Origin of the sequence: Klebsiella sp. PCX, assembly GCF_021869705.1 — a bacterium.
In the GTDB taxonomy this organism is placed as follows: domain Bacteria; phylum Pseudomonadota; class Gammaproteobacteria; order Enterobacterales; family Enterobacteriaceae; genus Klebsiella; species Klebsiella quasipneumoniae.
In genome coordinates this window covers 5129960-5176451 of record NZ_CP091527.1, presented here as the reverse complement: position 1 = coordinate 5176451, position 46492 = coordinate 5129960, and the positions used below count along the sequence as shown (strand labels likewise).

General features: G+C 55.9%; 44 protein-coding genes and 1 other annotated feature (1 of these 45 only partly in view). Of the genes, 32 read left to right on the top strand and 12 right to left on the bottom strand.

What is annotated here, in order from left to right; translation table 11 throughout:
* Nucleotide 1: 1 nt before the first annotated feature.
* From mnmG to GQR96_RS24680, 20 genes are all read left to right on the top strand, one after another.
* A complete protein-coding gene (gene mnmG, locus GQR96_RS24775) occupies nt 2–1891 on the top strand; it encodes a tRNA uridine-5-carboxymethylaminomethyl(34) synthesis enzyme MnmG (protein WP_004202313.1) in 1890 nt (629 codons plus the stop codon).
* A gap of 115 nt (nt 1892–2006) precedes the next feature.
* Nucleotides 2007–2630 carry a 16S rRNA (guanine(527)-N(7))-methyltransferase RsmG gene (gene rsmG, locus GQR96_RS24770; protein ID WP_065904176.1) on the top strand — a complete coding sequence of 208 codons (624 nt, stop codon included), beginning with the start codon at nt 2007–2009 and terminating at the stop codon, nt 2628–2630.
* 616 nt (nt 2631–3246) lie between these two features.
* Nucleotides 3247–3627, top strand: a complete 381-nt coding sequence (gene atpI, locus GQR96_RS24765) for a F0F1 ATP synthase subunit I (protein ID WP_004202310.1) — start codon at nt 3247–3249, stop codon at nt 3625–3627.
* An 8-nt stretch (nt 3628–3635) separates the two neighbouring features.
* Nucleotides 3636–4451, top strand: a complete 816-nt coding sequence (gene atpB, locus GQR96_RS24760) for a F0F1 ATP synthase subunit A (protein WP_004202309.1) — start codon at nt 3636–3638, stop codon at nt 4449–4451.
* Between the two features lie 48 nt (nt 4452–4499).
* Nucleotides 4500–4739, top strand: a complete 240-nt coding sequence (atpE, locus tag GQR96_RS24755) for a F0F1 ATP synthase subunit C (protein ID WP_000429386.1) — start codon at nt 4500–4502, stop codon at nt 4737–4739.
* Between the two features lie 50 nt (nt 4740–4789).
* Complete coding sequence (atpF, locus tag GQR96_RS24750; RefSeq protein ID WP_004107293.1) at nt 4790–5260, top strand: F0F1 ATP synthase subunit B; 471 nt, start codon at nt 4790–4792, stop codon at nt 5258–5260.
* 14 nt (nt 5261–5274) lie between these two features.
* On the top strand, nt 5275–5808 hold the full coding sequence (gene atpH, locus GQR96_RS24745) for a F0F1 ATP synthase subunit delta (RefSeq protein ID WP_004202307.1): 534 nt from the start codon (nt 5275–5277) through the stop codon (nt 5806–5808).
* Between the two features lie 12 nt (nt 5809–5820).
* Nucleotides 5821–7362 (top strand): F0F1 ATP synthase subunit alpha, encoded by a 1542-nt coding sequence (gene atpA, locus GQR96_RS24740; RefSeq protein WP_004144995.1) that lies wholly within the window; start codon nt 5821–5823, stop codon nt 7360–7362.
* Between the two features lie 50 nt (nt 7363–7412).
* Entirely contained in the window at nt 7413–8276 is an 864-nt protein-coding gene (gene atpG, locus GQR96_RS24735) for a F0F1 ATP synthase subunit gamma (protein WP_004144996.1), read from the top strand.
* Nucleotides 8277–8302: 26 nt separating this feature from the next.
* On the top strand, nt 8303–9685 hold the full coding sequence (atpD, locus tag GQR96_RS24730) for a F0F1 ATP synthase subunit beta (protein ID WP_004144997.1): 1383 nt from the start codon (nt 8303–8305) through the stop codon (nt 9683–9685).
* 20 nt (nt 9686–9705) lie between these two features.
* A complete protein-coding gene (locus GQR96_RS24725; protein WP_001251971.1) occupies nt 9706–10125 on the top strand; it encodes a F0F1 ATP synthase subunit epsilon in 420 nt (139 codons plus the stop codon).
* 694 nt (nt 10126–10819) lie between these two features.
* Nucleotides 10820–12190 carry a bifunctional UDP-N-acetylglucosamine diphosphorylase/glucosamine-1-phosphate N-acetyltransferase GlmU gene (gene glmU, locus GQR96_RS24720; protein ID WP_065878508.1) on the top strand — a complete coding sequence of 457 codons (1371 nt, stop codon included), beginning with the start codon at nt 10820–10822 and terminating at the stop codon, nt 12188–12190.
* A gap of 186 nt (nt 12191–12376) precedes the next feature.
* Nucleotides 12377–14206 carry a glutamine--fructose-6-phosphate transaminase (isomerizing) gene (glmS, locus tag GQR96_RS24715; RefSeq protein WP_032456774.1) on the top strand — a complete coding sequence of 610 codons (1830 nt, stop codon included), beginning with the start codon at nt 12377–12379 and terminating at the stop codon, nt 14204–14206.
* Between the two features lie 339 nt (nt 14207–14545).
* Complete coding sequence (gene pstS / locus GQR96_RS24710) at nt 14546–15586, top strand: phosphate ABC transporter substrate-binding protein PstS (protein ID WP_004150308.1); 1041 nt, start codon at nt 14546–14548, stop codon at nt 15584–15586.
* Between the two features lie 128 nt (nt 15587–15714).
* Nucleotides 15715–16674 (top strand): phosphate ABC transporter permease PstC, encoded by a 960-nt coding sequence (gene pstC / locus GQR96_RS24705; RefSeq protein WP_004202302.1) that lies wholly within the window; start codon nt 15715–15717, stop codon nt 16672–16674.
* Nucleotides 16674–17564 carry a phosphate ABC transporter permease PstA gene (gene pstA, locus GQR96_RS24700; protein WP_004202301.1) on the top strand — a complete coding sequence of 297 codons (891 nt, stop codon included), beginning with the start codon at nt 16674–16676 and terminating at the stop codon, nt 17562–17564. Before pstC ends, pstA begins: the two co-directional genes overlap by 1 nt.
* A gap of 47 nt (nt 17565–17611) precedes the next feature.
* Complete coding sequence (gene pstB / locus GQR96_RS24695; RefSeq protein WP_004145006.1) at nt 17612–18385, top strand: phosphate ABC transporter ATP-binding protein PstB; 774 nt, start codon at nt 17612–17614, stop codon at nt 18383–18385.
* Nucleotides 18386–18435: 50 nt separating this feature from the next.
* On the top strand, nt 18436–19161 hold the full coding sequence (gene phoU / locus GQR96_RS24690) for a phosphate signaling complex protein PhoU (RefSeq protein ID WP_004107251.1): 726 nt from the start codon (nt 18436–18438) through the stop codon (nt 19159–19161).
* A 473-nt stretch (nt 19162–19634) separates the two neighbouring features.
* The gene (locus GQR96_RS24685; protein ID WP_065878506.1) at nt 19635–21266 is read left to right on the top strand and encodes a carbohydrate porin; all 1632 of its coding nucleotides are present in this window, start codon (nt 19635–19637) and stop codon (nt 21264–21266) included.
* A 38-nt stretch (nt 21267–21304) separates the two neighbouring features.
* On the top strand, nt 21305–22471 hold the full coding sequence (locus GQR96_RS24680; protein WP_065878504.1) for an alpha/beta hydrolase-fold protein: 1167 nt from the start codon (nt 21305–21307) through the stop codon (nt 22469–22471).
* 174 nt (nt 22472–22645) lie between these two features.
* On the opposite strand, the gene yieH is transcribed toward GQR96_RS24680, so the two are convergent.
* The gene (gene yieH / locus GQR96_RS24675) at nt 22646–23311 is read right to left on the bottom strand and encodes a 6-phosphogluconate phosphatase (RefSeq protein ID WP_004202295.1); all 666 of its coding nucleotides are present in this window, start codon (nt 23309–23311) and stop codon (nt 22646–22648) included.
* Between the two features lie 169 nt (nt 23312–23480).
* Here yieH and GQR96_RS24670 point away from each other — a divergent pair, with 169 nt between their 5' ends.
* Complete coding sequence (locus GQR96_RS24670) at nt 23481–24818, top strand: NCS2 family permease (protein WP_004202294.1); 1338 nt, start codon at nt 23481–23483, stop codon at nt 24816–24818.
* 45 nt (nt 24819–24863) lie between these two features.
* Here GQR96_RS24670 and GQR96_RS24665 read toward each other — a convergent pair whose 3' ends face one another.
* From GQR96_RS24665 to rpmH, 10 genes are all read right to left on the bottom strand, one after another.
* Complete coding sequence (locus GQR96_RS24665; RefSeq protein ID WP_004202293.1) at nt 24864–25430, bottom strand: NADPH-dependent FMN reductase; 567 nt, start codon at nt 25428–25430, stop codon at nt 24864–24866.
* Nucleotides 25431–25466: 36 nt separating this feature from the next.
* A complete protein-coding gene (locus GQR96_RS24660; RefSeq protein WP_072140520.1) occupies nt 25467–26042 on the bottom strand; it encodes a 4'-phosphopantetheinyl transferase family protein in 576 nt (191 codons plus the stop codon).
* A 310-nt stretch (nt 26043–26352) separates the two neighbouring features.
* Entirely contained in the window at nt 26353–27312 is a 960-nt protein-coding gene (gene yidZ / locus GQR96_RS24655; RefSeq protein WP_004202291.1) for an HTH-type transcriptional regulator YidZ, read from the bottom strand.
* Entirely contained in the window at nt 27281–28465 is a 1185-nt protein-coding gene (locus tag GQR96_RS24650) for an MFS transporter (protein ID WP_032456771.1), read from the bottom strand. Before GQR96_RS24650 ends, yidZ begins: the two co-directional genes overlap by 32 nt.
* 99 nt (nt 28466–28564) lie before the next feature.
* Nucleotides 28565–28984 carry a GNAT family N-acetyltransferase gene (locus GQR96_RS24645; protein ID WP_004202289.1) on the bottom strand — a complete coding sequence of 140 codons (420 nt, stop codon included), beginning with the start codon at nt 28982–28984 and terminating at the stop codon, nt 28565–28567.
* A gap of 118 nt (nt 28985–29102) precedes the next feature.
* A complete protein-coding gene (gene mnmE, locus GQR96_RS24640) occupies nt 29103–30467 on the bottom strand; it encodes a tRNA uridine-5-carboxymethylaminomethyl(34) synthesis GTPase MnmE (protein ID WP_004202288.1) in 1365 nt (454 codons plus the stop codon).
* A gap of 122 nt (nt 30468–30589) precedes the next feature.
* The gene (gene yidC, locus GQR96_RS24635; RefSeq protein WP_017899657.1) at nt 30590–32236 is read right to left on the bottom strand and encodes a membrane protein insertase YidC; all 1647 of its coding nucleotides are present in this window, start codon (nt 32234–32236) and stop codon (nt 30590–30592) included.
* A 2-nt stretch (nt 32237–32238) separates the two neighbouring features.
* Nucleotides 32239–32496, bottom strand: a complete 258-nt coding sequence (gene yidD / locus GQR96_RS24630; protein WP_004151536.1) for a membrane protein insertion efficiency factor YidD — start codon at nt 32494–32496, stop codon at nt 32239–32241.
* A complete protein-coding gene (rnpA, locus tag GQR96_RS24625; protein WP_004151535.1) occupies nt 32460–32819 on the bottom strand; it encodes a ribonuclease P protein component in 360 nt (119 codons plus the stop codon). The genes yidD and rnpA overlap by 37 nt, the downstream gene beginning before the upstream one ends.
* 15 nt (nt 32820–32834) lie before the next feature.
* Complete coding sequence (gene rpmH, locus GQR96_RS24620; RefSeq protein WP_000831330.1) at nt 32835–32975, bottom strand: 50S ribosomal protein L34; 141 nt, start codon at nt 32973–32975, stop codon at nt 32835–32837.
* A 621-nt stretch (nt 32976–33596) separates the two neighbouring features.
* Here rpmH and dnaA point away from each other — a divergent pair.
* From dnaA to GQR96_RS24580, 8 genes are all read left to right on the top strand, one after another.
* Nucleotides 33597–35000, top strand: coding sequence for a chromosomal replication initiator protein DnaA (gene dnaA, locus GQR96_RS24615; RefSeq protein WP_004202285.1), 1404 nt, complete (start codon nt 33597–33599; stop codon nt 34998–35000).
* Between the two features lie 4 nt (nt 35001–35004).
* A complete protein-coding gene (gene dnaN / locus GQR96_RS24610) occupies nt 35005–36105 on the top strand; it encodes a DNA polymerase III subunit beta (protein WP_004145090.1) in 1101 nt (366 codons plus the stop codon).
* 148 nt (nt 36106–36253) lie between these two features.
* A complete protein-coding gene (gene recF / locus GQR96_RS24605) occupies nt 36254–37327 on the top strand; it encodes a DNA replication/repair protein RecF (RefSeq protein ID WP_004202283.1) in 1074 nt (357 codons plus the stop codon).
* A gap of 28 nt (nt 37328–37355) precedes the next feature.
* Nucleotides 37356–39770: a DNA topoisomerase (ATP-hydrolyzing) subunit B gene (gene gyrB / locus GQR96_RS24600; RefSeq protein WP_004202281.1), complete on the top strand. Its 2415-nt coding sequence runs from the start codon at nt 37356–37358 to the stop codon at nt 39768–39770.
* A 198-nt stretch (nt 39771–39968) separates the two neighbouring features.
* The gene (yidA, locus tag GQR96_RS24595; protein WP_004202280.1) at nt 39969–40781 is read left to right on the top strand and encodes a sugar-phosphatase; all 813 of its coding nucleotides are present in this window, start codon (nt 39969–39971) and stop codon (nt 40779–40781) included.
* Between the two features lie 150 nt (nt 40782–40931).
* Nucleotides 40932–42014 carry a porin family protein gene (locus GQR96_RS24590; protein ID WP_074384305.1) on the top strand — a complete coding sequence of 361 codons (1083 nt, stop codon included), beginning with the start codon at nt 40932–40934 and terminating at the stop codon, nt 42012–42014.
* Nucleotides 42015–42034: 20 nt separating this feature from the next.
* Nucleotides 42035–43150: a BamA/TamA family outer membrane protein gene (locus GQR96_RS24585; RefSeq protein ID WP_164877811.1), complete on the top strand. Its 1116-nt coding sequence runs from the start codon at nt 42035–42037 to the stop codon at nt 43148–43150.
* 77 nt (nt 43151–43227) lie between these two features.
* Entirely contained in the window at nt 43228–44454 is a 1227-nt protein-coding gene (locus tag GQR96_RS24580; RefSeq protein ID WP_049092140.1) for a DUF3748 domain-containing protein, read from the top strand.
* Nucleotide 44455: 1 nt separating this feature from the next.
* On the opposite strand, the gene GQR96_RS24575 is transcribed toward GQR96_RS24580, so the two are convergent.
* Nucleotides 44456–44788, bottom strand: coding sequence for a YceK/YidQ family lipoprotein (locus GQR96_RS24575; RefSeq protein ID WP_004202272.1), 333 nt, complete (start codon nt 44786–44788; stop codon nt 44456–44458).
* Nucleotides 44789–45032: 244 nt separating this feature from the next.
* Nucleotides 45033–45108: a sequence feature (ROSE (Repression Of Heat Shock gene Expression) occurs in the 5'-region of heat shock genes and acts as an RNA thermometer to modulate expression.), on the top strand.
* Between GQR96_RS24575 and ibpA the strand changes: the two genes are divergently transcribed.
* From ibpA to GQR96_RS24560, 3 genes are all read left to right on the top strand, one after another.
* Nucleotides 45102–45515, top strand: a complete 414-nt coding sequence (ibpA, locus tag GQR96_RS24570) for a small heat shock chaperone IbpA (protein ID WP_004151523.1) — start codon at nt 45102–45104, stop codon at nt 45513–45515. Its footprint overlaps the feature before it by 7 nt.
* Before the next feature lie 116 nt (nt 45516–45631).
* Nucleotides 45632–46060 (top strand): small heat shock chaperone IbpB, encoded by a 429-nt coding sequence (gene ibpB, locus GQR96_RS24565; protein ID WP_004145074.1) that lies wholly within the window; start codon nt 45632–45634, stop codon nt 46058–46060.
* Between the two features lie 145 nt (nt 46061–46205).
* On the top strand, nt 46206–46492 hold the 5' portion of the coding sequence (locus GQR96_RS24560; protein ID WP_004202271.1) for a putative transporter. It continues 1375 nt past the right edge of the window; only the first 287 of its 1662 coding nucleotides appear in the window; the start codon lies at nt 46206–46208; its stop codon lies off the right edge, out of view.

Genomic DNA, 46492 nt, shown 5'->3' with positions numbered 1-46492 from the left:
CATGTTTTATCAGGATCCTTTTGACGTCATTATCATTGGCGGGGGTCACGCAGGCACTGAGGCCGCAATGGCCGCAGCGCGTATGGGTCAACAGACCCTGCTTTTGACACACAATATCGACACGCTGGGGCAGATGAGCTGCAACCCGGCGATTGGCGGCATTGGGAAAGGACACCTGGTAAAAGAAGTGGACGCGCTCGGCGGTCTGATGGCCAAAGCGATCGATCAGGCAGGCATTCAGTTTAGGATACTAAACGCCAGCAAAGGCCCCGCGGTGCGCGCCACTCGCGCCCAGGCTGACCGCGTGCTGTACCGTCAGGCGGTACGCACTGCGCTGGAGAACCAGCCGAACCTGATGATCTTCCAGCAGGCAGTGGAAGATCTGATTGTCGAAAACGATCGTGTCGTAGGTGCGGTCACCCAGATGGGCCTCAAATTCCGAGCCAAAGCGGTGGTACTGACCGTCGGGACCTTCCTTGACGGCAAAATCCATATTGGTCTGGATAACTACAGCGGCGGACGCGCCGGCGATCCGCCGTCGATCCCGCTGTCTCGTCGCCTGCGTGAACTGCCGCTGCGCGTCAGCCGGCTGAAAACCGGAACCCCGCCGCGCATTGACGCGCGCACCATCGATTTCAGCGTGCTGGCGCAACAGCATGGCGATAACCCAATGCCGGTCTTCTCGTTTATGGGATCTGCCGATCAGCATCCGCGCCAGGTGCCGTGCTATATCACCCACACTAACGAGAAAACCCATGACGTGATCCGCAATAACCTCGATCGCAGCCCCATGTACGCCGGGGTGATCGAAGGGATCGGTCCACGCTACTGCCCGTCGATCGAAGACAAAGTCATGCGCTTTGCCGATCGTAACCAACATCAGATCTTCCTCGAACCGGAAGGCCTGACCTCAAACGAAATTTATCCGAACGGCATCTCCACCAGCCTGCCGTTCGATGTGCAAATGCAAATCGTCCGCTCAATGCAGGGGATGGAGAATGCGCGGATCGTCCGTCCTGGCTACGCTATTGAGTACGATTTCTTCGACCCGCGCGATCTGAAGCCGACGCTCGAGAGCAAATTCATTCAGGGTCTGTTCTTCGCCGGTCAGATCAACGGCACCACCGGTTATGAAGAAGCTGCGGCTCAGGGTCTGCTGGCCGGTCTTAACGCTGCTCGTTTCTCGGCGGAAAAAGAGGGCTGGGCACCGCGTCGCGATCAGGCCTACCTCGGCGTGCTGGTGGATGACCTGTGTACTCTGGGTACCAAAGAACCGTACCGCATGTTTACCTCTCGTGCAGAATATCGTCTGATGCTGCGCGAAGACAACGCCGACCTGCGTCTGACTGAGCAGGGGCGTGAGCTGGGTCTGGTGGATGATGAACGCTGGGCGCGTTACAACGAGAAGCTGGAAAGCATTGAGCGTGAACGCCAGCGCCTGAAATCGACCTGGGTGAACCCTCAGGCTGAGAGCGCTAACGAAGTGAACGCTCACCTGACCGCGCCGCTGTCGCGCGAAGCCAGCGGTGAAGATCTGCTGCGTCGTCCGGAAATGACCTACGAGCAGCTGGTTCAGCTCTCGCCGTTCGCGCCGGGGCTGGAAGATCGGCAGGCGGCTGAGCAGGTTGAGATCCAGGTGAAGTATGAAGGCTATATCGCGCGCCAGCAGGATGAGATCGAGAAACAGCAGCGCAACGAGAATACCTTGTTACCGGCGACACTCGACTACCGTCAGGTCACCGGACTGTCTAATGAAGTGATCGCTAAACTAAACGACCATAAACCGTCGTCGATAGGGCAGGCGTCACGTATTTCCGGGATCACCCCGGCGGCGATCTCTATTTTGCTGGTTTGGTTGAAAAAGCAGGGGATGCTGCGTCGCAGCGCCTGATAGCGGCAGCCTGCCGCGCTGATTTCCCAGTTGCATAATCAGCGTTCGCCTTTATCATTCCTGGCCCGGTAAGCGTTAGCGCCTCCGGGCTCATTATTTTTTGAAGGTACTTACCGTGCTCAACAAACTTTCTCGTCTGCTGGATGAAGCGGGTATTTTGCTCACCGATCACCAGAAAAATCTGCTGGTGGCTTACGTCGGGCTGCTCGATAAGTGGAACAAAGCCTATAACCTGACCTCCGTTCGCGATCCAAATGAGATGCTGGTGCGTCATATCCTGGACAGCATCGTCGTCGCGCCTTATCTGCAGGGCTCGCGCTTTATCGATGTCGGTACGGGACCGGGGCTGCCTGGGATCCCGTTGGCTATCGTGCGCCCGGAGTCGCATTTCACCCTGCTGGACAGCCTTGGCAAACGCGTGCGCTTCCTGCGTCAGGTGCAGCATGAGCTGAAGCTGGATAACGTTACCCCGGTGCAGAGCCGCGTGGAAGCTTTCCCGGCTGAGCCGCCGTTTGATGGCGTGATAAGCCGCGCCTTCGCATCGCTTAATGATATGGTGAGCTGGTGCCATCATTTGCCGGCCGCGAACGGTCACTTCTATGCGCTCAAAGGGTTAGCGCAAAAAGACGAAATGGAAAACCTGCCGGAAGGGTATGCCATAGCCGAGGTCATTGAGCTACATGTTCCTCAGCTGGAAGGGGAGCGGCACCTGGTGGTGATTACGCCAAAATCGAGTTAATTTTTATCAAAAAATGTGGAAAAAATGTGGCCCGTGAATGTTACAAAAATAAAGGACACCTCCCGTTCTTATCGGGCTGCATTTAACCATGTTTTTACTATGGTTTTTCTTGCGGTTAACTTAGCGTAACTGATTCACTGACAAAATAGTCAACTTTGAAAATATCAGGGTGCTAAAAATCGACAACGATAAACAGCATAGCGATGTTAAATTTTTATTATAAATGTCAATAAAAGGTTTTTATTGTATGTGGGGTTGTTTTAGATAATGTCCTCACTTTTTATCTTGAATATCAAAAGCATGAAAAATAGTGTTTTATGTCCTTGATTCATTAAAGGGCGCTTGAAATGTTTATTATGTGATCTAATGCACGCTTTAATTGCCGTGTTTCCACGTTATTTGCAGTTTTGTATGACCGCTCACAGAACGCTGAAATGCGCGGAAAGTTGTCCGTTGGAAAATAATTAAACATTTATTCACTATTTTGCTACTTATTGTTTGAAATCACGGGGCGTCACCGTATAATTTGTCCGCTTTTTGATGCTTGACTCTTCGTCTTAAAGGACGTTTTATACGACACGCGACATACCTCAAAGGGAGCAGGAGTAAAAACGTGATGTCAGTGTCGCTCTTGAGTCGAAACGTTGCTCGCAAGCTTCTGTTTATTCAGTTACTGGCAGTAATGGCAAGTGGACTGCTGTTCAGCCTCAAAGACCCCTTCTGGGGCATTTCCGCGGTATGCGGCGGTTTGGCAGTGGTTTTGCCAAATCTGATGTTTATGATTTTTGCCTGGCGTCATCAGGCGCATACACCAGCAAAAGGCCGTGTGGCCTGGACCTTCGCCTTCGGTGAAGCCTTCAAGGTGTTGCTGACCTTCGCCCTCCTGGCGGTGGCGCTGGCCGTTTTAAAAGTGGTATTTTTGCCACTGATCGTGACGTGGGTTTTGGTGCTGGTGGTACAAGTTCTGGCGCCAGCTGTAATCAACAACAAAGGGTAAAAGGCATCATGGCTTCAGAAAATATGACGCCGCAGGAATACATAGGTCACCATCTGAACAACCTTCAGATTGACCTGCGTACTTTCTCGCTGGTGGATCCGCACAACCCCCCGGCCACCTTCTGGACGCTCAACATTGACTCCATGTTCTTCTCGGTGGTTCTCGGTCTGCTGTTCCTGGCCATGTTCCGTAGCGTTGCTAAGAAAGCGACCAGCGGCGTACCAGGGAAATTCCAGACCTTCATCGAAATGATCATCGGCTTCGTCCATGGTAGCGTCAAAGACATGTACCATGGCAAGAGCAAGGTTATCGCGCCGCTGGCGCTGACCGTGTTCGTCTGGGTCTTCCTGATGAACCTGATGGACCTGCTGCCAATCGACCTGCTTCCTTATATCGGCGAACACATTTTCGGCCTGCCTGCACTGCGCGTGGTTCCGTCTGCTGACGTGAACATCACCCTGTCGATGGCGCTTGGCGTGTTCATCCTGATTCTTTTCTACAGCATCAAAATGAAAGGCGTGGGTGGGTTCGTTAAAGAACTGACCATGCAGCCGTTCAATCACTGGGCGTTCATTCCTGTCAACTTAATCCTTGAAGGGGTAAGCCTGCTGTCCAAACCGGTCTCTCTCGGTCTGCGACTGTTCGGCAACATGTATGCCGGTGAGCTGATTTTCATTCTGATTGCTGGTCTGTTGCCGTGGTGGTCACAGTGGGTTCTGAATGTGCCTTGGGCCATTTTCCACATCCTGATTATTACGCTGCAAGCCTTCATCTTCATGGTTCTGACGATTGTCTATCTGTCGATGGCGTCTGAAGAGCATTGATTTTTACCAACACTACTACGTTTTAACTGAAACAAACTGGAGACTGTCATGGAAAACCTGAATATGGATCTGCTGTACATGGCTGCCGCTGTGATGATGGGTCTGGCGGCAATCGGTGCTGCGATCGGTATCGGCATCCTCGGAGGTAAATTCCTGGAAGGCGCAGCGCGTCAGCCGGATCTGATCCCTCTGCTGCGTACTCAGTTCTTTATCGTTATGGGTCTGGTGGATGCTATCCCGATGATCGCTGTAGGTCTGGGTCTGTACGTGATGTTCGCCGTCGCGTAGTAAGTTGTTAGAAACCTAAGCCACAGAGTTAATTAAAGAGGTATTGTGCTGTGAACATGAACGCAACAATCCTCGGCCAGGCCATCGCGTTTGTTATCTTCGTATGGTTCTGCATGAAGTACGTATGGCCGCCTTTAATGGCTGCCATCGAAAAACGCCAGAAAGAGATTTCTGACGGTTTAGCTTCTGCAGAACGCGCTAAGAAAGATTTGGACCTTGCACAGGCCAACGCGACCGACCAGCTGAAAAAAGCGAAAGCGGAAGCCCAGGTAATCATTGAGCAGGCGAACAAGCGCCGCTCTCAGATTCTGGACGAAGCTAAAGCTGAAGCAGAACAGGAACGCACCAAAATCGTTGCACAAGCGCAGGCTGAAATTGATGCTGAGCGTAAACGTGCACGCGAGGAGCTGCGTAAGCAGGTCGCTATCCTGGCTGTTGCTGGCGCCGAGAAGATCATCGAACGTTCCGTGGATGAAGCTGCTAACAGCGACATCGTGGATAAACTTGTCGCTGAACTGTAAGGAGGGAGGGGCTGATGTCTGAATTTGTAACGGTAGCTCGCCCCTACGCCAAAGCAGCTTTTGACTTTGCCGTCGAACACAACAGTGTTGAACGCTGGCAGGATATGCTGGCGTTTGCCGCCGAAGTGACCAAAAACGATCAAATGGCAGAGCTTCTCTCCGGTGCTTTGGCGCCGGAAACGCTCTCAGAAGCGTTTATCGCTATCTGCGGCGAGCAACTTGACGAAAACGGCCAGAACCTGATTAAGGTGATGGCGGAAAATAATCGTCTGAAGGTGCTCCCGGACGTTCTTGAGCAATTCATTCACCTGCGCGCGGCCAGTGAGGCCATCGCAGAGGTAGAAGTCATATCTGCCAACCAACTGAGTGATGAACAGCTTGCCAGGATCGTCAGCGCGATGGAAAAACGTCTGTCACGCAAAGTTAAGCTGAATTGCAAAATCGATAAGTCTGTTATGGCAGGTATTATCATCCGTGCGGGTGATATGGTCATTGATGGCAGCGTACGCGGCCGTCTTGATCGCCTTGCAGACGTCTTGCAGTCTTAAGGGGACTGGAGCATGCAACTGAATTCCACCGAAATCAGCGAACTGATCAAGCAGCGCATTGCTCAGTTCAATGTTGTGAGCGAAGCTCATAACGAAGGTACTATTGTTTCTGTAAGTGACGGTGTTATCCGCATCCACGGCCTTGCCGAATGTATGCAGGGTGAGATGATCTCCCTGCCGGGTAACCGTTACGCTATCGCACTGAACCTGGAGCGCGACTCCGTCGGTGCGGTGGTGATGGGTCCGTACGCTGACCTCGCCGAAGGCATGAAGGTGAAATGTACTGGCCGTATCCTGGAAGTTCCGGTTGGTCGTGGCCTGCTGGGCCGCGTGGTTAACACCCTGGGCGCGCCAATTGATGGTAAAGGTCCGCTGGAAAACGACGGTTTCTCCGCCGTTGAAGCGATCGCGCCGGGCGTAATCGAACGTCAGTCCGTCGATCAGCCGGTACAGACCGGTTATAAATCCGTTGACGCCATGATCCCAATCGGTCGTGGTCAGCGTGAACTGATCATCGGCGACCGTCAGACCGGTAAAACTGCGCTGGCTATCGATGCCATCATCAACCAGCGTGATTCCGGCATCAAGTGCGTCTATGTTGCTATCGGCCAGAAAGCGTCCACCATCTCTAACGTGGTGCGTAAACTGGAAGAGCACGGCGCGCTGGCTAACACCATCGTGGTGGTAGCGACTGCATCCGAATCTGCTGCACTGCAATACCTGGCGCCATACGCCGGTTGCGCAATGGGCGAATACTTCCGCGACCGCGGTGAAGATGCGCTGATCGTTTACGATGACCTGTCTAAACAGGCTGTTGCTTATCGTCAGATCTCCCTGCTGCTCCGTCGTCCGCCAGGACGTGAAGCGTTCCCGGGCGACGTATTCTACCTCCACTCTCGTCTGCTGGAGCGTGCTGCGCGTGTTAACGCCGAATACGTTGAAGCCTTCACCAAAGGTGAAGTGAAAGGGAAAACCGGTTCTCTGACCGCGCTGCCGATTATCGAAACCCAGGCGGGTGACGTTTCCGCGTTCGTTCCGACCAACGTAATCTCCATTACCGATGGTCAGATCTTCCTGGAAACCAACCTGTTCAACGCCGGTATTCGTCCTGCGGTTAACCCGGGTATCTCGGTATCCCGTGTGGGTGGTGCAGCGCAGACCAAGATCATGAAGAAACTGTCCGGTGGTATCCGTACCGCGCTGGCGCAGTATCGTGAACTGGCGGCGTTCTCCCAGTTTGCATCCGACCTTGACGATGCAACCCGCAAACAGCTGGACCACGGTCAGAAAGTGACCGAACTGCTGAAACAGAAACAGTATGCGCCGATGTCCGTCGCGCAGCAGTCTCTGGTTCTGTTCGCAGCAGAACGTGGTTATCTGGCTGATGTAGAACTGGCGAAAATCGGTAGCTTCGAAGCCGCACTGCTGGCTTACGTCGACCGTGATCACGCTCCGCTGATGCAAGAGATTAACCAGTCCGGTGGCTATAACGACGAAATCGAAGGCAAGCTGAAAGGCATCCTCGATTCCTTCAAAGCAACCCAGTCCTGGTAACGTCTGGCGGTCTGTCTTAGGGCAGGCCGCAAGGCATTGAGGAGAAGCTCATGGCCGGCGCAAAAGAGATACGTAGTAAGATCGCAAGCGTCCAGAACACGCAAAAGATCACTAAAGCGATGGAGATGGTCGCCGCTTCCAAAATGCGTAAATCGCAGGAGCGCATGGCGGCCAGCCGTCCTTACGCAGATACTATGCGCAAAGTGATTGGTCACCTTGCGAACGGTAATCTGGAATATAAGCACCCTTACCTGGAAGAACGCGACGTTAAGCGCGTGGGCTACCTGGTGGTGTCGACCGACCGTGGTTTGTGCGGCGGCTTGAACATTAACCTGTTCAAGAAACTGCTGGCGGAAATGAAAGCATGGTCCGATAAAGGCGTTCAGTGCGACCTCGCAATGATCGGCTCTAAGGGCGTCTCTTTCTTTAACTCCGTTGGCGGCAACGTTGTTGCACAGGTGACCGGTATGGGGGATAACCCATCCCTGTCCGAACTGATCGGCCCGGTAAAAGTGATGTTGCAGGCCTATGATGAAGGCCGTCTGGACAAGCTGTACGTTGTCAGCAACAAATTTATTAACACCATGTCTCAGGTTCCGACGATCACTCAGCTGCTGCCGTTACCGGCATCAGAAGACGCTGATCTGAAACGTAAATCCTGGGATTACCTGTATGAGCCCGATCCGAAAGCGCTGCTGGATACCCTCCTGCGCCGCTACGTCGAATCTCAGGTTTATCAGGGCGTGGTTGAAAACCTGGCCAGCGAGCAGGCCGCCCGTATGGTGGCGATGAAAGCCGCGACCGATAATGGCGGCAGCCTGATTAAAGAGCTGCAGTTGGTATACAACAAAGCTCGTCAGGCCAGCATTACTCAGGAACTCACCGAGATCGTCTCGGGGGCCGCCGCGGTTTAACCAGGTTATTTCGTAGAGGATTTAAGATGGCTACTGGAAAGATTGTCCAGGTAATCGGCGCCGTGGTCGACGTCGAGTTCCCTCAGGATGCCGTACCACGCGTGTACGAAGCCCTTGAGGTACAGAATGGTAATGAAGTTCTGGTGCTGGAAGTTCAGCAGCAGCTGGGCGGCGGTATCGTGCGTACCATCGCCATGGGTTCTTCCGATGGTCTGCGCCGCGGTCTGGATGTAAAAGACCTCGAGCACCCGATCGAAGTCCCGGTTGGTAAAGCTACGCTGGGTCGTATCATGAACGTACTGGGTCAACCGGTCGACATGAAAGGCGACATCGGCGAAGAAGAGCGTTGGGCTATCCACCGCGCAGCACCGTCCTATGAAGAGCTGTCCAGCTCTCAGGAACTGCTGGAAACCGGCATCAAAGTTATCGACCTGATGTGTCCGTTCGCGAAGGGCGGTAAAGTCGGTCTGTTCGGTGGTGCGGGTGTCGGTAAAACCGTAAACATGATGGAGCTGATCCGTAACATCGCGATCGAGCACTCCGGTTACTCCGTGTTTGCGGGCGTAGGTGAGCGTACTCGTGAGGGTAACGACTTCTACCACGAAATGACCGATTCCAACGTTATCGATAAAGTATCCCTGGTGTACGGCCAGATGAACGAGCCGCCGGGAAACCGTCTGCGCGTTGCGCTGACCGGCCTGACCATGGCTGAGAAATTCCGTGACGAAGGTCGTGACGTACTGCTGTTCGTCGATAACATCTATCGTTACACCCTGGCCGGTACGGAAGTATCCGCACTGCTGGGTCGTATGCCTTCAGCGGTAGGTTATCAGCCGACCCTGGCGGAAGAGATGGGCGTTCTGCAGGAACGTATCACCTCCACCAAAACCGGTTCTATCACCTCCGTACAGGCGGTATACGTACCGGCGGATGACTTAACTGACCCATCCCCAGCCACTACCTTTGCTCACTTAGATGCAACCGTAGTACTGAGCCGTCAGATCGCTTCCCTGGGTATCTACCCGGCTGTTGACCCGCTGGACTCCACCAGCCGTCAGCTGGATCCGCTGGTTGTTGGTCAGGAACACTACGACACCGCGCGTGGCGTGCAGTCCATCCTGCAGCGTTATCAGGAACTGAAAGACATCATCGCCATCCTCGGTATGGACGAACTGTCTGAAGAAGACAAACTGGTGGTAGCTCGCGCACGTAAGATCCAGCGCTTCCTGTCCCAGCCGTTCTTCGTGGCTGAAGTCTTTACCGGTTCTCCGGGCAAATACGTGGCGCTGAAAGACACCATCCGTGGCTTTAAAGGCATCATGGAAGGCGAATACGATCACCTGCCAGAGCAGGCGTTCTACATGGTCGGTTCCATCGACGAAGCCGTGGAAAAAGCCAAAAAACTTTAACGCCTTAATCGGAGGGTGATATGGCAATGACTTACCACCTGGACGTCGTCAGCGCAGAGCAACAAATGTTCTCTGGTCTGGTCGAAAAAATCCAGGTAACGGGTAGCGAAGGTGAACTGGGTATTTACCCGGGACACGCACCGCTGCTCACCGCCATTAAGCCTGGTATGATTCGCATCGTTAAACAGCACGGTCATGAAGAGTTTATCTATCTGTCCGGCGGCATTCTTGAAGTGCAGCCTGGCAGCGTGACCGTCCTGGCGGATACCGCAATTCGTGGTCAGGACCTCGACGAAGCGCGAGCGCTGGAAGCGAAACGCAAAGCGGAAGAGCACATTAAGAGCTCTCACGGCGATGTGGATTACGCTCAGGCGTCTGCGGAACTGGCCAAAGCGATCGCTAAACTGCGCGTTATCGAGTTGACCAAAAAAGCGATGTAACACCGGCTTGAACGTAAAAAGCCAGTCTGGTTTCCAGGCTGGCTTTTTTTATGCCCAGCTGCTGACGAGCGGATGAAGTGAAAACAGAATTCACCCTTAATTGTTATTGATTAGTTAAATGATGAAGCGTAGACTCTATTTTATGTGATGCATATCACATAAAATAGCGTTATCAAACTGCACCTGCGTCAGGAAATCATCATGAAACTGTTCCATAAAATCATCGCTAAATTTAGCGTCCTGAGCTTCTAAGCTCCGCGCTATCCCCCCGCTGACACGACGTATCGCCCATGAAAACGACAACACTGGCGATGTGAAACCGGGCAAAGAAGGTCACCTGACGGTGGCCTTTCGTTTTTTATCGCTACATCAATCACTTTGCCGCCCTCCCCCGCCAGCGACTGGCGACGATTATCCTGGTTCTTCCCGCTGTGGGTACTGAAAATCGCTTTCCGCAGCGGCTTTATTCAGGTGGCGAAAAAACAGCAAAAGCAGTGAGATAGTCAATGATTATCCTCCCTGCCCTCCTTTTTCAGCGTTAAACTGATTTGCAGTGGTTAAAAATAGCGTCATAAAATGGTGTATAGCAGTGAGCCTGGACGTTTTCTCCACGTCTCGTTTTATGATGAAAAATATGTAGAAATTTCAACGTGAAAGGCTTTTACTTTTCGTTCTAACTACCGTCAGGATGAGTATGTCAAATAGTGCGATGAGCGTGGTTATCCTTGCCGCAGGCAAAGGGACCCGCATGTATTCCGATCTTCCTAAGGTGCTGCATACCCTGGCCGGGAAGCCAATGGTGCAGCATGTCATTGATGCCGCTAACGATTTAGGCGCATGTGTGGTACACCTGGTGTATGGCCACGGTGGCGATCTGCTGCGTCAGACGCTGCATGAAGACAACCTGAACTGGGTGCTGCAGGCCGAGCAGCTTGGAACCGGGCACGCCATGCAGCAGGCGGCGCCGTTCTTCAATGATGATGAAGACATCCTGATGCTCTACGGCGATGTGCCGCTGATCTCCGTCGAGACGCTACAGCGCCTGCGCGCCGCGAAGCCGCAGGGCGGGATTGGTCTGCTGACCGTGAAGCTGGATGATCCAACCGGCTACGGCCGCATTACCCGTGAAAATGGCCAGGTGACGGGCATCGTTGAGCACAAAGATGCCAGCGAGGCGCAGCGCCAGATTCAGGAAATTAACACTGGGATCCTGATCGCCGGCGGAGCGGACCTCAAGCGCTGGCTGGCGAATCTCACCAATAACAACGCCCAGGGCGAATACTACATCACCGATATCATCGCCATGGCGCATCAGGAAGGTCGCGAGATCGTTGCCGTGCATCCCCAGCGCCTGAGCGAAGTCGAAGGCGTCAACAACCGCTTGCAGCTTGCGCGCCTGGAGCGCGTCTACCAGGCTGAGCAAGCGGAAAAGCTGCTGCTGGCGGGAGTGATGCTGCGCGATCCGGCGCGTTTCGATCTGCGCGGTACGCTGCAGCACGGGCGCGATGTAGAGATCGATACTAACGTTATTCTGGAAGGCAACGTGGTGTTGGGCGATCGTGTGAAAATCGGCGCCGGCTGCGTGATCAAAAACAGCACCATCGGCGATGATTGCGAAATCAGCCCCTACAGCGTGGTGGAAGATGCCCAGCTGCAGGCGGCCTGCACCATCGGCCCATTTGCCCGTCTGCGCCCGGGCGCCGAACTGCTGGAAGGCGCCCACGTTGGCAACTTCGTGGAAATGAAAAAAGCGCGTCTCGGCAAAGGCTCCAAGGCGGGTCATCTGACCTATCTGGGCGATGCGGAGATCGGTGATAACGTCAATATCGGCGCGGGCACCATCACCTGCAACTATGATGGCGCGAATAAACATAAAACGATTATTGGCGACGATGTCTTTGTCGGCTCGGACACCCAGCTGGTGGCCCCGGTTACGGTAGGCAACGGCGTCACTATCGCCGCCGGCACCACCGTCACACGCAATATCGCCGATAACGAACTGGTGTTGAGCCGCGTGCCGCAGGTCCATAAGCAGGGCTGGCAGCGTCCGGTGAAGAAAAAATGAACAGAATTGTCGCCGGGGGTGTACAACGCCCGGCGAACCAGGATGAGAGGGTCAACATAGATCCCCGTCCGCAGGCAGTACCATAACAATAACCCCACTCTCTACAAGGCTCGGGGCGCCCGGAAAACGGGCAAATACAGGTCAGCGACAACGCATGGCATATCGCCATTATCAGGAAATTTAACTATGTGTGGAATTGTTGGCGCAGTCGCGCAGCGTGATATTGCTGAAATCCTTCTCGAAGGTTTACGTCGTCTGGAATACCGTGGCTATGACTCTGCCGGTCTGGCGGTAGTCGACAGCGAAGGTCATATGACCCGCGTGCGTCGCCTGGGTAAGGTACAGATGCTGGCTCAGGCGGTCGAAGAGCAACCGTTACACGGTGGTACCGGGATCGCCCATACTCGCTGGGCGACGCACGGCGAACCGTCTGAGAGCAATGCGCATCCGCATGTTTCTGAACACATTGTGGTGGTCCATAACGGGATCATCGAAAACCACGAGCCGCTGCGCGCATTGCTGCAGTCTCGCGGCTATGTCTTCGTCACTGAGACCGATACCGAAGTTATCGCCCATCTGGTGCACTGGGAGCTGGAACAAGGTGGAACCTTGCGTGAAGCCGTGCTGCGCGCCATCCCGCAGCTGCGCGGCGCTTACGGCACCGTGATCATGGATACCCGCGACCCGGGTACCCTGCTGGCGGCCCGCTCCGGTAGCCCGCTGGTTATCGGTCTGGGCATGGGGGAAAACTTTATCGCCTCCGACCAGCTGGCGCTGCTGCCGGTTACCCGCCGCTTCATCTTCCTTGAAGAAGGCGACATTGCGGAAGTGACTCGTCGCTCGGTAGTGATTTTCGATAAATCCGCTGCGCAAGTGAAGCGCCAGGAGATCGAATCCAATCTGCAATATGATGCCGGCGATAAAGGTATCTATCGCCACTATATGCAGAAAGAGATTTTCGAACAGCCGAATGCGATTAAGAACACCCTGACCGGGCGAATCAGCCACGGCGAAGTCGATCTCAGCGAGCTGGGACCGAACGCCAATGAAATGCTGGCTCAGGTTGAACATATTCAGATTGTTGCCTGCGGGACCTCCTATAACTCCGGGATGGTTTCCCGCTACTGGTTCGAGGCGTTAGCCGGCGTGCCGTGCGATGTGGAAATCGCCTCCGAATTCCGCTATCGGAAGTCTGCGGTGCGTCGTAACAGCCTGATGATCACCCTTTCCCAGTCTGGTGAAACCGCCGATACCCTGGCGGCGCTGCGTTTGTCGAAAGAGCTGGGCTATCTCGGCTCGCTGGCCATCTGCAACGTGCCGGGCTCGTCGCTGGTGCGTGAATCCGATCTGGCGCTGATGACCAAAGCCGGAACGGAAATTGGTGTGGCCTCGACCAAGGCCTTTACCACTCAGCTGACGGTGCTGCTGATGCTGGTGGCGAAACTGGCGCGATTGAAAGGCCAGGATGCGTCCATTGAGCATGATATCGTCCACGGCCTGCAGGCGCTGCCGAACCGTATTGAGCAGATGCTCTCCCAGGACAAGCGTATTGAGCAGCTGGCAGAGCGTTTCTCTGATAAGCATCATGCGCTGTTCCTTGGCCGTGGCGATCAGTACCCGATCGCTATGGAAGGGGCGCTGAAGCTGAAAGAGATCTCCTATATTCACGCGGAAGCCTACGCGGCAGGCGAGCTTAAGCACGGCCCGCTGGCGCTGATTGATGCGGAAATGCCGGTGATCGTAGTGGCGCCGAACAATGAGCTGCTGGAAAAACTGAAATCCAACATCGAAGAGGTTCGCGCCCGCGGCGGTGAGCTGTACGTTTTCGCCGACGGTGACGCCGGCTTCAACGGCAGCGACAACATGCACATCATTGAGATGCCGCATGTCGAAGAGAGCATCGCGCCTATCTTCTACACCGTACCGCTGCAGCTGCTGGCTTATCACGTTGCGCTGATCAAAGGCACTGACGTTGATCAGCCGCGTAACCTGGCGAAATCGGTCACGGTTGAGTAACGTATTATCTCTTTTGCAAAGGGCTGCCGGCGGCGGCCCTTTTTTATTTTTACCTGCTGTTTTTCGCCGATCTTGTGCGCAATATCTGGGGAGGCGATAGATGACAAACGATCGTTTTGCTCTGCGATTTCGCTGTCATAAAAAGAAAATTATTCTGTCATTGTGTGGTCATGCTAGTAGATAACCATTTGAGTTATAAGCGTATTATTTGACGTGAAATCCCCCCTCCCGGCGTGTCATAAAACTGTCATAATTCGTACATTTTACTGTCACCTCTTTGACCTATTTTGCTCACCATAGCCTCGAAACAATGATTTACGAATCCCAGCAGGAGACATTATGAACGTTATGCGTACCACCGTCGCAACAGTTGTCGCCGCGACCTTATCGATGAGCGCTTTCTCTGCTTTCGCAGCAGCAAGCCTGACTGGCGCAGGTGCAACTTTTCCTGCGCCGGTGTATGCCAAATGGGCTGACACCTATCAGAAAGAAACTGGCAATAAAGTGAACTACCAGGGTATTGGTTCCTCTGGTGGCGTTAAACAGATTATTGCCAACACCGTGGATTTCGGTGCTTCTGATGCTCCGCTGGCTGATGACAAACTGACCCAGGAAGGCCTGTTCCAGTTCCCGACCGTGATTGGCGGCGTGGTGCTGGCGGTTAACCTGCCTGGCGTGAAATCCGGCGAGCTGGTGCTGGATGGCAAAACCCTCGGCGATATCTACCTGGGTAAAATTAAAAAATGGGATGACGAAGCGATCGCTAAGCTCAACCCGGGTCTGAAGCTGCCGTCGCAGAATATCGCCGTGGTTCGCCGCGCCGATGGTTCCGGTACCTCCTTCGTCTTCACCAGCTACCTGTCCAAAGTGAATGAAGAGTGGAAATCGAAAATCGGCGCAGGCTCTACCGTTAACTGGCCAACCGGTCTGGGCGGTAAAGGCAACGACGGTATCGCCGCTTTTGTTCAGCGTCTGCCGGGCTCGATTGGTTACGTCGAATACGCTTACGCCAAGCAAAACAACCTGGCGTACACCAAACTGGTCTCTGCCGACGGCAAGCCGGTTAGCCCGACTGAAGACAACTTCGCTAACGCCGCAAAAGGCGTTGACTGGAGCAAGTCTTTCGCTCAGGACCTGACTAACCAGAAAGGTGAAAACGCATGGCCGATCACCTCAACCACCTTCATCCTGGTGCATAAGGCGACGAACAAGCCTGAGCAGACCGCAGAAGTGCTGAAGTTCTTTGACTGGGCGTATAAAAACGGCGGGAAAGAAGCCAATGCGCTGGATTACGCGACGCTGCCGGAAAGCGTGGTAGAGCAGGTTCGTGCGGCATGGAAAACCAACGTCAAAGACAGCAGCGGTAAAGCGCTGTACTAACAGTAGATTTTTGACGAAGATGGCGGGGGCGTTCAGGCGCTGCCCGCCCTACGGTTCAGACTGTAGGCCCGGGAGCCAACGCCACCGGGCATTTATTCGAACAAGTTTTAATACGTAAAGAGTAATCTATGGCTGCAACCAAGCCTGCATTTACCCCTCCGGGGAAAAAGGGTGACATAATTTTCAGTGCGCTGGTAAAACTGGCTGCGCTGATTGTGCTATTGATGCTGGGCGGCATCATCGTTTCCCTGATCATCTCTTCCTGGCCGAGCATTCAAAAGTTTGGCTTTGCCTTTTTGTGGACCAAAGAGTGGGATGCGCCCAACGAAATCTTCGGCGCGCTGGTGCCGATCTACGGAACTCTGGTGACCTCCTTTATCGCGCTGCTGATCGCCGTCCCGGTGAGCTTCGGCATCGCGCTGTTTCTGACTGAACTGTCCCCCGCCTGGCTCAAGCGCCCATTGGGCATTGCGATTGAGCTGCTGGCGGCAATCCCGAGTATCGTGTACGGCATGTGGGGCTTGTTTATTTTCGCCCCGCTGTTTGCGACTTACTTTCAGGAGCCGGTGGGGAACGTCCTGTCGACCATCCCGTTCGTCGGCGCGCTGTTTGCCGGTCCGGCGTTTGGGATTGGCATTCTCGCCGCTGGCGTCATTCTGGCCATCATGATCATCCCTTATATCGCCGCGGTCATGCGCGATGTTTTCGAACAGACGCCGGTGATGATGAAAGAGTCGGCCTATGGCATCGGCTGCACCACCTGGGAAGTGATCTGGCGCATCGTTTTACCGTTCACCAAAAACGGGGTGATCGGCGGCGTGATGCTCGGTCTGGGCCGTGCGCTGGGTGAAACCATGGCGGTCACCTTTATCATCGGCAACACCTACCAGCTCGACAGCATATCGCTGTATATGCCGGGGAACAGCATTACCTCCGCGCTGGCCAACGAATTCGCCGAAGCGGAAACCGGCCTGCACGTGGCGGCGCTAATGGAGCTGGGCCTGATCCTGTTCGTTATCACCTTTATCGTTCTGGCGGCGTCGAAGTTTATGATTATGCGCCTCGCGAAGAATGAGGGGGCACGCTAATGGCGACCATTGAAATGCAAAGCACCGCCGAGCTGGCGGAGTCCCGCCGCAAGATGCAGGCCAAACGCCGCATGAAGAACCGTATCGCTCTGGCGCTGTCGATGGCCACCATGGCGTTTGGTTTGTTCTGGCTTATCTGGATCCTGATGGCGACGATAACCCGCGGCTTCGACGGCATGAGTCTGGCGCTGTTTACCGAAATGACGCCGCCGCCGAATACCGCGGGCGGTGGTCTGGCCAATGCCCTCGCCGGCAGCGGCCTGCTGATCCTGTGGGCAACCGTCTTTGGTACGCCGCTGGGTATCCTCGCCGGAATTTATTTGGCGGAGTATGGCCGCAAGTCGGTGCTGGCTGAAATTATCCGCTTTATCAACGATATTCTGCTTTCCGCGCCGTCTATCGTGGTCGGCCTGTTCGTCTACACCATCGTGGTGGCGCAGATGCAGCATTTCTCCGGCTGGGCGGGCGTTATCGCCCTGGCGCTGCTGCAGGTGCCTATCGTTATTCGTACCACCGAAAACATGCTGAAACTGGTGCCGGATAGCCTGCGTGAAGCGGCCTATGCGCTGGGGACGCCGAAGTGGAAGATGATCTCGGCGATCACCCTGAAAGCCTCCGTCTCAGGGATTATGACCGGGATCCTGCTGGCTATCGCCCGTATCGCTGGGGAAACGGCGCCCTTGCTGTTCACCGCGTTGTCTAACCAGTTCTGGAGCACCGACATGATGCAGCCGATTGCCAACCTGCCGGTGACCATTTTCAAATTTGCCATGAGTCCGTTTGCGGAGTGGCAGCAACTGGCATGGGCCGGGGTATTGATTATCACCCTGTGCGTCTTGCTGCTGAACATCCTGGCGCGCGTTATCTTCGCCAAGAAGAAACACGGTTAATTTTTTGCGGCGCAGCCACGGCTGCGCTGAATGAGGAAGAGATTGAGATGAGTATGGTGAATACAGCTCCGGGTAAGATTTCAGTTCGTAACCTGAACTTCTACTACGGCAAATTCCATGCCCTGAAGAACATCAACCTGGATATCACCAAAAACCAGGTAACGGCGTTTATCGGTCCGTCAGGCTGTGGTAAATCCACCCTGCTGCGCACGTTCAACAAAATGTTTGAACTGTATCCAGAGCAGCGTGCGGAAGGTGAGATCCTACTGGATGGCGACAATATTCTGACTAACACCCAGGATATCGCCCTGCTGCGCGCTAAGGTTGGCATGGTGTTCCAGAAGCCAACGCCGTTCCCGATGTCCATTTACGACAACATCGCTTTCGGGGTGCGCCTGTTTGAAAAACTGTCCCGTGCCGATATGGACGAGCGCGTGCAGTGGGCGCTGACCAAAGCCGCATTATGGAACGAAACCAAAGATAAACTGCACCAGAGCGGGTATTCTCTCTCCGGTGGTCAGCAGCAGCGTCTGTGTATTGCCCGCGGTATCGCGATCCGCCCGGAAGTGCTGCTGCTTGATGAGCCGTGCTCCGCGCTGGACCCGATCTCCACCGGGCGTATCGAAGAACTGATCACCGAGCTGAAACAGGACTACACCGTCGTTATCGTGACTCACAACATGCAGCAGGCTGCGCGTTGCTCCGACCATACGGCATTTATGTATCTTGGCGAGCTGATTGAGTTCAGCAATACGGATGATCTGTTCACCAAGCCCGCGAAGAAACAAACTGAAGATTATATTACTGGCCGCTACGGTTGATTTGCCCTTGTGCTTTCAGGCTCTCACCAGTTGGGCAATCAGGAGACACCATGGACAACCTAAATCTTAACAAACATATTTCCGGCCAGTTCAACGCTGAACTGGAGTATATCCGCACCCAGGTGATGACCATGGGGGGGCTGGTGGAGCAACAGCTTTCTGATGCGATCACCGCAATGCATAACCAGGACAGCGAACTGGCGAAACGCGTGATTGACGGCGACAAACAGGTCAACATGATGGAAGTGGCGATCGATGAAGCCTGCGTGCGCATCATCGCCAAGCGCCAGCCGACCGCCAGCGACCTGCGCCTGGTGATGGCGATCATCAAGACTATCGCTGAGCTGGAACGCATTGGCGATGTGGCGGATAAAATCTGCCGTACCGCGCTGGAGAAGTTTTCCCAGCAGCATCAGCCGCTGCTGGTGAGCCTTGAATCGCTGGGCCGCCATACGGTGCAGATGCTGCATGACGTGCTGGATGCCTTCGCGCGTATGGATCTCGACGAGGCGGTACGTATCTATCGCGAAGACAAGAAAGTCGACCAGGAATATGAAGGCATCGTACGTCAGCTGATGACCTACATGATGGAAGACTCGCGCACTATCCCCAGCGTCCTGACGGCGCTGTTCTGCGCGCGCTCCATCGAGCGTATCGGCGACCGCTGCCAGAATATCTGCGAATATATTTTCTACTTCGTCAAAGGCCAGGATTTCCGTCATGTGGGCGGCGATGAACTGGATAAATTGCTCGCTGGTAAAGATCCGAAAGAGTAATAATCATTTTGTCTAATTCTGATGAATGGATTTATCAGAATTAGATATGATTCCTCCACCGGCAGCGATATTGCTGAGATTATCGTCACAATTAACAGGCTGCCCGTTTGAGTTCTTCATTTTATCGCGTAATAATCAGCATCCACTGACTGAGCGCGCAAGCTCAGAATGTTTTAAACGGATTGTTACTGCGACAGCAGGCAAAACCTGATATTGCCCCCACGGCGGCGATATCAGGTTTTTTTATGCGTGCGAAGAATGACTTAATAAGGGTTGCTACCGCGATGCGCGGGCAAAACCTGAAGAGGATTATCTGTTAAGGCAGATCGTCTTCTTCGGTTTTTTTTGCTTTTTTCCAGGCGCAAAAATAACAGTCCCCGCGCCCTTAAGCGGTATGGATAAAGCTATTTGAACCCGCGCGATGCTTGTCGCTGTCGTTTTTATTAATGCCAATACTTATATAAGGGAATATTATGATGAGAAAAACCAGGATCGCTTCGGCGATAGCCTTGCTGGCGCCGCTTTGTTATTCAACCTCCCTGATCGCGAGCCAGCTGACGGTAGAGCAACGGCTTGAGTTGCTGGAAAAAGCGCTCAGCGATACGCAAAAAGAGCTCAAAAAATATCAAGACCAGGAGAGAAAAAGAGACCAGATTTGGGCCTCATGGTCTCCGCCTGCAGAGAGCCAGAAGCGCAACGTCGCGGCGGCAGCCGGACCGAAAGCAGCGGTGAAACCGGATGCGGTACTGGTCAAAAATCAACAATCTGCTACAGACAGTGCACCAGCCTACAGCGCGATGACGCTGAAAGATTTTAGCAGGTTCGTCAAAGATGAAATTGGCTTTAGCTATAACGGCTACTTCCGCTCGGGCTGGGGAACCGCCTCGCATGGCTCGCCAAAATCGTGGGCCATCGGCTCGCTTGGCCGTCTGGGCAATGAATATTCCGGCTGGTTCGATCTGCAGCTGAAGCAGCGGGTGTTTCAGGAAGGCGATAAACGCGTCGACGCCATCGTGATGCTCGACGGGAACGTTGGCCAGCAGTATTCCACTGGCTGGTTTGGCGACAATGCCGGCGGCGAAAACTACATCCAATTCTCGGATATGTACGTTAACACCAAAGGATTCCTGCCGTTTGCCCCGGAGGCCGATTTCTGGGTCGGCAAACACGGTGCGCCAAAAATCGAGATCCAGATGCTGGACTGGAAAACGCAGAGAACCGATGCGGCGGCTGGCGTGGGGCTGGAAAACTGGCAGGTTGGCGTCGGGAAATTCGATATCGCGCTGGTGCGGGAAGATGTTGATGACTACGATCGTTCCTTGAGCAATAAGCAGCAAATAAACACCAATACCCTTGATATCCGTTACAAAGAGATCCCGCTGTGGGATAAAGCCAGCCTGATGGTCAGCGGACGCTATGTCGCTGCCAACCAAAGTTCTTCTGAGAAATATAAAGAGGGCAATGAAGGCTATTATCCATGGAAAGATACCTGGATGGCCGGCACCTCGTTAACGCAAAAATTTGCTAACGGCGGCTTTAACGAATTCTCTTTCTTACTGGCGAATAACTCCATTGCCAGCAGCTTCTCGCGCTATGCCGGATCCAGCCCCTATACAACCTTTAACGGCCGCTATTATGGCGACCATACCAATGGCACCGCCGTGCGCTTAACCTCGCAAGGGGAAACCTATTTACGTGATGACATTATTATGGCGAATGCCATCGTTTACTCTTTTGGTAACGACGTTTACAGCTACGAGACCGGGGCTCACTCCGATTTTGAATCCATCCGTACGGTCCTGCGACCGGCTTATATCTGGAATAAATATAACCAGACCGGCGTCGAACTGGGGTACTTCAAGCAGCAAAACAAAGATGTTACCGGCAAAAAATATAACGAGTCCGGCTATAAGACCACGCTGTTCCATACCTTCAAAGTTAATACCAGTATGCTGACCTCGCGCCCGGAAATTCGCTTCTATGCCACCTATATTAAAGCGAAGGATATCGACCTGGATAAGGCCGCGAATAACACCACCAGCATTTTTGAAGACGGTAAAAACGATCAGTTTGCCGTAGGGGCGCAGGCGGAAATCTGGTGGTGAGACGATAACAGAACGGACACAACATAAGAGGAATAACGATGAAACGACATGCAATTTATTTCGCCCTGGCGCTGGCGGGCGCGGCGTTCACCATTCAGGCGGCACCGTTGCCCGCGGTGCCGGACCCCTCCCTGCCGGTGAGCCACTTTATCACTCAGGTTAACGCGGATAAAAGTATCACTTACCGCCTGTTTGCCCCTGATGCCCGGCGGGTTTCGGTAGTCACCGGCGCCACGCCGGACACCTTTGTCTCGCACGACATGACCAAGGCAGCGGACGGAGTCTGGACATGGAAAAGCGAGCCGATGAAGCCCAATCTCTATGAATACTATTTCGATGTGGATGGCTTCCGCTCGGTAGATACCGGCAGCCGCTATCAGAAGCCGCAGCGCCAGGTGAACACCAGTTTGATTCTGGTGCCGGGCAGTATTCTTGACGATCGGGCGGTCGCGCACGGCGATCTGCGCACCCTTACCTATCACTCAAAGGCACTGAACGCTGAACGTCGTCTCTATGTCTGGACGCCGCCGGGTTATAGCGGAACCGGCGATCCGCTGCCGGTGCTCTATTTCTATCATGGCTTTGGCGACAGCGGCCTGTCGGCCATCGATCAGGGGCGGATCCCGCAAATCATGGATAACCTGCTGGCGGAGGGCAAGATCAAGCCAATGCTGGTGGTGGTCCCGGATACCGAAACCGATATCCCGGAAGCCATCGCGGAAAACTTCCCGCCGCAGGAGCGACGCAAAACCTTCTATCCGCTGAATGCGCAGGCGGCTGATAACGAGCTGATGAACGATATCATTCCGCTGATTGATGCGCGTTTTAATGTGCGTAAAGACGCGGATGGCCGGGCGCTCGCCGGGCTGTCGCAGGGCGGCTATCAGGCGCTGGTCTCCGGAATGAATCATCTGGAGAGCTTTGGCTGGCTCGCCACGTTTAGCGGCGTCACAACCACCACGGTGCCGAATGCTGGTGTGGAAGCACAGCTGAAACATCCTGAAGCCATCAATAAACAGCTGCGTAACTTTACCGTGGTCGTTGGGGAAAAAGATTCCGTGACCGGCAAAGACATCGCGGGTCTGAAAAGCGAGCTGGAAAAACAGAAGATCAACTTTGACTATCACGCCTATCCCGGCCTGAACCATGAAATGGACGTCTGGCGCCCTGCCTACGCGGAGTTTGTGCAAAAACTGTTTAAATAGCCGGAGGGGGCGTTTAGCCCCCGTTTTCCGCGAGTGAAGAAAGACAAGATGAAAGTGCTTGTGTCCGAAGATAATGAGTTAAGCCGGTCGCCAGCCATCCTGTTCTGGGCGAGATCACAGCGCTACCGGGCTACCCTTGCTGCCAACCGTCGCCCGGCCGGGCGACGCCGGGGGCTAGCGAGTGATATCCCAACCGCGCGCTTTCCACAATGCCGGCAGCGCAGCCAGATCGGTAAAGGTTGTCACTTTGGGATGATCGATTGGCGGGTTGTGCGGATCGGCGCAGAAGTAGAACACCTCCATGCCGGCGGCTATTCCCGATTGTGCACCTGCACTGGAATCATCAACCAGAATGCAGTTCTCAACGTTAACGTTCATCGCCTTTGCGGCATGGAACATCAGCGCCGGATCGGGTTTCCAGCGCTGAATATCGTAGCCGCTGTACAACCGGTCAGCGAAATGGTGCAGCAGGCCGGTGCGGCCGAGAGAGTGTTGCATCTTACTGACCGGGCCATTGGAGACCACGCACATCGGGACGCTTACCGCATCCAGCAGCGCCTGGGCTCCAGCAATCACCTCCAGTTCGCTATCGAACAGGCGGGCGACTTCCGCACGGTAAATCGGCTCCAGGGTGGCCTTTTGCAGGTTAACGCCATGCTCGGCGTTGATGGTGTCGATTATTTCGTACAGCTTTACGCCTTTGAAGCGCTTAAAAATCTCTGCCAGCTCCAGCGTAATGCCAAATTCCTGGAACATGTGCACGTAGGCGCGGGAGCAAATTACCTCGCTGTCGACCAGCGTGCCGTCACAGTCAAAAAATACTGCTTCTGGTTGAGTCATAGCCATTCCATATTAACAAGTTTAACGTTTTCGTCATGTCCAATGCCGCGACGCAATCGTTGCCGTATAAGCAAAATAAATGAAAAAAATTACCATACAACCGCGCCTGGCGCTGTAATTTGGTATAGGATAGCGTCGAATTTTCCCTCCTTACGTTCGGAAACCGATAATGAGTCAACAACAAACCAGCCAGTCTTCTGGCCAGGGTCTGCTGGAGCGCGTATTTAAACTGCGCGAGCACGGCACCACGGTGCGCACGGAAGCCATCGCCGGTTTCACCACGTTCCTGACGATGGTGTATATCGTTTTTGTTAACCCACAAATTCTTGGCGTAGCGGGCATGGATACCAGCGCCGTGTTTGTGACCACCTGTCTGATTGCCGCTTTCGGCAGTATCATGATGGGGCTGTTCGCGAACCTGCCGGTTGCTCTGGCGCCGGCGATGGGCCTGAACGCCTTTTTCGCCTTTGTGGTGGTGCAGGCGATGGGCCTGCCATGGCAGGTCGGCATGGGCGCGATTTTCTGGGGCGCCGTCGGCCTGCTGCTGCTGACGATCTTCCGCGTACGCTACTGGATGATCGCCAATATTCCGCTGAGCCTGCGCGTGGGCATCACCAGCGGGATCGGCCTGTTTATCGGTATGATGGGCCTGAAGAACGCCGGGGTTATCGTCGCTAACCCGGAAACGCTGGTCAGCATTGGTCATCTGACTTCCCACAGCGTGCTGCTGGGCGTGCTGGGCTTCTTTATCATCGCGATTCTGGCGTCGCGCAACATTCATGCCGCGGTACTGGTCTCTATCGTGGTGACCACCCTGCTGGGCTGGATGCTGGGGGATGTGCACTACACCGGTATCGTCTCAGCGCCGCCGAGCGTGACTTCGGTGATCGGTCATGTCGATCTGGCGGGCTCCCTGAATCTGGGCCTGGCCGGGGTAATCTTCTCCTTTATGCTGGTCAACCTGTTTGACTCCTCCGGGACGCTGATCGGCGTGACGGATAAAGCGGGTCTGGCGGACGCCAACGGTAAATTCCCGCGCATGAAGCAGGCGCTGTTTGTCGATAGCGTCTCGTCGGTGGCAGGTTCCTTCATCGGCACCTCATCGGTAACAGCGTATATCGAATCCTCCTCCGGCGTTTCCGTAGGCGGGCGCACCGGCCTGACCGCCGTTGTCGTCGGTATCCTGTTCCTGCTGGTTATCTTCCTCTCTCCGCTGGCGGGGATGGTTCCGGCCTATGCGGCCGCCGGCGCGCTGATTTACGTCGGCGTGCTGATGACCTCCAGCCTGGCGCGCGTGAAGTGGGATGACCTGACGGAAGCGGTACCGGCGTTTATCACCGCGGTGATGATGCCGTTTAGCTTCTCGATCACTGAAGGTATCGCCCTGGGCTTTATCTCCTACTGCGTGATGAAGATCGGCACCGGCCGTCTGCGCGACCTCAGCCCTTGCGTAATTATCGTCTCGCTGCTGTTCGTGCTGAAGATTGTCTTTATTGATGCACATTAATCCGCACGCATGATGAAAAAGCCCGGCATCGCTGCCGGGCTTTTTTTATGCTTTTACCCGCTTAATATAATCGCCAAAGGCGGTCAGCTGGCCGCGCAGATGGTCGAGGGTGCTCTGATCGACCACTTCACCTGACTGCGGATCCACTTTGTTCTGGATCACGCCGCCCATAAATTCCGGTTTATTCATTACCATCGCATCGAGGAACACCAGAATCTGCCGCAGATGATACTGGCAGCGCGCGCCGCCGATGGCGCCCATTGAGCTGGTTTGAATCAGCACCGGCTTGCCGGACAGCGGCTGCTCTGGCAGGCGTGAAAGCCAGTCGATGGCGTTTTTCAGGCCGCCAGGCACGGAATAGTTATACTCGGGGGTGACGATCACCACGCCATCCGCCTCGCGGATCTGTTGCGCAATCTCCTGCACGCGCTGCGGGAATCCCTCTTCTTCCTGAATATCAGCATCGTACAGCGGAATATCGCCGATAGACGGCAGCGCGGAGATGTCCATGCCCGCCGGCGCGATGCCGGGCAGGGTACGCGCGACCATTCCATTAAACGACCCTTTACGCAGGCTGCCGAGTAACGTAACCACTTTCAAGGTATCTGACATGATTGCTCCTTTGGATCATGATGCCGGCAAGACCGGTCAATTGAGGGATAAGGTTTTTTCCGTGGGTAGGCTGGTAAAGCGCATCAGGCGGGCTGACGGCTCGCGCGCGCGCCGCTGAGCGTCCGCCAGGCTGTGCCAGTCGCCTCCCTTTGCGTCATACTCCCAGACCTTCAGCGGGCCGATATTCGGGGTAGCGGCAATCGACCACACCAGCAGCGATTCGGCGTCACAGACGGCTTCGATCGGCAGGCTGCCGGCGGTACGCAGGCGGCCGGAGCCAGGCAGCAGCTGCAGCTGCGTTGATGTTTCACCGGTCAGCTTCAGCACGCTGCGCCGCAGCGCCACCAGTTGGCTGCGCGCTTCGTCCGGGTCATGCTGAATGTTAACCCACAGATTCTCATTGTTACTGAAATTTTGCCGGTCGGCGTCGTGGCTGCGGACAGTGCGCTGCAGCTCCATATCGAGGCCACAATCCCCTTCGGTGGTCAGCGCTACGCCAACGATATTGCCAGTATAAGAGATAGAGAAGCGGGGAAGGTGACGATCGCTAAAAACCGGTCGGCCATTGGCTTCGTTAACGATTTCAGGCAGCTCGCCGATGCCGTAAAGCATAAACAGCAGTTCGGCGAGCAGCGACCGCGAAGCGCGAAAGCGGGCTTGCCGGTATTCAGGGAGCCGACGTGCGGATTGATGACAGGCCGCTGACAAACGTGTCGATAGCGGCTCCCCGGTACTGAGTATCCCTCGTGCAAAATGCGTTGCCATACGTCGCTCCGTGAGTAATGGTCTGAATGAAAACTGCGGGCGCTATTATCGCCTGGTATTAACAGGTTTTAATGCCGAAATCCCCCCTTGAAAAGGGAATTTGTTTGGATTTTACAAATTATTGCGCAAATAAGGTGCTACGGACACGAAACAAAGCTTACAGCGTACCGGAATAGAGCGCTTTCAACGTATCTCTAAGCCAGACAAGCTTCGGGTTGTAGCTGTTGCGTTTATGCCATAGCAAGGTGAAGGGGACGCGAAGCTTTTCAAGATGCTGCGGCTCCAGCGGCAGCGGCCGGGAGACCAGCGGTAGCTGATGCTGCTGATTATAGTGCTGGCAGTAGCGTGGCGCGGTGGCCAGCATGGTGTGCTGCGGTTGAGCCGCCATAAAGAGGGATTGCTCAAACCCCGGCACGGTCAGCGCCACATTACGCTTATGCCCCAGCTCCTGCAGCACGTCGTCCAGCGCCCAGGTATCGCGTTGTTCCCAGCAGATGGTGATATGCGGATAGCGTAAGAATGCCGCCAGATCCCACTCCTCCCTGAGCGCCGGATGATCGGCGCGCAGCCAGACCTGCGGCAGGTCGGTGAACAGCACATCAAAATCGATATACCACGGCAGCAGGCTCAGCAGCTCCCGCGACTGCGGATGGCTTTCGCGTCCGCAGAAGCCGATATCCACCTCGCCGCGGATGATGGCGTCCAGGGAGTCGTAGTCCCAGTTGCGCAAACGAATCAATGCCTGCGGGTAGCGCTGATAGATGCGCTGGGAGAGGGTGTTAAACAGGATCATCAGCAATGGCGTTTCCGCCGCCAGCTCGAACTTGAGGCCGCTCGGCATGGTGTGGTGCGGTTTATCGAGGATCTGGTTGCCCATCTGCATCCAGTCCGCCAGATCCTGCTCCATGCTGCTGACCAGCGGTGTAGGCGCCAGGCCCAGCGGCGTTTTGACAAACAGCGGATCGTCAAACCAGGCGCGCAGCTTGGCCAGCGACTTGCTCACCGCCGAGGGCGAAACGTTCATCCGCTTCGCCGTACGGGTGACGCTGAGCTCCTGGGTCAGGAGCTGCAGGCAGAGCAGTAAATTAAGATCGAGACTCGAAAGCGGCTTCTTCATTGTGTTGCGCAACCCGCGGCGGGGTGGCGACCAGTAGCAGAACAAGACTCACTATGCTACAGGCAATGAGTATCCCGATCAGCATATTCATTGCGCTGAGTCCGATGATGGCGGCGAGCCAAATCCACAGCGACGAACCGCACACCTGCGCGATGCCGAGGACCGAGCTGGCGACACCGGCGCGCAGCGTGAATGGCCCCAGGGCCTGGCTCATTGCGACGCCGAAGCCGACGGAGAAGCCGGCGCAAATCATGCCCAGCCCGACCAGGGTGACGACCTGCTGGGTGGCGAGGCTCAGCGCCACGCCTGCCGCCAGGAACAGCAGCTGCGAGGTTATCATCAGGGTGCGTGGTTTAAACAGCGACAGGGCGAACGGCGTCGAGAAGGAGACCGCCATGCTGACCATCGCCATCAGCGCCATCGTCATGGAATAGGTGCCGCGATCGAACCCCATCTCCTCCATCATCAGTACCGGCGAGACGTTCACGTAGGTGAGGATCGCCGTCACGCTGAGGGTGGTGATGAGAATGCGGCTGAGGAAAAAGCGGTTCAACAGCGATTCGCCCGCGCCATGCTGCGGCATAGCCGTCTGCGCAGGCGCCGTCGGACGCGTCTCGCGCAGGATAAATACCGCCAGCAAACCCACTGTTACCCCCATGCCGATCATGGTGTAGAACAGACTCTGCCACGGGTATTTCAGCATGATCAGGTGGCCGAGCACCGGCGCCAGCACGGGGATGATGCAGGTAATGCCGTTGAGCAACGACAGCACTTTGGCCCGTCGACGGTCGTTCAGCGTATCGCGCAGAATAGCGAAAGCCACCACGTAGCAGCAGCCGGCGCCGATCCCCTGGATAAAGCGTCCGGTAAGGAAGTGGCTGCTGGTGTGCGCCTGCGCGCAGAGCAGGGAGGCGATAACAAAGATCGCCGCCCCCACCATGGCGACAGGCTTACGCCCCGAGCGGTCGGCGATACGGCCAGCAAACAGCATCGCGGAGGCCATTCCGGCCAGATAGACCGAGAAGGCGATATGTAATTGCGCCTCGCTGGCTCCCAGATCCTGAGCAATACGCGGCAGGCCGACGAGATACATATCGATGCCGGAGGGATAGAGCAGAACCAGGGCAAAGCTGCAGAGAAGAAAGCGTGTCATGAGATCCTCGCGATGTGAATGGCGTTCAGCATAGTGAGGAACGTCCCGCAAGACGAGTTGCCATTTGGACAACGCTATTTTCCTGGCAGGAAACGCGAACTAGCGGCCCCGGCATCGCCACACGCGGGCCATCCCTTCGCTTTCCGGCCGAACGCTTTCGAAGCCAAACTTCGCGTACAGCTCCGGAACATCCGCCACCAGCGTAACGTAGGCGCCGTCAAAGGCGTTAGCGTCCAGCCAGGCAACCAGCTTCTCCATCACCAGCCGCCCAAGGCCCTTTCCCTGGTGAGCCGGATCGACGGCGACGTCGACAATGTCGAAATTAATTGCGCCGTCGCCGACGATGCGCCCCATGGCGATAGGCGTCTCCTGCCAGAGGATATGTACGCCATAACAGCTGCGCGGCAGCCCGGCTCTGGCGCCTTCCAGGGGGCGCGGCGACATACCCGCTACCTCTCGCAGGTGGCAAAACGCTTCGGCGGAGGGCACCTTCTCGATCACGGTATATTCAACGGTCATGCTTTAGTCTCGTGGTTAAGGGGAGATAAAAGTAGAGAACGTTGCGCCGCAAAGGGCAAGAAAAAACCCGCATTAACGCGGCGTTAATGCGGGTGAGTGAACATTTACGGACTAAACGTTATTTGCCGATACAGAAGCTGGAGAAGATGCGGCCCAGCAGGTCATCGGAGGTGAACTCCCCGGTGATCTCGCTCAGCGCCTGCTGCGCGAGACGCAGCTCTTCCGCCAGCAGCTCGCCGGCCCAGGCGCCCAGCAGCTGGGCTTTGCCCTGCTGCAGATGGTCCGCCGCCTCTTCCAGCGCCTGCAGATGGCGACGGCGGGCGAGGAAGCCGCCTTCCATATTGGTATCGAAGCCCATGCTCTGCTTGAGGTGGTTACGCAGCACCTCGACGCCTTCGCCAGTGCGTGCCGACAGGCGGATCAGTGAGTGGCCATTTACTTCGCTGATACCCAGCGCTTCGCCGGTGACATCGGCTTTATTACGCACCACGGTAATCGGCAGTTTAGCGGGCAGGCGCTCGATAAAATCTGGCCAGATCTCCGCCGGATCAACGGCGCTGGTGGTGGTGCCATCGACCATAAACAGCACCCGATCGGCCTGGGCAATCTCCTGCCAGGCGCGCTCGATGCCGATACGTTCCACTTCGTCATTGGCGTCGCGCAGGCCTGCGGTATCAATGATATGCAGCGGCATGCCGTCGATATGGATATGCTCGCGCAGCACGTCGCGGGTGGTGCCGGCGATGTCGGTGACGATCGCTGCTTCGCGGCCCGCCAGGGCGTTTAGCAGGCTCGATTTACCGGCATTTGGCCGCCCGGCGATCACCACCTTCATCCCTTCGCGCAGCAGACTGCCCTGACGGGCTTCGGCGCGGACGGCGTCGAGGTCGGCCATCACCTCGTTCAGCTGGGCTTCAATTTTGCCGTCGGAGAGGAAATCAATTTCTTCATCCGGAAAATCAATCGCCGCTTCCACATAGATGCGCAGGTGAGTGAGCGCTTCCACAAGGTGGTTAACCCGCGCGGAGAAGGCCCCCTGCAGTGAGTTCAGCGCCGAGCGCGCCGCCTGTTCTGAGCTGGCGTCGATAAGGTCGGCGATGGCCTCTGCCTGCGCCAGGTCGAGCTTGTCGTTAAGGAACGCGCGCTCAGAGAATTCGCCGGGCCTGGCGATGCGCAGGCCCGGCAGGGTCAGAATACGTTTAAGCAGCAGGTCGAGAATGACCGGGCCGCCGTGGCCCTGCAGCTCAAGCACATCTTCCCCGGTAAAGGAGTTCGGCCCGGGGAACCACAGCGCAATCCCCTGATCCAGCGGCGTACCGTCAACGTCGTTGAACGGCAGGTAGTCGGCATAGCGCGGTTTCGGCAGCTTGCCGAGTACCGCCTGCGCGACGTCGCGCGCTTTGAGGCCGGAGATGCGCAGGATGCCCACACCCCCGCGTCCCGGTGGGGTTGCCTGGGCGACGATAGTGTCGTTATGGCTCATGGTGACTCTCTATGTAGATGTAAAAAAGGCGGTCCATTGACCGCCTTCTCTGGCATTAACGTTACCGTAACTACTCTAAGTTATTCAAGTCGCAGATGCGTTGCCTTGAAGAATGAAGAGTATCAGGATTTCTTCTTCTCGCGGCTATGCAGGCCACGCTTCTCCAGACCACGGTAAATCAGCTGCTGCTGAATAATGGTCACCAGGTTGCTGACGATGTAGTACACCACCAGGCCAGACGGGAACCACAGGAAGAACACCGTGAAGATGACCGGCATAAAGGTCATGATCTTCTGCTGCATCGGGTCAGTCACGGTGGTCGGCGACATCTTCTGGATGAAGAACATCGTCGCGCCCATGATGATCGGCAGGATGTAGTACGGGTCCTGAGCAGACAGGTCGTGGATCCACAGGATAAACGGCGCATGACGCAGTTCAACCGAGGCGCTCAGCATGTAGTACAGCGCAAGGAAGATCGGCATCTGAATAATCAGCGGGAAGCAGCCGCCCAGCGGGTTCACTTTCTCCGCTTTATACAGCGCCATCATCTCCTGGCTTTGACGTTGTTTATCGTCGCCCAGACGCTCGCGCATGGCCTGAATCTTCGGCTGCAGCATACGCATCTTCGCCATGGAGGTGTACTGCGCTTTGGTCAGCGGGTACATGATGCCACGAACGATAAAGGTGATGACGATGATCGAGAAGCCCCAGTTGCCGAGGAAGCTGTGGATGAACTTCAGCAGCTTGAACAGCGGTTGGGAGATGAACCACAGCCAGCCGTAGTCGACGGTCAGATCCAGGTGCGGCGCGACGGCAGCCATTTTGTCCTGAATCGCCGGGCCGACCCACAGCGTGCTCTGCAGTTTGTCGGTTTGGCCAGGCTGTACCAGTACCGGCTGGGATTTATAGCCGATAGCAACAATGCCGTTGCCGAGGTTGGCGGTATAGAAGTTATTCGTCCCGTTATTCTGCGGCACCCACGCGGTGGTGAAGTACTGCTGCAGCATGGCAACCCAACCGTTTTTGGTGCTAACGTTCAGGTTTTCGTTATCCAGAATGGTATCGAATTTGTATTTTTCGTATTTCGAATCCGCGGTGGAGAACGCTGCGCCACGGAAAGTATGCATCGTGGACAGGCCGCCGGTCTGCGTATCGCGACTGGACGGCAGCGCAGCGGTCTGCTTCAGCTGACCGAAGGTCGAGACTTCCAGCGGTTTCTCGCTGGCATTCTGCACGCTATAACCGACGTTCACCGCATAGCCACCGCGTTTCAGGGTGAAGGTTTTGGTGAAGACGTTGCCGGCTTTGTCGGTGTAGGTCAGCGGGATGACGAGCTCATCCTGGCCATCGGCCAGCACAAACGCCTCTTTATCGACGCTGTACAGCGGACGCGGGCCGTTTGCCGGGTTATCCGGACCGTCACGGCCGGTTAAGCCGCTCTGCGCCTGGTAGACAAACTGCGGGGTGGTTTCCAGTAACTGGAACGGTTCGGTCGATTTCAGCGTTTTTGGATACGCCAGAAGCAGCGCCTGCTCAATATCGCCACCGTTGGTGTTGATAGTCAGCTCAAGCACGTCGGTTTTAACCGTAATCAGTTTCCCCTGGCCACTGGCCGGTACGCCCTGGTCGGCGGCGCTACCCGCTGCTGTGGTCGTAGTCTGCGTGGTCTGCTGCTGGGGTTGCGGATTTTTGTCCTGCTCCCAGGCTTGCCAGATCATGAAAGACACGAACAACAAAGCGATGATAAGAAGATTGCGTTGCGAATCCATCGTTAGTGTTCTCTGGTATCAAATGGTCCAGGCGGGACGGGATCGTCACCACCAGGGTGTAAAGGGTGGCATTTTAATACGCGTTTCATCGTCAACCAACTGCCTTTTATCACTCCAAACCTGCGTAAGGCCTCAATTCCGTATTGAGAACAGGTTGGGGTGAAACGACAATGCGGCCCGAGTAGCGGACTAATCAGGCGCTGATAAACTCGAATCAGGCCGATCAGGACCCGCGAGCCAGGCGACAATGGCGGCGCCATAATTTTTCCAACGCTTCCGAGAGAGCACGGTTATCGAGGTCGGCAACCCCTCTTTTCGCCACCACCACGAAATCCATAGGTGGGAGTTCATGTTGACGCAAACGAAAACTTTCACGCGTCAGACGTTTAATCCGATTGCGTTCATGTGCGCGTTTCACGTTTTTCTTGGCGACGGTGAGACCGATGCGGGGATGCCCCAGCGAATTCAGGCGGCCGAGGATGGTGATTTGCGGCGTGCCAGCCCGTTGTGGCTGCTGGAAGACGAAAGTGAAATGACTGGGAGTTAACAAGCGTAACTCCCTGGGAAATGCGAGCTTAACCACGCAGGGTTAGCTTTATTACTTGGAAACGGTCAGACGAGCGCGGCCTTTAGCACGACGACGTGCCAGAACCTGACGACCATTTTTAGTAGCCATACGAGCACGGAAGCCGTGAGAACGGTTGCGCTTCAGTACAGACGGTTGAAAAGTGCGTTTCATGGCGATTTCTACCTAAACTTGAATAAATTCACTGACTTTTGCGTAGACCCGAACGAACTTCGAACGACTTACGCCTCAGCGTGGGTGATTAAAGAGGCCGGATTGTAATAATTGTACACTCCGGAGTCAATTCTCTTTCCTTATTTCTCGCACCTCGTCGCACAAAAAATAAGCTGAGACGTGTGACGAAAACGGGCATTACGCGCCGGGTGGGGGATTATACGGCCTGGCCAGTAAAGCGCAAGGATCCTGAAGGATCTTTGTTAGATCGTTTGCGCCCAAAAGCGGCATAGCTCATTAATTTTTCCAATATGCGGCGGAAATCGTGCTTCACTCCTTCCAGGATCGATTACACTTACCCGGTTTCGATCCTTCCTGTGGATAAATCGGGAAGAATCTGTTGAGAAACACAAGATCTCTTTCTCAGTTTAGGCTATGATCCCCGGTCCCGATCGCGATCCCCGGATCCGCAGCGGGAAATAACCGCAGATAGCGGTTCGCACGTCACCCCTTTTGTGCAGGGGCTTTTCGGCTAATGCAGGGTCTTGTCGACGTGTGCCAACAATCACGATTGTTTCAGTTTTTCTTTGATATCGATTTTATGTTCGAGTGGAGTCCGCCGTGTCACTTTCGCTTTGGCAGCAGTGTCTTGCCCGATTGCAGGATGAGTTACCAGCCACAGAATTCAGCATGTGGATCCGCCCATTGCAGGCGGAACTGAGCGATAACACGCTGGCACTGTATGCGCCAAACCGTTTTGTGCTCGACTGGGTAAGGGACAAATACCTCAATAATATCAATGGACTCCTCAATGATTTTTGCGGTGCGGACGCCCCGCAGCTGCGTTTTGAGGTGGGCGCTAAGCCCACCAGCTCGCTGCAGAAAGGAGCGGTAAGCCCGGCCGCAGCGACTATCCCGGCGGCGCAGGTGCAGACCGCGCGCGTGGCGCCGACGATCGTGCGCCCTGGCTGGGATAATGTCCCGGCGCCAGCGGAGCCGACCTACCGTTCTAACGTTAACGTGAAACACACGTTTGATAACTTCGTCGAAGGTAAATCTAACCAGCTGGCCCGCGCGGCGGCGCGTCAGGTGGCGGATAACCCGGGCGGCGCCTACAACCCCCTGTTCCTTTATGGCGGGACGGGTCTGGGCAAAACCCACCTGCTGCACGCGGTGGGGAACGGTATCGTGGCCCGTAAACCGAACGCCAAAGTGGTCTATATGCACTCGGAGCGTTTCGTTCAGGACATGGTTAAAGCGCTGCAGAACAACGCCATCGAAGAATTTAAGCGCTACTACCGATCCGTTGACGCCCTGCTGATCGATGACATTCAGTTCTTCGCCAATAAAGAGCGATCCCAGGAAGAGTTTTTCCATACCTTCAATGCTCTGCTGGAAGGTAATCAGCAGATCATTTTGACCTCGGATCGTTATCCCAAAGAGATCAACGGCGTAGAAGATCGTCTGAAATCCCGCTTCGGCTGGGGGCTGACGGTGGCGATCGAGCCGCCGGAGCTGGAAACCCGCGTCGCGATCCTGATGAAAAAAGCCGATGAGAACGACATCCGCCTGCCGGGTGAAGTAGCGTTCTTTATTGCCAAGCGTCTGCGCTCAAACGTGCGTGAGCTGGAGGGGGCGCTGAACCGCGTTATCGCCAACGCCAACTTCACCGGCCGGGCGATCACCATCGATTTCGTGCGCGAAGCGCTGCGCGATTTGCTGGCGCTGCAGGAAAAACTGGTCACCATCGACAATATTCAAAAGACGGTGGCGGAGTACTACAAGATTAAGGTAGCGGATCTGCTGTCCAAACGCCGCTCCCGTTCGGTGGCGCGTCCTCGCCAGATGGCGATGGCGCTGGCCAAAGAGCTGACCAACCACAGCCTGCCGGAAATCGGCGATGCGTTTGGCGGCCGCGACCATACCACCGTGCTGCACGCCTGCCGCAAGATTGAGCAGCTGCGTGAAGAAAGCCACGACATTAAAGAAGATTTTTCCAATTTAATCAGAACATTATCCTCGTGACGCTATGAAATTTACCGTAGAACGTGAACATTTATTAAAACCGCTGCAACAGGTGAGCGGTCCGTTAGGTGGTCGTCCGACGCTGCCCATTCTCGGTAACCTGCTGCTTCAGGTCGCGGACGGCGCGCTGTCGCTGACCGGTACCGATCTTGAAATGGAGATGGTGGCGCGCGTGGCGCTGGTTCAGCCGCACGAAGCGGGCGCCACCACCGTTCCGGCGCGTAAATTCTTTGATATCTGCCGCGGCCTGCCGGAAGGCGCGGAGATCGCGGTGCAGCTGGAAGGCGATCGCATGCTGGTGCGTTCCGGCCGCAGCCGCTTCTCGCTGTCGACCCTGCCCGCTGCCGATTTCCCGAATCTTGACGACTGGCAGAGCGAGGTGGAATTTACCCTGCCGCAGGCGACCATGAAGCGTCTGATCGAAGCGACCCAGTTCTCGATGGCGCACCAGGATGTTCGTTACTACTTAAACGGTATGCTGTTCGAAACCGAAGGCAGCGAACTGCGCACCGTTGCTACCGACGGCCACCGTCTGGCGGTCTGTTCGATGCCGCTGGAAGCGTCGCTGCCGAACCATTCGGTGATCGTGCCGCGTAAAGGGGTGATTGAGCTGATGCGGATGCTCGACGGCGGTGATACGCCGCTGCGCGTGCAGATTGGCAGCAATAACATCCGCGCCCACGTCGGCGATTTTATCTTCACTTCGAAGCTGGTTGATGGCCGTTTCCCGGATTATCGCCGCGTATTGCCGAAAAATCCGGATAAACACCTCGAAGCGGGCTGCGATATTCTGAAGCAGGCTTTTGCCCGCGCGGCGATTCTCTCCAATGAGAAATTCCGCGGCGTGCGGCTGTACGTGAGCGAAAATCAGCTGAAAATCACCGCCAATAACCCGGAGCAGGAAGAAGCGGAAGAGATTCTGGACGTGACCTACGCCGGAACGGAGATGGAGATTGGCTTCAACGTTAGCTACGTGCTGGATGTGCTGAACGCGCTGAAGTGCGAGAATGTACGGATTCTGCTGACGGATTCGGTGTCGAGCGTGCAGATTGAGGATGCGGCTTCGCAATCCGCCGCCTACGTTGTCATGCCAATGCGATTGTAGAATCTGCAAAGGGGCTGGTTTACTTGCCATTTCGCCTTCCGGCAGTGCTCGAAATGCTCACGTACTTCGTGTACGCTCCGCTTTCTGCGCGCTGGCGGTAGACGAACTGGCTGCGACACCCACGCCCCTTGAATGATGACGAGCTGATATGTCGCTATCCCGACTCCTGATCAAAGACTTCCGCAATATTGAACATGCGGATCTCGCTTTATCTCCCGGCTTTAACTTCCTGGTTGGCGCCAACGGCAGCGGCAAAACCAGCGTGCTGGAAGCCATCTACACGCTTGGCCACGGCCGGGCGTTTCGCAGTTTGCAAATTGGCCGGGTGATCCGCCACGAGCAGGATGCGTTTGTTCTGCACGGGCGTTTACAGGGCGAAGAGCGGGAAACCGCCATCGGCCTGACCAAAGACAAACAGGGCGACAGCAAGGTGCGTATCGACGGCACCGACGGCCACAAAGTGGCGGAGCTGGCGCACCTGATGCCGATGCAGCTGATTACGCCGGAGGGGTTTACTTTACTCAACGGCGGCCCCAAATACAGAAGAGCATTCCTTGACTGGGGATGCTTTCATAACGAAGCCGGATTCTTCACCGCCTGGAGCAACCTGAAGCGCCTGGTCAAGCAGCGCAACGCCGCGCTGCGTCAGGTCAGCCGCTATGCCCAGCTGCGGCCATGGGATCTGGAATTAATCCCGCTGGCGGAGCAGATCAGCCGCTGGCGTGCCGAATACAGCGCCGCTATCGTCGAAGACATGGCGGATACCTGTCAGCAATTTTTACCGGAATTCTCGCTCTCTTTCTCCTTCCAGCGCGGCTGGGAAAAAGAGACCGACTACGCTGAAGTGCTGGAGCGGAATTTCGAGCGCGACAGAATGTTAACCTATACCGCCCACGGCCCGCATAAAGCGGATTTCCGTATTCGTGCCGACGGGGCGCCGGTGGAAGATACCTTGTCGCGCGGGCAGCTTAAGCTGCTGATGTGCGCCCTGCGTCTGGCGCAGGGCGAGTTCCTCACCCGCGTCAGCGGGCGGCGCTGCCTGTACCTGATAGATGATTTTGCCTCGGAACTCGATGATGCCCGCCGCGGTCTGTTATCCAGTCGCCTGAAAGCGACGCAGTCGCAGGTTTTCGTCAGCGCGATCAGCGCTGAGCACGTTATGGACATGTCGGACAAAAATTCGAAGATGTTCCGCGTGGAAAAAGGTAAAATAACGGATTAACCCAAGATTAAATGAGCGAGAAACGTTGATGTCGAATTCTTATGACTCCTCCAGTATCAAAGTCCTGAAAGGGCTGGATGCGGTGCGTAAGCGCCCGGGTATGTATATCGGCGACACGGATGACGGCACCGGTCTGCACCACATGGTATTCGAGGTTGTGGATAACGCTATCGACGAAGCGCTCGCGGGTTACTGCAAAGATATCGTGGTGACCATCCACAGCGATAACTCCGTCTCCGTCCAGGATGACGGCCGCGGCATCCCGACCGGCATTCACCCGGAAGAGGGCGTCTCCGCAGCGGAAGTTATCATGACCGTCCTGCACGCTGGCGGTAAATTCGATGATAACTCCTATAAAGTCTCCGGCGGTCTGCACGGCGTAGGCGTCTCGGTGGTAAACGCCCTGTCGCAGAAGCTGGAGCTGGTTATCCAGCGCGATAACAAAGTTCACAAGCAGATGTACGAACACGGTGTGCCGCAGGCGCCGCTGGCCGTGACTGGCGAAACCGACAAAACCGGCACCATGGTGCGTTTCTGGCCAAGCCTGGAAACCTTCACCAACGTCACCGAGTTTGAATACGATATCCTGGCGAAACGCCTGCGCGAGCTGTCGTTCCTGAACTCCGGGGTCTCTATCCGCCTGCGCGATAAGCGTGACGGCAAAGAAGATCATTTCCACTACGAAGGCGGCATCAAGGCGTTCGTTGAGTATCTCAATAAGAACAAAACGCCGATCCATCCGAATATCTTCTATTTCTCTACGGAAAAAGACGGTATCGGTGTGGAAGTGGCCCTGCAGTGGAACGATGGCTTCCAGGAAAACATTTACTGCTTTACCAATAACATTCCGCAGCGTGACGGTGGTACTCACCTTGCCGGCTTCCGTGCGGCGATGACCCGTACCCTCAACGCCTACATGGACAAAGAGGGCTACAGTAAAAAAGCGAAAGTCAGCGCCACCGGCGACGACGCCCGTGAAGGCCTGATTGCCGTGGTATCGGTGAAAGTGCCGGATCCGAAATTCTCCTCACAGACCAAAGACAAGCTGGTCTCCTCCGAGGTGAAATCGGCGGTTGAGCAGCAGATGAACGAACTGCTGAGCGAATATCTGCTGGAAAACCCGTCCGATGCGAAAATCGTGGTCGGCAAAATTATTGACGCCGCGCGCGCGCGCGAAGCCGCGCGTCGTGCCCGTGAGATGACCCGCCGTAAAGGCGCGCTGGATCTGGCTGGCCTGCCGGGCAAACTGGCGGACTGCCAGGAACGCGACCCGGCGCTCTCCGAACTGTACCTGGTGGAAGGGGACTCCGCGGGCGGCTCTGCGAAGCAGGGCCGTAACCGTAAGAATCAGGCGATCCTGCCGCTGAAGGGTAAAATCCTTAACGTCGAGAAAGCCCGCTTCGACAAGATGCTCTCTTCTCAGGAAGTGGCCACGCTGATCACCGCTCTGGGCTGCGGCATCGGCCGCGATGAGTACAACCCGGACAAACTGCGCTATCACAGCATCATCATCATGACCGATGCGGACGTCGACGGCTCGCACATTCGTACCCTGCTGTTGACCTTCTTCTATCGTCAGATGCCGGAGATCGTCGAGCGCGGCCACGTCTATATTGCCCAGCCGCCGCTGTACAAAGTGAAGAAAGGCAAACAGGAACAGTACATTAAAGACGACGAAGCGATGGATCAGTATCAGATCGCTATCGCTCTTGACGGTGCGACCCTGCATACTAACGCCAATGCGCCGGCGCTGGCGGGCGAACCGCTGGAAAAACTGGTTGCCGAGTTTAACGCCACCCAGAAAATGATTGGCCGCATGGAGCGCCGCTTCCCGAAAGCGCTGCTGAAAGAGCTTATCTATCAGCCGACCCTGACCGAGGCCGATCTGGCTGACGAACAGAAGGTGACCCGCTGGGTGAACACGCTGGTATCCGAGCTGAATGAGAAAGAGCAGCACGGCAGCCAGTGGAAATTTGATCTCCACGAGAACAAAGAGCTGCAGCATTTTGAACCAGTTATTCGCGTTCGTACCCACGGCGTGGACACCGACTATCCGCTGGATAATGAGTTCATTATGGGGCCGGAATATCGCCGTATCTGTACCCTGGGCGAGAAACTGCGCGGCCTGATGGAAGAAGATGCTTACATCGAGCGCGGCGAACGTCGTCAGCCGGTGGCCAGCTTCGAGCAGGCCCTGGACTGGCTGGTGAAAGAGTCCCGTCGCGGCCTCTCTATCCAGCGCTATAAAGGTCTGGGCGAGATGAACCCGGATCAGCTGTGGGAGACCACCATGGATCCGGACAGCCGCCGCATGCTGCGCGTCACCGTCAAGGATGCCATTGCTGCCGATCAGCTGTTCACCACCCTGATGGGTGATGCGGTTGAACCACGTCGCGCCTTTATCGAAGAAAACGCCCTGAAAGCGGCGAATATCGATATCTAAGCCGTGTTCCCCCGGAGCGAGTTTGCCCGGGGTAACGGAATGTCTGAGCCCGGTCGCATGGCGCGACAGGGCTTTTTTTTGCCAGTAAAAGGGGAATCCTCTGCTGCGGTTCCATCCCCCTTTCTGGCCGACACTTTTACTGTTTTTTGAGCGGAATCGCGTTAGCATGAGGGAAGACTCATCTTACCCGGGGATCCTATGGCTATTAAACTGATTGCAATCGATATGGACGGCACTCTGCTGCTGCCAGACCATACCATCTCTCCTGCGGTGAAAGCCGCCATTGCCGCGGCGCGTGAGCGCGGCGTCAACGTGGTGCTGACCACCGGCCGCCCTTACGCCGGCGTTCACAGCTATCTGAAAGAGCTGCATATGGAGCAGCCGGGTGATTACTGCATTACCTACAATGGCGCGCTGGTGCAAAAAGCCGGGGACGGCAGCACCGTGGCGCAAACCGCGTTGAGCTATGACGACTATCGCTTCCTCGAACAGCTTTCCCGCGAGGTCGGCTCCCACTTCCACGCGCTCGATCGCAATACGCTGTATACCGCAAACCGCGATATCAGCTACTACACCGTGCATGAATCCTATGTGGCGACCATCCCGCTGGTGTTCTGCGAAGCGGAAAAGATGGACCCTGAGATCCAGCTGCTGAAAGTCATGATGATCGATGAGCCGGCGATCCTCGACCAGGCCATCGCCCGTATCCCGGCGGAAGTGAAAGAGAAGTACACCGTGCTGAAAAGCGCGCCTTACTTCCTCGAAATACTGGATAAACGCGTCAATAAAGGCACCGGCGTGAAGTCGCTGGCCGATGCGCTGGGTATCAAACCGGAAGAGATTATGGCGATTGGCGATCAGGAAAATGATATCGCGATGATAGAATTTGCCGGCGTCGGCGTGGCGATGGATAACGCCATTCCGGCGGTTAAAGAGGCGGCGAACTTCATTACCAAATCGAACCTCGATGATGGCGTCGCCTTCGCTATTGAAAAATACGTTTTAGCGTAAGCTTCCTTCAGGCCCGGCGTTCTTCGGGCCTGTCTTCTCTTTTTTCATGAACAGATGTTAATCCGCATTTAAATCCCTTATTCCGCACAGGGGATTCTATAAGCTACCCGCCCTCTTTTTTTGCAATTCAGAACTAACATCAGATTTTTCATGAATAAACGCCATTATTTGATGTTGGTTACGCTGCCATTCGCCTCTGTTCAGATTTGCGCGGCCGCGGAACCAACGACGCCGCTTGAGCCGGCGTACGCCTATCACGGCGCCGAGCCTGCGGATCTGCCGGCGCCGGTCGACACCGAGACTGAGACAGCGGAATCGGCGCCGATATTGCCATTTCTAGGCGATGAGGCCAGAAAACGTGGCTACGTCCTGCCGCTGCCGTTTGGCGTCAGCATTAATTATATGGATATGCGGCAGAATATTAATGTCGACAGCATTAGCTTCACCGGCCTGTCGCTGGACGGCCGCAATATCGATTGCGGTAAGGATCCTGTTTGCAAACACGCCGTGAAGAACATTTTCGCTAAGGGGCCGGTCTCACTGGATAACGCCTTCCAGATTGGCGTTGGTCATACGCGGGAAAGCAGCAAAACCGAGACGCTCAAGCTGGATGCCTGGCTGCTGCCGTTTATGAATGTTTATGGCCTGGTGGGGCACACCGAGGGACACTCCATTTCGCAGATTGCCGTCGGCCTGAAGGGACCGAACGGCAAAGTGGTGCCCATGCCCGGGATGCAGGACCTCGACTTTCGCCTCGATTTTAAAGGTACCACCTATGGGATGGGCACCACGCTGGTGGGCGGCGTCGGCAACTGGTTTACGGTGCTGGACGCTAACTACACCCAGACCCGCTTTGATATCCTCGACGGCAGTATTGATGCGTTTACCTTTTCGCCGCGCGTAGGCTATCGTTTCATTACGCCTTCGGTCGATGCGCTACATCTCCCCGCCGGTAAGCTGAACCTGTGGGTCGGCAGCATGTATCAGGACGTGCAGCAGGAGTTTAAGGGCAGCCTTAACGATCTCTCGATGCCGTCGCCGCTGCTGCAAAACATGGTCAACCTGGCCAACCAGGACAATAACGGTCGCTTCGATGTGAAGCAGCATCTGCAATCGCCGTGGAACGTGCTGGTGGGCGCACAGTATGAGCTGACGCAGAATTTTAACATCACCACGGAGTTTGGTTTTGCCGAACGTAACAGCTTCCTTATCTCCGGTGAGTATCGCTTTTGAGCCGACCGCTTAACCCTGTTCTGTTGCTTCTGACATGCGCGCTATGCGCGCCGGTCCAGGCCAAGGCCATCAGCCGCGAGCAAATCGACGGCTGGCTGCAGCATCTCGGCGCCAGCGATAAGTTCGACGCCAGCAAAGGCATTGACTGGGGCATGATGCCCGGTCCGTTTTATACGCCGGAGCTGGGGCTGGGCATCGGCACTGCCGTCGTCGGTCTCTACCGTCCCGATCCGCAGGATACCACCAGCCAGAATTCCACGCTGACGCTCAGCGGCTACGCCAGCTCCACCGGCGCCTTTGGCCTTAGCGTGAAAAACTACGCTTTTTTTGACCACGACCGATGGCGAATTTTTGTTGATGGTTCAATGGCCAACACCCCGACGTACTTCTGGGGACAAGGCTTTCATGCCGGCGATAAAGACAACGAAAAAGAGAAATATACCGCCCAGGTGCTGACCCTGCGCCCGACGGTCTACCGGCAGCTCATCGACAATGTTTATCTCGGCGCTGGATGGTCGCTGGCGGCGCAGAATGCCGATAAGATGGACCATAACGATCTGCCGAAAATTGAAAATACCCCGCAGGGACCGTCGGTATTCAGCTCGGGTGCCAGCGTCGCGCTCAACTGGGACGATCGCGACTTCGTCCCCAATCCGCGCCGGGGTCAGTATGCCAACTTCCGTTACACCCACTATGCGCCCGGCTTAGGCAGCGATACCCGCTTTGAAGAATTTCAGCTGCACTACAGCCATTATCATGCCCTCAGCGAGAAGAGCGTCCTCGCCTGGGAGGCCGATGGCGCCTTCACCCAGGGCGAGGTACCGTGGAGCATGATGCCGCTGCTGGGCAGCGATGAACGGATGCGCGGCTACTACCAGGGGCGCTACCGGGATAAAAACGTCTTCAGCAGCCAGCTGGAATATCGCCGGCAGCTCACCTGGCGGCACGGGATTGTCGCCTGGGCCGGGGCGGGAACCATGGGGCCTTCACTGTCGTCGCTGAATAATGACCGCTGGCTGCCTTCGGCGGGCGTTGGCTACCGCTTTGAATTCAAACCTCGCGTTAACGTTCGCCTCGACTACGGTATCGGCAAAGGCAGCAGCGGCTTTTACTTCCAGGTCGGCGAAGCGTTTTAAGCTCGTCGCCGGGCATTCAACCCGGTGCGGATTGCGGTATGCTAAGGCTACTCTCATATCGGCCCGGTCAGCACACCATGAAACAAGTTACCTTTGCTCCTCGCAACCACCAGCTCACCAACACCCGCACCTGGACCCCCGACAGCCAGTGGCTGGTGTACGACGTTCGCCCGTCCGGCGCGTCGTTCACCGGCGAGACCATAGAGCGAGTGAACGTAAACAGCGGCGCGGTGGAGACCATTTATCGTGCCACGCAAGGCGCGCACGTCGGCGTGGTGACCGTGCATCCAACCCAGGATCGCTATGTGTTTATTCATGGCCCCGAGCGGCCGGATGCACAGTGGCAGTATGATTTTCATCACCGTCGCGGGGTGGTGGCCTTTCAGGGAGCCGTCGAGAATCTGGACGCCATGGACATTACCGCCCCTTACACCCCCGGGGCGCTGCGCGGCGGCAGCCACGTCCATGTCTATAGCCCCAACGGCCAACTGGTCAGTTTTACCTACAACGATCATGTGCTGCATGAGCGCGACCCGGCGCTGGATCTGCGCAACGTCGGCGTGGCGGCGCCGTATGGACCAGTGACGCCGCCGGGCCACCATCCGCGCGAATACGGCGGCAGCCACTGGTGCGTGCTGGTGAGCCGCACGACGCCGACTCCCGCGCCGGGCAGCGATGAGATTAATCGCGCCTATGAAGAGGGCTGGGTCGGGAACCATGCGCTGGCGTTTATTGGCGATACGCTGGCGGAAAACGGCGACAAAGTCCCGGAGCTGTTTATTGTCGAGCTGCCGCAGGATGAAGCCGGCTGGAAGCAGCCCGGCGGGGCGCCGCTGGCGGGCACCGCAACCACGATGCCGGCGCCGCCGGCGGGCGTCAGTCAGCGTCGTTTGACCTTCACTCATCATCGCCGCTACCCGGGGCTGGTGAACGTTCCGCGCCACTGGGTGCGCGCCAATCCGCAGGCGACGGCGATAGCCTTTCTGATGCGCGACGACGCCGGCGTAGTGCAGCTATGGCTTATTTCCCCGCGGGGGGGCGAGCCGCGGCAGTTGACGCATCACGCGTCGGGTATCCAGTCGGCGTTTAACTGGCATCCGTCGGGAGAGTGGCTGGGCTTTGTACTGGAGGGGCGGATTGCCTGCTGTCATGCCGGCACAGGCGATATCACCTTTTTAACCGAGGCGCATGCTCATGCGCCCTCGGCGGACGCGATCGTCTTTTCGCCAGACGGTAAACAGATTGCCTGGATGGAGGAGGTGGACGGTTATCGTCAGCTGTGGGTTACGCAGACCGGGCGATAACTTACTGGGCAGGCATAGGCGCTGGCGGGATCACCGAGTTGGTCGCCAGCGTGGCCTTCTCGCTCTTTTCGACCCGAGATTTGATTGAGCTGTCGGTGCGGAACATATCCCACGGCAGCAGCAGGGTATCCATGACGGCGGTGAACGGCATGTCCAGCGCCACCAGCGATTTCACACCCCAGTTGGTATTGCTGTCCCCCAGCGTTTGCGCACTGGATCGCGTGCCCGGATAGGTTCCCTCTTTGCCACCGGTATGTGACATTACGCTGGAGCAACCGCTCAGGCTTATTATCCCGCTGAACAGGACCAGCTTTAACAGTCGTCTGCTTTTCATTGTTCTTCCATCGTCGTTTCGGGCGTTGAGATAACCTTGTTGGGTTATATCGGGCCATCCCGTGAATGCATAGCGTTATTGCGCCGCACTGTGGCGGGCATCGCACTTTGCTTTTTGTGCTCCTCCCCCCAGTCTAAGCAATCATCGGCAAACTGCAAAAAAAAACGCCCCGAATCCCTTGAAAAGGACGGGGAGAAACCCATTTTATAGGTGTAACCCGCTGAGAATACGCCTGAGGGGTATTCCGGATTACCGCGGCCTGTCCACGATGGAAGGTCATTTGATTCTCGCTGATTTTCAGGAGCTATTTATTATGCGTAACTTCGATCTCTCCCCGCTTTATCGTTCAGCCATTGGTTTCGACCGCCTGTTTAACCTGCTGGAAAACAATCAAAGCCAGAGCAATGGCGGCTACCCTCCGTATAACGTCGAGCTGGTAGACGAAAACCACTATCGCATCGCCATCGCGGTGGCCGGCTTTGCTGAAAGCGAACTGGAGATCACCGCCCAGGACAATCTGCTGATCGTCAAAGGCGCCCACGCTGCCGAGCAGAAAGAGCGGACCTACCTGTATCAGGGGATCGCCGAGCGCAACTTCGAGCGCAAATTCCAGCTAGCGGAAAACATTCATGTCCGCGGCGCCAACCTGGTAAACGGTCTGCTTTATATCGATCTGGAACGGGTGATCCCGGAAGCGAACAAGCCGCGCCGTATCGAAATCAACTAATTGTCTCTCTCAGGCCGCAAGGCGGCCTGATGTAACAACCTGCTCGCCGTCAGGGAGCAGATGCGAATTCACGCAATTCGCAGACATTCACTCGCTTCTTAGAAGGAGAAAACAGTATGCGTAACTACGATTTATCCCCCCTGCTGCGTCAATGGATCGGTTTTGACAAACTGGCCAGCGCCCTGCAAACCGCCGGTGAAAGCCAGAGCTTCCCGCCCTATAACATCGAAAAAAGCGACGATAACCACTACCGCATCACCCTTGCGCTGGCCGGTTTCCGTCAGGAAGATCTGGATATTCAACTGGAAGGCACCCGTCTGGTGGTAAAAGGCACGCCGCAGCAGCCGGAAAAAGAGACCACCTGGCTACACCAGGGGTTGGTGAGCCAGGCCTTCAGCCTGAGCTTCACCCTCGCTGACAACATGGAGGTCTCTGGCGCGACCTTCACCAACGGTCTGCTGCATATCGATCTGACCCGCAATGAGCCTGAGCAGATCGCCCCGCAGCGTATCGCCATCAGCGAACGACCGGCGTTAAATAGTTAATTAAGCGAATAACTTATAAGGCCCCGATTTTCGGGGCTTTTTTGTGCCTGTCTGTTTGCTGGTATTGTGCGCCAGGCAGCATACAACCCGCCTGGCCGCGGTCATAATCCCTGTTAATAATAATGTTATTCACAGGGACGGTACCATGAGTGAGATAGCATTGACGGTCAGCGTACTGGCGCTGGTGGCGGTGGTTGGGTTGTGGATCGGCAATGTCAAAATCCGCGGCGTTGGCTTTGGTATTGGCGGCGTGTTATTTGGCGGCATTATCGTCGGTCACTTTGTCGATCAGGCGGGCGTCGCCCTCAGCAGCCCGATGCTGCATTTTATTCAGGAATTCGGCTTGATCCTGTTTGTCTACACCATCGGTATCCAGGTGGGACCGGGCTTTTTCGCCTCGCTGCGGGTCTCAGGCCTGCGGCTCAATTTGTT

What these genes read in the sequence shown, in the direction of transcription:
- GQR96_RS24670 (WP_004202294.1), top strand. Translation starts at nt 23,481, where the DNA reads ATGAGTCAACAACAAACCAGCCAGTCTTCTGGCCAGGGTCTGCTGGAG.
- yidC (WP_017899657.1), bottom strand. Translation starts at nt 32,236, where the DNA reads ATGGATTCGCAACGCAATCTTCTTATCATCGCTTTGTTGTTCGTGTCT.
- GQR96_RS24660 (WP_072140520.1), bottom strand. Translation starts at nt 26,042, where the DNA reads ATGCTTTACGGCATCGGCGAGCTGCCTGAAATCGTTAACGAAGCCAAT.
- recF (WP_004202283.1), top strand. Translation starts at nt 36,254, where the DNA reads ATGTCGCTATCCCGACTCCTGATCAAAGACTTCCGCAATATTGAACAT.
- ibpA (WP_004151523.1), top strand. Translation starts at nt 45,102, where the DNA reads ATGCGTAACTTCGATCTCTCCCCGCTTTATCGTTCAGCCATTGGTTTC.
- pstA (WP_004202301.1), top strand. Translation starts at nt 16,674, where the DNA reads ATGGCGACCATTGAAATGCAAAGCACCGCCGAGCTGGCGGAGTCCCGC.
- yieH (WP_004202295.1), bottom strand. Translation starts at nt 23,311, where the DNA reads ATGACTCAACCAGAAGCAGTATTTTTTGACTGTGACGGCACGCTGGTC.
- GQR96_RS24685 (WP_065878506.1), top strand. Translation starts at nt 19,635, where the DNA reads ATGATGAGAAAAACCAGGATCGCTTCGGCGATAGCCTTGCTGGCGCCG.
- GQR96_RS24580 (WP_049092140.1), top strand. Translation starts at nt 43,228, where the DNA reads ATGAAACAAGTTACCTTTGCTCCTCGCAACCACCAGCTCACCAACACC.
- atpA (WP_004144995.1), top strand. Translation starts at nt 5,821, where the DNA reads ATGCAACTGAATTCCACCGAAATCAGCGAACTGATCAAGCAGCGCATT.
- GQR96_RS24590 (WP_074384305.1), top strand. Translation starts at nt 40,932, where the DNA reads ATGAATAAACGCCATTATTTGATGTTGGTTACGCTGCCATTCGCCTCT.
- atpG (WP_004144996.1), top strand. Translation starts at nt 7,413, where the DNA reads ATGGCCGGCGCAAAAGAGATACGTAGTAAGATCGCAAGCGTCCAGAAC.
- phoU (WP_004107251.1), top strand. Translation starts at nt 18,436, where the DNA reads ATGGACAACCTAAATCTTAACAAACATATTTCCGGCCAGTTCAACGCT.
- pstS (WP_004150308.1), top strand. Translation starts at nt 14,546, where the DNA reads ATGAACGTTATGCGTACCACCGTCGCAACAGTTGTCGCCGCGACCTTA.
- gyrB (WP_004202281.1), top strand. Translation starts at nt 37,356, where the DNA reads ATGTCGAATTCTTATGACTCCTCCAGTATCAAAGTCCTGAAAGGGCTG.
- atpB (WP_004202309.1), top strand. Translation starts at nt 3,636, where the DNA reads ATGGCTTCAGAAAATATGACGCCGCAGGAATACATAGGTCACCATCTG.
- dnaN (WP_004145090.1), top strand. Translation starts at nt 35,005, where the DNA reads ATGAAATTTACCGTAGAACGTGAACATTTATTAAAACCGCTGCAACAG.
- GQR96_RS24680 (WP_065878504.1), top strand. Translation starts at nt 21,305, where the DNA reads ATGAAACGACATGCAATTTATTTCGCCCTGGCGCTGGCGGGCGCGGCG.
- ibpB (WP_004145074.1), top strand. Translation starts at nt 45,632, where the DNA reads ATGCGTAACTACGATTTATCCCCCCTGCTGCGTCAATGGATCGGTTTT.
- atpI (WP_004202310.1), top strand. Translation starts at nt 3,247, where the DNA reads ATGTCAGTGTCGCTCTTGAGTCGAAACGTTGCTCGCAAGCTTCTGTTT.
- yidA (WP_004202280.1), top strand. Translation starts at nt 39,969, where the DNA reads ATGGCTATTAAACTGATTGCAATCGATATGGACGGCACTCTGCTGCTG.
- mnmG (WP_004202313.1), top strand. Translation starts at nt 2, where the DNA reads ATGTTTTATCAGGATCCTTTTGACGTCATTATCATTGGCGGGGGTCAC.
- yidZ (WP_004202291.1), bottom strand. Translation starts at nt 27,312, where the DNA reads ATGAAGAAGCCGCTTTCGAGTCTCGATCTTAATTTACTGCTCTGCCTG.
- atpH (WP_004202307.1), top strand. Translation starts at nt 5,275, where the DNA reads ATGTCTGAATTTGTAACGGTAGCTCGCCCCTACGCCAAAGCAGCTTTT.
- GQR96_RS24575 (WP_004202272.1), bottom strand. Translation starts at nt 44,788, where the DNA reads ATGAAAAGCAGACGACTGTTAAAGCTGGTCCTGTTCAGCGGGATAATA.
- pstB (WP_004145006.1), top strand. Translation starts at nt 17,612, where the DNA reads ATGAGTATGGTGAATACAGCTCCGGGTAAGATTTCAGTTCGTAACCTG.
- rpmH (WP_000831330.1), bottom strand. Translation starts at nt 32,975, where the DNA reads ATGAAACGCACTTTTCAACCGTCTGTACTGAAGCGCAACCGTTCTCAC.
- atpE (WP_000429386.1), top strand. Translation starts at nt 4,500, where the DNA reads ATGGAAAACCTGAATATGGATCTGCTGTACATGGCTGCCGCTGTGATG.
- glmU (WP_065878508.1), top strand. Translation starts at nt 10,820, where the DNA reads ATGTCAAATAGTGCGATGAGCGTGGTTATCCTTGCCGCAGGCAAAGGG.
- GQR96_RS24665 (WP_004202293.1), bottom strand. Translation starts at nt 25,430, where the DNA reads ATGTCAGATACCTTGAAAGTGGTTACGTTACTCGGCAGCCTGCGTAAA.
- mnmE (WP_004202288.1), bottom strand. Translation starts at nt 30,467, where the DNA reads ATGAGCCATAACGACACTATCGTCGCCCAGGCAACCCCACCGGGACGC.
- yidD (WP_004151536.1), bottom strand. Translation starts at nt 32,496, where the DNA reads ATGGCGCCGCCATTGTCGCCTGGCTCGCGGGTCCTGATCGGCCTGATT.
- pstC (WP_004202302.1), top strand. Translation starts at nt 15,715, where the DNA reads ATGGCTGCAACCAAGCCTGCATTTACCCCTCCGGGGAAAAAGGGTGAC.
- GQR96_RS24650 (WP_032456771.1), bottom strand. Translation starts at nt 28,465, where the DNA reads ATGACACGCTTTCTTCTCTGCAGCTTTGCCCTGGTTCTGCTCTATCCC.
- glmS (WP_032456774.1), top strand. Translation starts at nt 12,377, where the DNA reads ATGTGTGGAATTGTTGGCGCAGTCGCGCAGCGTGATATTGCTGAAATC.
- atpD (WP_004144997.1), top strand. Translation starts at nt 8,303, where the DNA reads ATGGCTACTGGAAAGATTGTCCAGGTAATCGGCGCCGTGGTCGACGTC.
- GQR96_RS24725 (WP_001251971.1), top strand. Translation starts at nt 9,706, where the DNA reads ATGGCAATGACTTACCACCTGGACGTCGTCAGCGCAGAGCAACAAATG.
- GQR96_RS24645 (WP_004202289.1), bottom strand. Translation starts at nt 28,984, where the DNA reads ATGACCGTTGAATATACCGTGATCGAGAAGGTGCCCTCCGCCGAAGCG.